Here is a 43,704-nt window from a genome sequence, read left to right as displayed (position 1 = left end):
ATCAGGATGCTTTTTTTTGTAGTCATAATATTCTATTTTAGTTATCTTCGTAAGATAATCAAAATCAACAATGGTGCTACCGAAGGTTTAGTTCAACCGTGGTTTTGCAAAATTGCGAATCTTTTGCACGCCGGACGTTTATCTTCCGCAAGAAATTTTATCTTTGATAGAAAATAATCGGTTCCGAAGTTCGCAACCTCGCCAAGCGCCGGAACGTTACCTTTCATTGCCTCACCACTTAAAAAATAAAACTGGAAAGAAAATCAATTGTACCAAAATTGACAAATTCCAGTAACATGTTTTCTGAAATACAAATTTTAAATAATTCCATATTTAAAGTTTGCGGAATAGAACTTGAAGGCCTAGAAATTGAAAAAGAAAGTCAAGAGTATTTTGCTCATAATTTTGAACTAAACAAACAAAAAGTAAAATTCAGAATGGCGAAAATCACGCCAACTAAAACGGGGCAATTTGTATCAATTTGGAAACGAAATGAAAAGGGTATAACGGAACCGTATAATGTTGACGATGAATTTGAATTTTACTTAATTGCTACGCGTCAAGCAGAAAGGTTTGGAGTTTTCATTTTCACCAAAACAGTTTTGAGCGAAAATAGAATTTTGACAAGCCAAAAAGGGAAAGGAAAACGTGGAATTAGAGTTTACCCAAATTGGAGCGTAACAGAAAATAAACAAGCACAAAAAACTCAAAATTGGCAAACAAAATATTTCGTAGAAATTGGAAACAGTAATGAAATTGACTTAAACACGCTAAAAAAGCTACTGAAAATAGAGTTAGAAAAAAACTAATTCAAAAAAACAAAGAACAGCTAACAGCTACAATTTCATTGCGTTCTCCGCAGCAAAATAATACTAGAACGATATCCGCTAGCTTGTATTTATAATCCCGTGCCCACAAGTTTTATCAAATTTATAAAATCGAGCGCACTCGTGATTTCATTTTAGCTCTGAAATTATCAAAATTGTTTGGGAAACCAGTAAATAATTTTTTTTGAATTAGAAGCAGATGAGTAAAAGTATTTTTATCTCTTTGACAAAATGCAAGTAAATCGATTTTGGCTTAAAGCGTAACTTTCGACCTACGACTTTCAACTTTCAACTTTAATTTACTACTTTCGCATTTCGATTAAAGAAAAGGATAAAATGAGCACAAAATTTACTGAATACAAAGGACTTGACTTGCCAACAGTGGCGTCAGAAGTACTTGCTTTTTGGAAGAAAGAAACTATATTCGAGAAAAGCGTAACCACTCGTGAAGGAAATCCACCATTCGTGTTTTTTGAAGGGCCGCCTTCGGCTAATGGATTACCAGGAATTCACCACGTAATGGCGCGTGCCATTAAAGATATTTTTTGCAGATATAAAACTCAAAAAGGTTTCCAAGTGAAGCGTAAAGCGGGCTGGGATACCCACGGTTTGCCTGTGGAATTAGGTACCGAAAAAGAATTGGGAATCACCAAAGAAGATATTGGAAAGACCATTTCCATCGAAGAATATAACGAAGCGTGTAAAAAAACCGTGATGCGTTATACGGATGTATGGAATGATTTGACTGAAAAAATGGGTTATTGGGTCGATATGGAAGATCCGTATGTGACCTACAAATCCAAATATATGGAAACGGTTTGGTGGATTTTGAAACAAATCTACAACAAGGATTTGATGTACAAAGGCTACACCATTCAGCCGTATTCTCCAAAAGCAGGAACAGGTTTATCTTCTCACGAAGTGAACCAGCCGGGAAGTTACCGTGATGTAACAGATACTACAGTTGTGGCACAATTTAAAGTGATTGACGCGCACAAAGAATTGTTGTTCTCTAAGTTTTACGATTACATCAGTTCTAATAATTTACTTCATTATAAGTTAGAAGCGTTGGATTTAGACGAAATCTTTATCCTAGCTTGGACAACAACGCCTTGGACATTGCCAAGTAATACGGCTTTGACTGTAGGTCCAAAAATTGAATATGCTTTAGTAAAAACATTCAATCAATATACATTTCGCCCAGCAACATTGATTTTGGCTAAGAATTTAGTTGGAAAACAATTCGGGAAAGGGTTCTTTGAAAGTAATGAGCCTGCTGATTTTGAAAATTTCAAAGAAGGCGACAAGAAAATCCCATATCAGGTTTTGGCGGAATGCAAAGGAGCTGATTTGGTTGATATTCGTTACGAACAATTAATGCCTTTGGTTCTTCCATATCAAAATGCGGAAAATGCTTTCAGAGTAATTTCAGGGGATTTTGTAACTACCGAAGACGGAACAGGAATTGTACATACATCGCCTACTTTTGGTGCTGATGATGCAAAAGTAGCGAAAGAAGCTACGCCTGAAGTTCCACCGATGTTGGTTCTTGACGAAAATGGAACTCCGGTTCCGTTAGTAGATTTACAAGGAAAATTCACTTCGCACGTTGGGGAATATGCCGGTAAATATGTAAAAAACGAATATTATAACGAAGGTGAAGCGCCAGAACGTTCTGTAGACGTTGAAATTGCCATCCGATTAAAAGAAGAAAACAGAGCATTTAAAGTAGAGAAATATGTCCACAGTTATCCACATTGCTGGAGAACAGACAAGCCTATTTTATATTATCCTTTGGATTCTTGGTTTATAAAAATTTCTGAAGTCAAAGATAGAATGTTTGACTTGAACGAAACCATCAACTGGAAGCCAAAAGCAACTGGAGAAGGACGTTTTGGAAATTGGTTGAAAAATGCCAATGACTGGAATTTATCTCGTTCAAGATTCTGGGGAATTCCATTGCCAATATGGAGAACTGAAGACAAACAAGAAGAAATATTAATTGGTTCTGTAGAAGAATTATACAACGAAATTGAAAAATCTATCGCTGCAGGTTTCCAAAAAGAAAATCCTTTTAAAGGTTTTGAAATTGGAAATATGGCAGAATCAAATTACGATTTAGTTGATTTACATAAAAATGTAGTCGATGAAATCACTTTGGTTTCTGCTTCTGGAAAAGCAATGACGCGTGAATCGGACTTGATTGATGTTTGGTTTGATTCCGGTTCTATGCCTTATGCGCAGTGGCATTATCCTTTTGAAAACAAAGATAAAATAGATCAAAACAAAGATTTCCCTGCTGACTTTATTGCAGAAGGAGTAGATCAAACTCGTGGATGGTTTTATACGTTGCACGCCATAGGAACATTAGTTTTTGATAAAGTTGCGTACAAAAATGTAGTTTCAAACGGATTGGTTTTAGACAAAAACGGGCAAAAAATGTCCAAACGTTTAGGGAATGCCGCAGATCCTTTCGAAACATTAAAAGAATACGGTCCAGATGCGACGCGTTGGTACATGATATCGAATGCGAATCCTTGGGACAACTTGAAATTTGACTTAGAAGGAATTGCTGAGGTTCGCCGTAAATTCTTTGGAACTTTATACAATACGTATTCGTTTTTTAGTTTGTATGCCAATATTGATGGTTTCAAATTTGAAGAAGCGGAGATTCCTTTAAATGAAAGACCGGAAATTGATCAATGGATCATGTCAGAACTGAACACTTTGATCAAAGAAGTGGACGGTTTCTATGCGGATTATGAACCAACGAAAGCAGCTCGTGCAATCTCTGAATTTGTACAGGAAAACTTAAGTAACTGGTACGTTCGTTTGTGCAGAAGACGCTTCTGGAAAGGGGAATATGCGCAGGACAAAATCGCTGCTTATCAAACTTTATATACCTGTTTGTTGACCATAAGTAAACTGGGTGCGCCTATCGCTCCGTTCTTTATGGACAAACTTTACAGAGATTTAACTTTAGCAACACAGTCGGAAAAATATGACAGTGTACATTTGGCGGAGTTTCCAATTTCGGTTGAAAACTATGTTAATAAAATGTTAGAGAGCAAAATGCAGAAAGCACAAACCATTTCATCATTGGTTTTATCACTCCGAAAAAAGGAAATGATAAAGGTACGCCAACCGTTGCAAAAGGTAATGATTCCGGTACTTGACGACAATCAAAGAGCTGAAATTGAAGCTGTTTCTGACCTTATAAAAGCAGAGGTAAACGTGAAAGAAATCGTACTTTTGGACGATGCTTCCGGTGTTTTGGTGAAACAAATTAAGCCTAATTTTAAGACACTCGGACCCCGTTTTGGAAAGGATATGGGATTGATTTCTAAAGAGATACAAGGATTTTCGAAAGAGCAGATTGCTCAATTAGATAAGGAAGCAAGCCTTAGTATTGTTATTGCAGGAAATAACGTAATTTTAACTTTAGAAGATGTAGAAATTACATCGCAAGATATTGAGGGTTGGTTAGTAGCGAACTCAAACGGAATAACGGTTGCGCTGGATATTACAATTTCACCAGCATTAAAACAAGAAGGAATTGCCAGAGAATTAGTAAACAGAATCCAGAATATCCGTAAAGATTCCGGATTTGAAGTTACTGATAAAATTAAAGTTCAATTGAAGAGAAATGGAATTTTAGAAGAGGCGATTCTTGAAAATGAAGCGTACATAAAATCAGAAACATTAACCAGTGATTTGGTTTTTGTAGATGAATTAGAAAACGGTACAGAAATTGAATTTGACGACATAAAAACAATGATTTTAATTTCAAAATAATACAACAATGGTAGATGAAATTGCAAGATACTCTGACGCTGATTTAGCAGAGTTCAAAGAGATAATCCTTAACAAAATTCAAAAAGCACAAGCTGATTTAGATCTGATAAAAAGTGCGTACATGAATGATTTGAATAACGGAACTGATGATACTTCGCCTACCTTTAAAGCCTTTGAAGAGGGAAGCGAAACAATGTCTAAAGAAGCGAATTCTCAACTGGCTATTCGTCAGGAAAAGTTTATTCGTGATTTAAAGAATGCACTTTTCCGTGTAGAAAATAAAACTTACGGTGTGTGTAAAGTTACAGGCAAACTAATTGGGAAAGAAAGATTAAAAATCGTTCCTCATGCAACAATGAGTATTGAGGCAAAAAATTTGCAAAGATAAACTACTTGTTGTGTAATTTTTAACGCTCCTAATGGAGCGTTTTTTTTGATTAAATTGTTATTTTTGCGCCATTAAAATTTATAAAATGTCATTACGAAAAGCGTATCTCCTTATTTTTATCTTATTGCTTGTTGATCAAGTTTCCAAAATATACATTAAAACTAATTTTATTTTAGGCGAAGAAGTTGAAGTATTCAAATGGTTCAAAATTCTTTTTATCGAAAATGAAGGAATGGCTTGGGGTACTGAAATTCCTGGTCAATACGGAAAATTATTCCTAACCCTTTTTAGATTGGTGGCTGTAGGTGGAATTGGATATTGGTTGTGGGATTCTGTGGAAAGAAAACACAGCTCTAATTATTTAATCGTAGCTATTTCATTGATTTTAGCCGGTGCTTTCGGGAACATTATTGATTCTGTTTTTTACGGTGTTATTTTTGACGACAGTCAACAACAATTAGCTACTTTATTTTCAGATCAACCTTATGGAACTTGGTTTCACGGAAAAGTAGTAGATATGTTTTACTTTCCCTTTTGGCATGGAAATCTACCGAGTTGGTTGCCTATTTGGGGTGGAAAAGAATTTACTTTTTTCAATGCAATTTTCAACATTGCTGATATGGCGATTTCTACCGGAGTTGGAATCTTGATTTTCTTTAATAAAAAAGCATTTCATCACAATTAGATTCAGCGTTTTTAGCACAAACAAAAAGACCTGTTCATGATTTGAACAGGTCTTTTTACTTAATTAGTTTTTGTTATGTCCGGGTGCGTATCGTTTCGCACTTTTTCCGCCATATATTTTTTTAGCTTGTCCTGGAGGAAGTTTTTTAGCTTTATAACTTGATCTGCTGGTTCCGGTTTGAATGCTGCAGTTTGAAAATGAAACTGCAAATAGAATGACCATAACGCTTACGGCAAATCTTGAATTTTTGAATGTTCTCATAAATTATTTGGATTGTATCTGCTACGAAAGTACGCATTCTAAATTAGAACGAATAAATCTCATTCGGAGTCACGCAATAATCCAATTGTATATCGGCTTCAAAAACATCTTCAATAATTTCTTCGGGTTCGAAGAAAGACAGTCCAATTTTAATTACATCCGGTTTGCATTCCGATAAAAATTTATCATAAAATCCTTTTCCGTAACCCACGCGATGTCCTTTTTTATCGAAAGCCAAAAGCGGAACAAAAACTACATCAATCTTGTTTGATGGAACTTCAATACCATCTACAGGTTCCGGAATGTTGTATTCATTTTTCTTGATTTTAGTGTTGTCCGTCAATAGGAAATGAGTCATGTTTCGCGTTGCAAAATCAGCTTTGGGAACAATAATTTCTTTGTCTTTTCCGGATAATAAATGAAGAATAAATTCTGTATTGACTTCCTTTTGTTCTGTTATGGGAAGGAAAATATGGAAATAGGTTTTATCCCAAAGCGGAATCGCAAGTATTTTATTGGCTACAGCCAAACTCATTTCTTCCACTTCATTTTCGGAAAACGAATTTCTTAGGGCTTTGTATTTTTGTCGTAACGCAGTTTTGTTCATTTTAAATATTTTATTCTCCTTCTTCTCCAAGAGCATTCGACAAATGATAAATGGCATCACCTTCATAGACAATTGGGGAATGATTGGCATTGATGATATAACCGTCGTTTGGCGCTTTTACTTTCCGCTCAAATTTTCCATACGGATCCGTTATGGTGGCAAGTATAGTTCCTTTTTTTACAAATTTCCCAATAGTGTCGTAATCATGTAATAATCCGGAGCATTTGGCGCGTATCCAGCCAGATTTTTCAATATAAATCGTGTTGGATTTTTGCTGTACCACTGTATGTTTTAAATCAAGCATATCAAGATGTTTAAGTAGGCGCTTTGCTCCATTTATTCCTTCCTCGGCGATATCATTATTAATATCTAATGATTTTCCGCCTTCAAAAAGCAACATTTTAACGTCCATTCTTTCGCTGGAACTCCTGAAAGATCCCATTATATTTCTGGAATATAAGGTGAAAGGTGCATTAAATACATCCGCCAGAATTTTTAAATCAGCATTATTATGTGCTATTCTGATTTGTGGCGCGTTGAAACGGCTGGCTCCACCTGCATGAAAATCGACAGCATATTCTACCAAAGGCATAATTTCGGCTAAAATATGAAACGCAAATCGGCTGGCCAAAGAACCTGTTTTACTTCCGGGAAAAACGCGATTTAAATCCCGACCGTCTGGGAATTCTCTGGATTTATTGACAAATCCGTATACGTTTATTATTGGAATACAAATTATTGTTCCTCTTTTTGGCTTGTTGATTTTTTTGTAAATGAGCTGTCGGACGATTTCTACTCCATTGATTTCGTCGCCATGAATCCCTGCCGAGAAAAGAACAACGGAACCTTCAAACTTGGAGCGTCGCACGATAATAGGAATGTTCAATTTTGTAGTGGTGTGCAGTCTAGCAATTTCGACATTGATAGTTTTGCTTTCGCCTGGATTTATGCTTTCGCCAAAAAGAACGATAGGTGTGGTATTAATTTTCATCATAGGTTCTTGAAAGCATAAAAATAAGGATAATAACGAATTAGAAACTAAAATTCCGTTAAAATTTTCCTCAGCAAGATTTCAAGAATATTGATTTGTATTTCGGGATTTTACAGATTAACTTTGTTACATGAATCCAACAGCTTTATCCCTACAAATCCAAACCTTACCTGATAATCCCGGCGTATACCAATATTACGACAAAGAAGGGAAAATTTTGTATGTGGGCAAAGCCAAAAATCTTAAAAAGCGAGTTTCTTCTTATTTCAATAAAATTCACGATACGGCCAAAACTAATGTGCTCGTAAAGAAAATTGTTATGATAAAACATATTGTGGTTCCTACCGAAACCGATGCGTTGCTATTAGAAAATAACCTTATAAAAACCTTGCAACCGCGGTACAACGTATTGTTGCGGGATGATAAAAGTTATCCGTGGTTGTGTATCAAGAAAGAACCTTTTTCGCGCATTTTTGCAACCCGCAGAATGGTCAAAGACGGGTCGGAATATTTTGGACCGTATACCAGTTTCAAAACCGTAAGTACTATTTTAGAGCTGATCAAAGAGTTGTATCCACTTCGAACTTGTAACTATGATTTGAGTAAAAGCAATATCGAAAGCGGGAAATTCAAAGTTTGTCTTGAATATCATATTGGGAATTGCATGGGTCCGTGTGAAGGTCATGAAACATTGGAAAATTACCAAAAACAAGTTGATGCGATTCGCGAAATCCTGAAGGGAAATTTCAAGGAAAGTATGAAAGATTTCAAGCGTGTTATGACCAGTTTAGCTGCTGACATGCATTTTGAAGAAGCTCAAAAAATAAAAGAAAAAATTGAAATTTTAGAGAATTACCAATCGCGTTCTACGATTGTAAATCCAAAAATCACCAATATTGATGTGTTTTCGATAGTTTCCGATGAAAGTGCTGCGTATGTGAATTTCCTGCAAATTTCTCACGGCTCGATTATTCGTTCTCATACGATGGAAATCAAAAAGAAACTCGACGAAACGGATGAAGAGTTATTAGAATTGGCGATTATTGAACTGCGAGAGCGTTTTCATTTGCTGTCTAGAGAAGTTATTGTTCCGTTTCATGTGGACTTGGGAGAGAATATAAAAATCACCGTTCCGCAACTAGGCGACAAAAAGCAAATTTTGGATTTATCAATCCGAAACGCTAAGTTTTACCGAATCGAACAACTCAAACAATTGCAAATTGTAGATCCTGATCGCCATACGAAACGAATTATGGCTCAAATGCAAAAAGATTTGCGATTGCCGGTCGAGCCAAGACACATCGAATGTTTTGACAACTCGAATATTCAAGGAACAAATCCTGTGGCAGCTTGTGTGGTTTTTAAAGATGGGAAACCCAGCAAAAAAGATTACCGCCATTTTAATATAAAAACAGTCGAAGGACCGGATGATTTTGCTTCGATGACCGAAGTGGTTTATAGAAGATACAAACGATTGCTTGATGAAAATCAACCCTTGCCGAATTTAATCATTATTGACGGTGGAAAAGGACAATTATCATCAGCCTTGAAAAGTATAGATGAACTGGGGCTTCGAGGAAAAATTGCTATAATTGGGATTGCCAAAAGACTGGAAGAGCTGTTTTATCCCGGAGATTCTATTCCGTTGTATTTGGATAAAAAATCAGAAACTCTGAAAATTATACAGCAATTGCGAAACGAAGCACACCGTTTTGGGATTACGCATCACCGGGATAAAAGGAGTAAAGCGGCATTGAATTCTTCAATAGAAAGCATTCCCGGAATTGGAGAAAAAACAATGTTGACTTTGATTCAGCACTTTAAAAGTGTTAAAAGATTGAAATTAGCGACAGAAAAAGAAATTTCGGACGTTATAGGTGTATCGAAAGCCAAAAAAATTACCGAATTTTACAAGGCAACAAACGAAAATTAATACCATCAGATTCTATTACGGAACAAATTGCTGCTTATGAAGAAAATCGCACTATTATTCATTGTTTTTATCAGTTTAACCGTGTTTTCGCAAGAGCAAAAAAGACCTAAAATAGGTTTGGTTTTAAGTGGTGGTGGTGCAAAAGGTTTTGCTCATATAGGAGTTTTGAAAGTATTAGAGGAAGCTGGCGTTAAAATTGACTACATTGGTGGAACCAGTATGGGTGCGGTTATTGGCGGTCTCTATGCTTCAGGATATAATGCAACCCAAATTGATTCGATTTTTCAGGCGACGAATTTCAATGAATTAATCAACGATTTTATTCCCAGATCATCCAAAAATTTTTACGAAAGAAGAAATGATGAGCTTTATGCGCTGGTTTTGCCGTTTAATAAAATGAAAATTGGAATTCCGGAAGCCTTGTCTAAAGGAATGTACAATTATAATTTATTGAGCAGGATTACTAGAAACGTAAGGCACATCAAAGATTTTAATAAGCTTCCCATTCCTTTTTTGTGTATTGGTACCAATATTGAAACCGGAGAAGAAGTGCTGTTGAACAAAGGGAATTTGGCGCAGGCCATGATTGCAAGCTCTGCGTTTCCCTCTTTATTTTCTCCTGTGGAAATAGACGGGAAAATTTTGGTAGATGGTGGTGTTGTGAATAATTACCCAATTGAAGAAGTACGAAAATTAGGTGCTGATATTATTATTGGTGTTGATGTGCAAAATGATTTATTGGACAGGACACAACTGAAAGATGCTACAAAAATTTTGGTTCAAATCACCAATCTTCAATCTATTGAACGAATGAAGAGGAATGTAACAAATACCGATATTTACATCAAACCGGACGTTACACAATACGGCGTAATCTCTTTTGACAAGGGAAATGAAATAATAAGAAAAGGAGAAGAAGCCACATTTGCCGTTTATGAACAATTAAAAAAAATTGTGGATGAGTCTAATCCTTATCAGAAACCAAAATTAGAATTGCGTTCAGACAGCCTGCAAATCAGAGCGATAAACAGCAATGAATTAGACAATTATACGAAAGAGTATGTCATTGGGAAATTAAGATTCAAACCAGGAACAAAAACGTGTTATGATGATTTATTAAAGGGAATTAATAATATCAATGCGACTAAAAATTTTAGTGCCATTTCCTATTCATTGGAAGCAAACAAGGAGGATGTTGATTTGAATATTAACTTGAAAGAGAATGCGACAAAAACATATTTGAAATTTGGATTGCATTATGATAATTTATTCAAAAGTGGTGTTTTAGTGAATTTGACTCGTAAAAAAACACTTTTTAAAAATGACATTGCCTCTTTGGATATTATTTTAGGCGACAATATCAGGTATAATCTTGATTATTATATTGAAAACGGATTCAATTTGAGTTTTGGTTTCAAATCGCATTACAACCAATTTAATAGAAATGTTGCCAAAGAAATAAGTAGTTCAACGGTTAATAATCCGGATATAAATTCTTTAAATGTGGACTTTACGGACATGACAAATCAGGCGTATTTTCAGTCGTTATTTGTTCAGAAATTCTTGATAGGTGGCGGTATAGAACTCAAATATTTAAAGATAAAATCAGAGACACTTGCTAATGTAGACCCAATAATTGACAACAGTAATTATTTTAGTGTTTTTGGGTACATGAAATACGATTCATTTGATAATAAATATTTTCCTAAAAAAGGATGGTATTTCACAGGTGATGTTCAATCGTACTTACTGTCTTCAAATTATACCGGTGATTTTAAACCATATTCCATTGCCAAAGGCGATTTTGGAGTAGCAGCAACTTTGTTTAAAAACGCCACTGTAAAATTTCAAACCGACGCAGGATTTTCTTTCGGTCAGCAAAGTGTCGCTTTCTTTAATTTTGTTTTAGGAGGTTATGGATTTAATCCGTTGCATAATTTCAAATATTTATATGGGTATGATTATTTAAGCGTTGCGGCAAATAGTTATATAAAATCTACGGGAACGGTAGATTATGAGTTTTTGAAGAAGAATCACGTCAATTTTTCAGCAAATTTTGCTAATATTGGAGATCGGATTTTTGAATCGGTAGATTGGATTTCCATCCCGAAATATTCTGGTTATGCCGTTGGATATGGTTTAGAAACGGTCATTGGACCCATAGAAATAAAATATTCTTGGTCTCCGGAACAGCCAAAAGGATTTACATGGTTTAGCATTGGGTTTTTGTTTTAATTATAATTTATTTCAATAATAATTCCGATATTTGTTATAATGAAAACAAAATGGCTAGGTTTATTAGAGTATCTTCAATTCCTTATCAAGAGAAATCCTGAGTAAGGACTCTTTTTTTTGATTTATCATAGCACATTATAAAGTAATCTCAACTTTAATTTGTTACACTTTTAAACAAAAAAATCATGCCTTTATACCATAAATTGGGGAGCTTTCCTCAAAAAAGACACACACAATTCGAAAAACCAAATGGTGGTTTGTATTACGAACAACTTTTTGGAACAGAAGGATTTCATGGCCATTCGTCATTGTTATATCACGTTCACAGACCAACACAAGTCAAGGAAATTCTAAAATCCTATTCGGTTGAACCAAAAATTGCCATTGGAAAAAACATCAAATCATTACTGTTAAAAGGGTTTGAGTTAAAACCAGAAGACGATTTTCTGGACAGTCGCAAAGCGATGTTGGTAAACAAAGATTGTACGATAGGATTAGCCGCGCCAAGACAATCATTGCGCAACTATTTCTACAAAAATGCCGATGCCGATGAAATGATTTTCATCCACAAAGGAAAAGGAAAATTGCGTACCATGATGGGAAATATTCCTTTTGAATATGGCGATTACTTGATTATTCCTCGCGGAATGATTTATCAAATTGACTTTGAAACTTCGGAAAACAGACTTTTCTACGTCGAATCATTTGCGCCTTTTTATACACCAAAACGCTATAAAAACGAATCAGGGCAACATTTAGAGCATTCTCCGTTTTGCGAGCGTGATTTTATTTTGCCAAACGAGTTAGAAACGCACGATGAAAAAGGCGATTTCCTAATCAAAATCAAGAAAGAAGGAATGATGCATGAAATCGTTTATGCCACGCATCCTTTTGATGTTGTGGGTTGGGACGGATATAATTTCCCTTACGGATTCAGCATTCATAATTTTGAACCTATTACGGGGCGCGTACATCAGCCGCCACCAGTTCATCAAACCTTCGAAACGGCAACTTTCGTCGTTTGTTCGTTCTGTCCGCGACTGTACGATTACCACCCAAAAGCAATTCCAGCGCCTTACAATCACAGTAATATTGATAGTGATGAGGTTTTGTATTATGTAGATGGCGATTTCATGAGCCGCAATAATATCGAGCAAGGTCACATCACATTACACCCAAAAGGCATTCCGCACGGACCCGCACCGGGAGCCATGGAACGCAGCATAGGTCATACAGAAACCCATGAATTAGCCGTAATGGTCGATACGTTTCGCCCTTTAATGGTCACCGAAGAGGCGATGGGATTAGATGATGGTCAGTACTATAAATCTTGGGTAGAGTAATAAGGAGCTATTTCCTGTCTCGTCCTAAAAGACGAGATTGAAATCTTTTTTCGGTTAAAAAACCTCAAAAAAGGATTTTCACTTTTATCAGGGCTAGGGCTTTAGAATAAACAACAACATAATTTTAAATTAATAAATCCGTGTCCATCAGTTTTATCCGCGTCATCCGCATTCCAAAACTAGAAGTACCGAATCAAAAAATAAATACCATGTCAAAAGAACTTAAATCAGTAGAATACGGATTAGAAAAAATATTCGAAGGAGCGCAAGATTTCCTTCCATTATTAGGAACCGATTATGTAGAATTCTACGTAGGAAATGCAAAACAATCCGCACATTATTATAAAACGGCTTTTGGATACCAGTCATTGGCTTATGCCGGACTAGAAACTGGAGTACGAGACAGAACGTCTTATGTGCTGAAACAAGATAAGATCCGAATCGTATTGACTACGCCATTAACACAGGATTCTCCAATACACGAACATTTGAGAAAACACGGTGACGGGGTAAAAGTAGCGGCACTTTGGGTTGAAGATGCAACCAGTGCGTACGAAGAAACTATGAAACGTGGGGCACGCTCTTTTATGGAGCCAATGGTTGAGAAAGATGAATTTGGAGAAGTGATTCGTTCTGGAATATATACCTACGGAGAAACCGTTCATATTTTTGTGGAGCGCAAAAATTATACTGGTGTTTTTCTTCCGGGTTATAAGGAATGGAAATCGGATTACAATCCGGAACCAACAGGATTAAAATACATAGACCACATGGTGGGAAATGTGGGTTGGAACGAAATGAATACTTGGGTTAAATTCTATGAAGAAGTAATGGGATTTGTGAATTTCCTTTCTTTTGATGACAAACAAATCAATACGGAATATTCGGCGCTGATGAGTAAAGTAATGTCAAACGGAAATGGAAGAATCAAATTTCCAATCAACGAACCTGCTGAAGGAAAGAAAAAATCGCAAATTGAAGAATATTTAGATTTTTATGGCGGACCTGGAATTCAGCATATCGCCATTGCAACGGATGATATTATCAAAACAGTTTCTCAACTTAAAGCTAGGGGAATTGAATTTTTATCTGCACCTCCGCATACGTATTATGAAGCTATTCCGGAGCGATTGGGCGATCACATGAAAATGATGAAAGAAGATTTAAACGAAATCGAGAAACTTGCCATTATGGTTGACGCTGATGAAGAAGGGTATTTATTGCAAATTTTTACAAAACCGGTGCAAGACAGACCAACCTTGTTTTTTGAAATTATTCAAAGAATGGGAGCTAAAGGTTTTGGTGCGGGGAACTTTAAAGCGCTATTTGAATCAATTGAGCGAGAACAGCAATTGCGAGGAACGCTATAGAAACGTCTTATTTTTACACATTGTGAAAAAATAACCGATGAACAGCATGTTTTTTTGTAAATGTTGTGTTAAACTTTATTTTTCACAAAAATAACTGAATTTGTTAGCTACCTTTGCACTCGCAAAAAGGGAAGGGGTGGTTTCCTTCCTAATTTCATATAAATTTCATAGTTTATAGTTTTTTGGTTAGTTAATAGCATAAAAACTCAGTCATTATTTGACTGAGTTTTTTTGTTTTGATATATTTGGAACAAATTTTGCTAATACAGTCAATAAATTGACAAAATAAGTAATGAAAAAACTAATCTTATTCTTTGTATTGATTATAACAGTAAGTTTTGATTCTCCTCAGGAAGATGCTTACGGTGTGGGAGAATTTTTCAAATTCAGAATCCATTACGGAATAGTGAATGCAGGTTATGCCACATTAGAAGTGAAAGACGCTACACTTAGCGGTAAAAAAACTTTTCATGTCGTTGGTAGAGGATACACCACGGGAATGTCACGTTTTTTCTTCAAAGTGGATGACTTATACGAAAGTTATATAGACAAGGAAACTAGAAATCCATATCAGTTTGTTCGAAAAATTGACGAAGGAGGATATACTAAAAATCAAGAAGGTTTTTTCAATCAGTCGGTTAATAAAGTTGTTGTAAAAGATTACAAACATAAAACCGAAAAAACACTCTACGTCCCAAAAAACACACAGGATATTCTTTCTACATTTTATTATTTAAGGAATCACCCTAATATTGATAAGTTAAAAATTGGGGAATCAGTGGCAATTGATATGTTTTTTGATGATGAAACTACTAAATTCAAGCTAAAGTTTATCGGCAGAGAAAATATAACCACTAAATTTGGCGTTGTTCCAGCAATGATTTTTAGACCTTTGGTACAATCAGGACGTGTATTTAAAGAGCAGGAGAGTCTTACCGTTTGGATTTCGGATGATAATAATAAAGTGCCACTTAGAATAAAAGCCAGTTTGGCCGTAGGATCAATAAAGGCAGATATAGAAGCATATAAAGGTTTGAAAAATCCTTTTAAAACAAAAAAATAATGAGCAATAACGAGAATTCAGAAGCTATTTTAAAAGAAATTGAGCTTAAATATGAAGCAATAAATCAAAAAACGGAGACGCAGCTAGAAGGGTTATTGTGGTCAAAACCAATCACATATTGGGATTATATTCAAACAGATGCTTTGTTGAATCTGCAAATTCAAAGAACGACACTTCCTGACGAAATGGTTTTTATCATGTATCATCAGGTTAACGAATTGATATTTAAAATGATACTTTGGGAGATGAGACAAATTTCCTATTGTGAAAACATTAATACAGTATTTTTCACGGAGCGATTAATGCGAATCAGTCGTTATTTTGATATGTTAACTACCTCTTTCAGTATAATGGGAGATGGAATGGAAGTGGATCAATACATGAAATTTAGAAATACACTGACACCTGCCAGTGGTTTTCAAAGTGCGCAATACCGCCTAATAGAATTTGCTTCTACTGACCTAATAAATCTGATTGACCACCGTTATAGAGATACAATAGACAGAAATACACCGTATGAATTTGCATTGGAACATTTATATTGGCAAGCAGCCGGAAAAGATTACCATACCGGAAAAAAGTCTTTTTTACTGGAGGAATTTGAAAAAAAATACAAGAAGGAATTCCTAGCACACATGGAGGAATACAACACCATAAATATTTGGCAAAAATTTAAGCAACTGCCGGAATTAGATCAAAAAAATCCCGAATTAGTTCAAGCGATGCGTCATTACGACCATACGGTGAATATTACTTGGGTAATGCAACATTTAAATACAGCAAAAAAATACATTGATCAAAGCGGTAAAGGAGATGGCGAAGCTACTGGTGGAAGTGACTGGAAAAAATACATGCATCCTAAATATCAAAGAAGAATTTTCTTCCCGGAATTGTGGAGTAGCCATGAATTAGAAAATTGGGGAGTAGAAATGTAAGTTGATTTAAAAAACACGGTTTGAAAAAAATATTTATAGTTATAATAGCATTATTTTCTTTAGTATCATGTAAAAAAACGGAGGAAATAGTTCCGGAAAAAGTAGTAAAGCTTGTTCCTAAAAAAAGTGAATTTGGGTTTGTTCTCGCTGATTTTAATATAGTTAATGACACTATAGAAAGAGGAGATACTTTTGGGACTTTATTAGAAGAACAAAATATAGGAGATCGCCAAGTATATGATATTATTGCAAAAGTCAGAGATTCTTTTGATGTGAGAACTATTAGAATCAACAGACCTTTTACGTTGTTGAGATCAAAAGATAAAAAACATAACTTAGAGGTTTTTATCTATCAGCCCGATAATTTAAGTTATTACGTAGTTGATTTTCGAGACACAGCTGTCACTGTTTTCAAAAAGACAAAACCCATTACAATTAAAAGACGCACTATTGGTGGCGTTTTAAAAGAATCATTATCAGAAACTTTGGGCAATGCCAAGATTGAAGGTGTTTTGGCTAGTAAAATAGCTAAAATTTACGCCTACTCCATTGACTTTATGAAACTCAAAAAAGGGGATCGTTTTGCGATAACTTTTACTGAGCGTTTTATAAATGACTCAATTTATGATGGAGTAGAAGAACTCGAAGCTTCTTTTTTTGAGTACCGAGGAAAAATTATTTACGCATTTCCTTTTGCTCAAAATCCCAATTCGGATAAAGTAGAATATTACGATGAGCAAGGAAAAACACTTAAAAATTTCTTTCTAAAGTCGCCTATAAAATTCAGCAGAATATCTTCTCGGTTTTCATCAAGTCGTTTTCATCCGGTTCAACACCGATGGAAAGCGCATAAGGGAACGGATTATGCAGCGCCACGAGGAACGCCTATTACTGTAACCGCTGGAGGTGTTGTAGAACAAAGTGGTTTTACGGCCGGAAACGGAAATTTTGTAAAAGTTAAACACAATGGAACTTATTCTACACAATACCTGCACATGTCAAAAATTTTGGTAAGACGCGGACAACGTGTCAATCAAGGGCAGGTTATTGGTTTGGTAGGAAGTACTGGTCTTGCAACAGGACCACATGTGTGTTATCGTTTTTGGAAAAACGGAAAGCAAGTGGATGCGCTGAGGCTTAAATTACCTACTGGTGAACCTATGACGGGAAATAATAAAAGCCGATTTCTGGCACAAATAACGCCATTGAAGTTTGAATTAGACAGTATTGCTAATTTGTAACCTGACTGGTCTTTTAAAGTGCAGTTATACTTAAAAACCGATGCTATTTAATGGTATTTCACAATAGCACAATTCAATGGTTTTAGGGCTAAATTGTTATATAAATCAAAACCCATTTTCCATTAAAACAAATTTGAGTATTTTTGTCCCAATTTTAACAATACTACAAATCCTTTATAATGGCTTTAAATACTATAAACCCAACAGAAACAAATGCTTGGAAGAAACTTGAATTGCATTACAACGAAATGCAAAAAGCTTCTATGCAAGAATTATTTCAATTGGATTCTTCCAGAGCGAATACATTTAACTTACAGTGGAATGATTTTTTAATAGATTATTCTAAAAACATTATCAATACGGAGACGATTCAGCTTTTGTTAGAATTGGCTGATGAAGTTGGGCTTAAAAGTTCCATTGCTGATTATTTTGAAGGTGCAATAATTAATCAAACAGAAAATAGAGCGGTACTCCATACGGCATTACGCGCCAATGTATCTGCGGTTGTTAAAGTGGAAGGAATTGATGTGATTCCTGAAATTTATGAGGTAAAAAATAAAATAAAGGCATTCACGAACGAAGTTACTTCTGGGGAACGAACAGGTTTTACAGGAAAAGCATTCACGGATGTAGTGAATATTGGTATTGGAGGTTCTGATTTAGGTCCCGCGATGGCAGTTGAGGCGTTGCAGTTCTATAAAAATCATCTTAATGTTTATTTTGTTTCTAATGTTGATGGTGATCATGTTAATGAGATTATAAAAAAGCTAAATCCCGAAACGACTCTTTTTGTAATTGTTTCCAAGACATTTACCACACAAGAAACTTTGACTAATTCTGAGACAATCAGAAAGTGGTTTTTATCAAAAGACTTTGGTACCACGCAAGAAGATGTTGCTAAACATTTTGTTGCAGTTTCGACTAATATTCAAAAAGTAACTGAGTTTGGAATTAACCCGGATAATGTTTTCCCAATGTGGGATTGGGTTGGCGGAAGATTCTCTTTGTGGAGTGCTGTTGGACTTACAATAAGTTTAGCCGTTGGATACGATAATTTTGAGGAATTACTACAAGGAGCTAGTGAAATGGACGAGCATTTCAAGACGGAAGAGTTTGATAAAAATATGCCCGTTATCTTGGCATTATTGAGCATCTGGTACAATAATTTTTTTGGTGCCGAAAGCGAAGCCTTGATTCCGTACACACAGTATTTGCAAAAATTAGCTCCTTACTTGCAACAAGGAACGATGGAAAGTAATGGAAAAAGTGTTGGACGAGATGGGAAGCCAGTAAATTATCAAACTGGAACTATTATTTGGGGAGAACCAGGAACGAATGCGCAACACGCTTTTTTCCAGTTAATTCATCAAGGAACAAAATTGATTCCTGCAGATTTTATTGGTTTCATAACTCCTTTATATGGAGACAATGATCATCATGATAAATTGATGTCTAACTTTTTTGCTCAGACAGAAGCTTTGATGCATGGAAAATCAGCAGAGCAAGTTCAAGCAGAATTTGATAAACAAGGTGTTTCAGAAGAAAAAGCTAAATTTCTTTTGCCGTTTAAAGTTTTCTCAGGGAATAAGCCAACGAATACCATTTTAATCCAAAAGTTGTCACCAAAAACTTTAGGTTCTTTGATTGCTTTGTACGAGCATAAGATTTTTGTGCAAGGTGTTATTTGGAATATTTTTAGTTTTGATCAGTGGGGAGTTGAGTTAGGAAAACAATTAGCAAACTCTATTTTAGATGAAATTAATACAAAAACGGTCAAAAATCATGACAGTTCCACAACTTTTTTATTGAATCATTTTTTGCTAAATAAGTAGTGTTAATTTTGAAACTAATTCTTAAAATTTTATAAATTTTCATAAGATTTAGATTTCACTCCTCTTTTTTAATAGTTTAAAAGTCTCAAAAGCCCTGATTTTATCTAAATCGGGGCTTTTTTATGGATAAGTGACTCTGTTATAGTAGTTTTTTAAAATTTATGTTATTTTTTTCAATGTCGATTATTGAAAATTCCATGTGAATAATTCAATAAAAAGCATTTATGGTTATTGAAAATTCCATTATTCACTTAAAATACTGTAAATATTGTTTTAAGTGAAATATCCAGCTTAAAAATAATGCCATTCTTAACGTTGTGTTAACTTATTAAAGTAAAAATGTTATATTTTTGCCAAATATTAATAAACTAAACAATATGAAAAAATTATTAAAGTTGTTTTTTGTGCTAGCGGTTTTATTCTGCGCTAACCCTAATATTTACGCACAGGGTAACACTAATTCTTCTATTAGTGGTAATGTTTACGATAAGGATTCTCAAACCTTACCGGGAGCATCAATTCTAGCGGTACATACTCCGTCTGGTACTCGTTACTCTGCATCAACTGATGGTACGGGTAATTTTAGTATTTCAAATATGAGAGTTGGTGGACCATACAAGGTTACAATAACATTTGTAGGTTTTTCAAATTTTGTAGACAATGATGTTTATCTTCAATTAGGTGAAAACAAAACTTTTAAAGTTGTTTTAGCGGAAGAATCAAATGAATTACAAGAAGTTGTAGTTAGAACTTCAAGAGATAATACATTTAATTCTCAAAGAACTGGAGCCCAAACAGTAATCAATTCAGATAAAATTAAAGCGTTGCCATCTTTGTCTAGAAATATTTCTGACTTTGCGAGGTTAACACCACAAGCTCAATTAAGAGGAGATGATGTTTTATCTATTGGTGGTCAAAATAACAGATTCAATGCAATTTATATTGACGGAGCTGTAAGTAATGACGTTTTTGGATTGGCTGCAAACGGAACAAATGGTGGTCAAACAGGAGTAAGTCCTATCTCAATTGATGCTATCGAGCAATTTCAAGTGAGCGTAGCTCCTTATGATGTTAAATTGTCTGGATTTGCAGGTGGAGCTATTAGTGCAATTACACGTTCAGGAACAAACAACTTTGAAGGTTCAGCTTATTTCTTAAACAGAGATGAATCTTTAGCTGCAAAAACACCTCCTTCATTAGCAGGAACAAACGGAAGACAAAAATTAGCGGATTTCTCAGCTCAAACATACGGAGTTCGTGCAGGTGGGGCTATAGTAAAAGATAAATTGTTTTATTTCATTAACTATGAAAAACAAGACAATGAAACTCCACAACCTTTTGATCCGTCAACTTACACAGGTTTATCAGGAAGCAGATTAGGAGAATTAAGAACTAAACTTGCTACTTACGGATATGATCCAGGATCTTTCGAAAATAATGTAAGAACTTTAGTGAGTGATAAAATCATCGGTAAATTAGACTGGAATATTAATGATAATCACAAATTGTCTTTAAAACACAGTTACGTTTCTGCTGAACAATTTTCTCCAAGCCGTTCTTCTGCGACTGCAATTAGTTTCATAAACGGGAGTCAATTATTTAATTCTAAAACGAACTCAACCTCTTTAGAGTTAAACTCAAGATTTGGAAATAAATTTTCAAATAATTTAGTTGTTGCTTACACAAGTGTTGTAGATGATAGAGATGCTGCTGGAGATCCGTTTCCAACTGTACAAATTTTTGATGGAGCTAACCAAAGTATTTTCTTTGGAGCAGAAGGATTTTCTACTGCGAACCTTTTAGACCAAAAGATTTTAACTATCACTGATAATTTTGAAATCAATGTTGGTATGAATAAAATTACTATTGGTACTCACAATGAATTCTCTCAATCTAAAAACGTTTTCTTTGGAAACAATTTTGGATCTTACAGATATGCTACTTTAGATGCATTTCTAAAAGATGAAAAACCGAACAGATACATATTGAATTACTCTTTAGTAGGAGGAAGCGGTGATGATTCTCAAGGTGCTGCTGAATTCGGTACTAAGCAATTTGGATTTTACTTACAAAATGACATGAGATTATCTGATAATTTTAAATTGTCTTATGGAGTAAGAGTTGATGTACCAGTTTGGGAAGACGGTTTAGGTAATAATGATTTCAATAACAGAACAATTCCTTTATTAGAAGCTGCTGGTAAAAATTTACAAGGAGCAAGAGTAGGAGAAAGTATTAACACTACTGCTCACTTTGCACCACGTTTAGGGTTTAATTATGATGTGAATGGTAAAAAATCTACTCAACTTAGAGGTGGTGTAGGTGTATTTACTTCAAGATTGCCATTAGTATGGCCAGGTGGAACTTACAATAATAATGGGGTTACTCAAGGTGCTATTCAAATTACTACTGCAGCTCAAATGCCAGTTTTCGACCCTAACCCAAGTGTTGATAGTCAAATTATGAATGGAACAGTTGCCTTAGGCCCATTGCCAGGTTCAGGACGTACTGGTGGAAACATTGATTTGTTTGCAAAAGACTTTAAATTGCCACAAGTTTTCAAAGCAAGTTTTGCTGTAGATCAAAAATTACCTTTAGGTTTTGTTTTGACATCTGAGATCACTTATAATGATAACATGAGTGCAGTGACTTATGAAAATTTAAACATTAGAAATTCATCAAGTAACTTGACTGGTGCTGATACAAGACCACGTTACAATGGAAATACTAGAGTTGACCAATCATATTTAGGAGTTTATTTAGGTTCTAATACAAGCGAAGGTAAAGCATATAACGTAGCATTTACTTTAGCTAAAAACTTTAGATCTGAATTTATTGATGCTAATATTTCTGGAACATATTCTTACGGTAAATCAACTGTTTTAATGGATGCAACATCTTCTCAAAACAGCTCACAATGGAACAATACAGAAACAGTTAATGGTGCAAATTATTTAGGGCTTTCAAGATCTGATTTTGATCCAGGAAGAAGAATTGTTTCTAATGGTAATGCAACATTAAAATGGAGCAAGTTTACTAAAACTAGAATCGGTTTCTTCTACGAAGGAGCACAAGGAACTCCAATCAGTTATGTTTACAATGATGGAGGCGCTTTACTACAAGATACATTCTCTAATTCTGCTTTAATATTTGTTCCTGCACAGAAATCTGATATAAAATTAGTTGCTGCAAATGGTTTAACACCAGATCAACAATGGGACGCTTTAAGTGCATTTATTGAAAGTAATGAGTATTTAAGAGATAGAAAAGGTACTTATGCAGAACGTAACGGTGACCGTTTAAAAACGAGTCATGTAGTGGATTTAAAATTTGCTCAAGAATTTACGATTAATGTGGGTAAAAAGAAACACACGATTGAGTTGACTGCTGATGTATTTAACTTCACCAATCTTTTAAATAAAAATTGGGGTAAAAGATATTTTACATCTAATGACCAAGTTCAGTTGTTAAGATTAGTAGGTAGTGTTCCTGCTAATGCTGCCCCTTCATTTAGTTATGACCCAAGAGTTGGTAACAGCATCAATCAAGTTGATGATGTAGGTTTGAACTCATCAAGATGGCAAATGCAAACGGGTGTTCGTTACACGTTCAACTAGTTTAGTTTAAAATTTTCTAACCCTCATTTCAATTTGAAATGAGGGTTTTTTTATGCCTTTTTTTCTTATATTTGTTAAAACAAAAACATTATTTATGTACGATTTCATTCAAAAATTTCATTCGGGTTGGGCTTATTTAGCACTTTTAGTATTAGTGGTTGCAGTAATTAATTCCTTTATTGGGATGTTTTCTAAAAAAGATTTCACTTCAAAAGATCGAAAAATTGCGTTGTTTGCCTTGATTGCAATTCACATTCAATTATTAGTTGGTATCATTTTATATTTTGTGTCTCCTTTAGGATTCGCTTCATTCGGACAAATGGCTGACAAAGCATTGCGATTGACATCATTAGAACATCCGTTAATCAATATCATTGCGATTGTTCTTATTACAATTGGTTGGTCAAAGCATAAAAAATTATTGATTAGTGAATCAAAATTTAAAACTTTTTCTATTTTTTACGGCCTAGGTTTAGTACTTATTTTGAGTAGAATTCCATGGAATATGTGGTTATAAAAACCGAATAAAGCTCTAGAAATAGGGCTTTTTTTATCTAGGTATGGTTTTTGTTTTAATAGATTTAATTAATAGAAAATATTTATGAAAAAATCAATTACTTTATTTTTTTTACTTGCATTTATAAGCATACTAAGTAGTCAAAGTTCAACCAGACAAAGAACGCTAGTCCAAAAAGACTCCATAAAAAAGAGTAAACTTGTATTAGAAACTCAAGATAAAAAAATTGACTCTTTAGTTAATGTATTAGGGGTTTTTAAACCTTTCAAAAAAGAGGCGCATGCATCCTATTATGCAGATAAATTTAATGGAAGAAGAACTACCAGTGGTAGAAAATTTGACAATAATAAATATACTGCAGCTCACAAAAAGCTCCCTTTTGGAACTAAAGTAAGAGTTACCAATGAGAAAAATGGCAAATGGGTTATTGTAGAAATAACGGATCGAGGCCCTTTTGTTAAATCCAGAGAAATTGATCTTTCCAAGCGGGCTTTTATGGATATTACTTCAAATAAGGGAAGTGGAGGAATGCTGGTAACCATAGAAGTAATGGACAAGTAAATCACCAATTTTTGAATGGATTTTTGCTCAAATAGGCATTGTAATATCGGATGTCCCCTGTTACTTCTTTTCCTAGCCAATCTGGTTTTTCAAAGGTGTCGTTTTCAGAATAAAGTTCAATTTCTGCAACAATTAAACCTTCATTGTCGTTGTAAAACTCATCTACTTCAAATACATGATTGCCCTTTTTTATTTCAAACCGGGTTTTATCGATAACGCCTTTTTCGCATAAAAGCAATAGTGATTTTGCTTCGGAAACAGGGATTTCCTTTTCCCATTCAAATCGAGACAAACCGCTGTCATTTGATGCTCCTTTTATCGTCAAAAATCCTTTTTCACCTTTTATACGAACCCGAACAGTGCGCTCCGGAACAGAACTTAAATACCCTTGCGCAATGTGATTTTTTGCGAAAGCTTCTTTCTTAAAGGAATCGTTTCTAACTAAAAATTTTCTTTCTATTTCAATCATTTTTTATATATAAGTGCAGGAGTTTTCTTTTTCAATTCGGATAGGAGATTTCGTTTGTTTCTTTTCAGTCCGTCGTAAGATTTTTTATGTTTTAAAAATTAAGCTTTTTGAGCTACTTTTTTAAAATAAAACATTGTTTTCAGTTTATGAATTCTGGTTTAATTTGAAATCCTATAACATTCAAAGGTATCAAAATTTTTACTTTATTAGATTTCGATTGTTGATTCTGTTTTACAACCCGTAATTTTATCAATAAGTTACAGTAGTTTGTTTTCCGATTTGTATTTTTACAAAAATTGAACTTAACTGATGAAGGCATTTTTCAAAGCAACACCAAAGCCAACCATTGCTGGACTTTTAACTGAGTTTTTTGGTGAAGCACAATCATGGCGTGAAACAAATGATACTTTAGAGCCTCTTGTTGAATTAATTCGGTTAGTGCGACCTTTAAAAATTAAAAATGTACAAAGAGTAGATTTACAAGAAATCATTACTTTTTTGAAGGAGAATTATTCGTGTCGCAAACAGCTTTCAATTTACCTCAAAGAGATTTTAAAAGATAAAAAGTTTAATAAAATTCTCTCTGATGCTGCAATTCTTCAGGATGTAGATTTTATTTTTGAGGTCAAAAAAAGAATTTTCGCTAAGTTTTTACCGTATCAGCCCCAGAAAGATACTTTAGAATATATTCTGAATCAAGTTTTTTATCTTGCGAACGACGGCATTTGGATTAACAAAATTCCATTAAGTCAGTTGGAAGAATTATATGATCTTTTGAGGTTTAAATCTATTTACAATAGTACGGAACCTAATTCTGTTTTATCTGAATTATTAACGGCCATGCATTTGATAACGCAACGAATTAGTGGTCGTGCGATGGAAACGGATGTAATCAAAATGGTACCGGAATTTGATGATCTTGAAAGTCCTTTTTCTGCTTTTGAAAAGGAATTATTCTTAATTGAAGAGCGGATTAGAAGTTCAGATAGACATTATATTTTATCGGATGATTTATCGTATGCGCAGTTGTTAGTTTTGCATAAGCAATGCGAAGGTTTTGTGGAGAAAGCATTTCATAACAGTTCAAAATATGGAATTTCACTTCGTGTAAACCAAAATTTATTGAAAATCAGGCAGCAATTAGAGCGCTTGAAATTTTTGATTTCGCTGTTAGTGATTGAGAAAGAAAAAGACAAAAAAAATAACGGAATTATATTGGCATTGCGATTAATTAAATTCAATTGTTATAAAAATAATGTTCGAAAATTTATTGGTGAAAGTACACAATTGATCTCTTACGAAATAACACAACACACAGCAAAAACAGGAGAACAATATATCACAGAAAGCCGAAAAGAATATTATAAAATGTTCAAAACAGCAATGGGTGGTGGATTCATTGTTGGGATTTTATGTGTTATAAAAGTGTTGCTCTCTAAAGCGGAGACGAGCTTTTTTGGTCATGCTTTTTTGTATAGTATGAATTATGCATTTGGTTTTATTGCCATCTATCTACTAGGTTTTACTTTGGCAACAAAACAACCGGCAATGACAGCTTCTGCATTGATTAAAGCATTAGAGGAAGGCGTTCTGAAAAAAGGGAAAGATGCTGAAAAATATAAAGCCTTTGCCATTCTTTTTGCTCGCGTATTCCGCTCACAGTTTATTGCGTTTGTTGGAAATGTGATTATGGCTTTTCCGGTTTCATTACTCGGAATCTGGTTGATTGATCATTTTTTACATTACAATATTGCTGCCACTAAATGGGAATCGTTATTGATTGATTTGAGTCCAATTCATTCTTTAGCAATTTTTCATGCGGCTATTGCAGGAGTTTTTCTGTTTTTATCCGGAATTATTTCGGGGAGCGTTGCAAATAGAGATAAACACAATCAGGTTTATTTCAGGATTACTGAACATCCTTTCCTGAAAAGAAATTTCGGAAAAACTAGAACTGTGAAACTGGCTAAATTGTATGAAAAAAGATGGGCAGGTATTATTTCAAATTTTTGGTTCGGAATATTTATGGGAAGTACAGCGTCAGTTGGGTTGTTTTTAGGATTAAATCTTGACATTCGACACATTACTTTTGGTAGTGGAAACTTAGCTCTAGCGTTATATGGAGCAAATTATGAAGTGAGTGATTCCATGTTATTCTGGGGTATTTTTGGAATTGGAATCATAGGTTTAGTGAACTTTATGGTGAGTTTTAGTCTTTCATTAGGTCTTGCGTTCCGTTCGCGGGCTATTTCGTTATTTGAGTTGCGATTTGTTACGGTTTCCATTTGGAATCATTTTAAATCGAGACCCATGAGTTTCTTTTTTCCCACAGAAAAGAAAAGTAAATCAGTTGTGGTTGAAAATTATTTACACTCGGACGAACCAAAAAGTTCTTAGTGTGTAAAACATTCCAAATAAGAACGGTTTACCAATTCGTTTAAGATGCAGGAATCAATTCCAAATAGAAAAATTATACACGTAGATATGGATGCTTTTTATGCGTCTGTAGAGCAGATGGACAATCCATTGTTGCGGGGGAAACCTATTGCGGTAGGTGGCTCGGAAAATCGTGGAGTGGTGGCAGCAGCAAGTTATGAGGCGAGGAAATTTGGTGTCCGAAGTGCTATAAGTGGAGTTATGGCCAAGAAGAATTGTCCGGAACTTATTTTCGTCAAACCACGTTTTGACCGTTACAAGGAAATTTCGAGTAAAATTCAAAAGATATTTTATGAGTATACGGATTTGGTGGAGCCTTTATCGCTTGATGAAGCTTATTTAGATGTCAGTACTAATAAAAAAGGAAATCCAAGTGCTACATTATTGGCAAAGGAAATAAGACAGCGCATTTTTGATGAAGTGGGTTTGACCGCTTCTGCGGGGATATCAGTCAATAAATTTGTGGCAAAAATTGCTAGCGATTATAACAAACCCAATGGACAAAAAACGGTAAATCCAGATGAAGTGATCTCATTTTTGGAAGAATTACCTGTTCGGAAGTTTCATGGTGTGGGAAAAGTAACCACTGAAAAAATGTACCAACTGGGTATTTTTACCGGTTTGGAATTAAAAAGTAAATCGTTGGAGTTTCTGGAGAAACATTTTGGCAAGTCAGGAGCTTTTTATTTTCATGTGGTTCGAGGCATTCATAACAGCGCAGTGAAATCAGATCGAATTACAAAATCAGTTGCTGCAGAACATACTTTTGATGTCAATCTTTCGTCTGAAATTTTCATGATAGAGAAATTGGAAATTATTGCGACTGCATTGGAGAAAAGGTTAAAAAGGTATGCTGTGGCTGGTAAAACAGTGACATTAAAAATAAAATACAGTGATTTTTCGCAGCAAACCAGGAGTAAAACGTTGCCATATTTCATTTCAGATAAGGCATTGATTTTAGAAATTGTAAAGGAATTGTTGTATCAGGAACGCATGAAAGATTCCGTCCGGTTGCTCGGAATTTCATTGAGTAATTTGAATACTGAGGAAAAAAAGTTTGTGGTAGTGCAATTAAAATTTGACTTTTAATTAATTTTTGATCGTTCAACAATGGTTAAAGTCGGAAAATTGTTATTTTATCGTTGTAAATAAAATTACTTTTGGTTTTTAAATCGATATATCATGAATAATTTTAGACAATATGAAGATGCTATTGCGATGTATCACAATGGTTTAAATGTAAAAACACCTCCAATTTTTTGTTGGGATTTTCATAATGAATTTTTGACTGCAGTAAAGAGCTTTTTTCAGGATTTAAATAAGCTAAATTCAATTGCTTCGCAAAACAAATGGATTCAGAATAATTGGGATATAAAAAATAGTCTCAAAGAGGAAGTGATAATTGTTACTGATGCTAAATTGAAGATTGTTTTTGCATCACACAATATCGTGAAAATGAATGGCTATGTAGAAGCGGAGGTTTTGGGTAAAAGTCCAAAAATGTTTCAAGGCGAGGCGACTAACCAAATTACCTCAAATGAAATTCGTAAAGCTATTGTTGATCAGCAACCTTTTGAGAAAATTGTAATGAATTACAAAAAGAATGGAGAAGTATATGCTTGTTTGATAAAAGGATTTCCTGTTTTTAATACTAAAGGTGATTTGAGTCATTATATCGCTTTTGAGAAAGCTGCCTAAAAAGAGAAAACCTTTCCAGTTCGGAAAGGTTTTTTCTTTTTTTAATGTAGTGGATTAGCTTTTACTGTTTAATTTAGAAAGCAATCTTAAAAACTCTATATACAACCAAACCAGTGTTATCATTAGTCCCATAGCACCATACCATTCCATGTATTTTGGCATTTTTTGTTCTGCTCCTTTCTCTATTCGATCAAAATCTAAAAATAGATTTAAAGAAGCAATCACAATAACAAAAATGCTGATTCCAATGCTCATCATGGAGTTTCCATAGTGCACGGGAACAAAACTCGTAAACATAGAAAAAACCCAAGAGATAAGGTAATACGTTGCAATAGCCAAAGTAGCAGCGACTACTACTGATTTGAATTGTTCGGTTACTTTAACAATTTTATATTTATACAATCCCAGACAAACCATAAAAGTAACAAATGTTGCACCTACCGCTTGAATTACGATTCCAGGATACATTGCTTCAAATATTGCTGAAATTCCACCAATAAATAATCCTTCGAATAATGCATATCCGGGAGCTAAATAAGGAGAATATTGTGGTTTGAAAGCAGCAATAAGCACTAAAACTAATCCAACCACGGCGCCGCCAATTGCAGGAACTAAAGGATTTATTCCGTTAAAAGTCAACCACCATATTACAGTTGCAGATGCGGTAAGAAGCAAAAATAAGATTAAACTTTTATTGATGGTGCCTGATAAAGTCATCTCTTGATTGTAATCAATGGCCGTAGCTTGATGCACTTGCTCATTTTTTGAAACGGCAGTGGAAAAAGTTTTGTTATTTAAAAATGGATTTTTAGAATTAAAACTCATAAAATTTATATTTTTTGTTCTACCAAATATAAATTTTATTTAATAAAAGACCGTGTAATTATTCCTAATTTTTTATGATGAATCTTAAAATGTCTTTAAAACAAAAAGTCTGTCTCATTTTTCAAACGAGACAGACTTTTAAATATTTTTCAATAGCATTTGCTATTCAATTTCAGATACTCTCAAGGTGTTAACCATTCCTTTATCTTTGATAGGCATTGCTGCTAAATTGATAAGGAAATCTCCTTTTTGTACAAAACCTTTTTGTTTTACAATTTCATTAATATCTGTTACGGTATCATCTGTACTTACATCTTTAGTGTACATGAAAGATTTTACTCCCCATAATAAATTAAGTTGGGTAAGGATTCTTTTGTTAGATGTAAAAACTAAAATGTGTGCATTTGGTCTCCAAGCTGAAATTTGGAAAGCAGTATATCCACTATTTGTCAAAGTACAAATTGCTTTCGCTTTGATGACGTTTGCCATTGTCGCAGCGTGGTGACAAATTGTTTTAGTGATAAAACGTTTTGTTTTTATTTGAGGTGTGTTTTGTGGCACTTGGATTAGCGGAGAATCTTCTACAGCTTCAATGATTTGCGTCATTTTTTGAATAACTTGTACTGGGTAATTACCGGTAGCTGTTTCTCCAGAAAGCATTACTGCATCGGCACCATCCATAACAGAGTTGGCAACATCATTTACTTCTGCACGGGTTGGCGTAAGGGAAGTAATCATTGTCTCCATCATTTGCGTAGCAACGATAACTGGAATACGAGCTGTTTTAGCTCTGCGAATTAATTCTTTTTGAACTAAAGGCACTTCATGAGCAGGAAGTTCAACTCCTAAATCTCCACGAGCAACCATTAAAGCATCACAATATGCAACAATTTTGTCGATATTTTCTAATGCTTCAGGCATTTCTATTTTGGCAATAATTGGAATTTTATATTCAGAGTGTTCTGCAATTAATTCTTGTAGATCTTGTAAGTCTCTTGGTGTTTTTACAAATGATAATGCAATCCAGTCTACATTTTGTCCAATGGCAAAAATAGCATCTGCAATATCTTTCTCAGTCATAGCCGGAAGAGATATTTTGGTATTTGGTAAATTAACTCCTTTTTTAGATTTTAATTCACCACCTTGAATTACTCTTGCTATAACTTCTGATTTTTTATCCGTCTCAACGATTTCAAAAATAAGTTTTCCATCATCAAGCAAAATTCTTTCTCCTGGATTTACATCGTTTGGAAAGTTTTGGTATTTCATGAATACTTTCTTTGCAGTTCCAAGAATATCTTCAGCAGTTGTGAAAGTAATTAAGTCCCCGTCCTGTACTACAACGCCTTCTTCCATAACTCCTACACGAAGTTTAGGACCTTGTAAATCGCCAAGGATTGCTGTAGTGTAGCCAAACTCTTCGTTTAGACCTCGGATAATGTTTATCTTTTCTTTTACATCTTCGTAATCAGCATGCGAAAAATTTACTCTGAACACATTCACACCTGCGTCAATCATATCTTTAATGATTTCTCTTGTACTACATGCAGGCCCAAGTGTGGCTACAATTTTAGTTTTTTTGTTTGTAAGCATTTGTATTAAAAAATTAAATTGTTTTTAGATTTGATTTGATTTGTATCTACTATATAAACAGTTGATATGCTGTCTATGGTATTTAATAGGAGCTGAATTTTGAATATATCCATAGCATCGTCATTGTTTTCTATTTTCAAAAAATAGTCTACTTTTTTAAACTCAGGAAGTAAAAAGACTTTTGTAGCTACTTCCATTGTTACATCTGAAAATAGATTTTGAGTATTTCCTTTTTTATATTGGACAACCTCATTTTTATTTTGAATTAAATTCCAAGTAATGGTACTTTCCATATCATTATAATAAAATCTGGAAAAATTAGTCTCTCCTTCTTTTATATTGATTTGAATTTCATTCTCACTTTTACTTAGGTTTATAGGCAGCTTTTGATTAATAAAAAATGCCAATCGATAGTCTTCTAAGGAAGTATGAATTGCAATAAGATAGTAATCTATTTCGTCAAATTCGCCAAGATCCAGTTTATGAATAGCCATTTCATGAAAAAATAAGATGTAAATATAGTATTTCTAACGAAGTATAAGCCCCTCAAAACGTGTTGTTTTTGTTAATTTATGAACGAAAACGATATAGTTTTATTAAGATTGGGATTATTTCCTATCCATTTTTTCTTGAAATGCAAAATAAGCGCGTTGGGATGCTTTTTCTTCTGCCTTCTTTTTAGAGGTTGCTCTTGCTTTTGCAATTACTTTATTATCGATGCTTAGTTTTACACCAAACAACCGTTGCCCGTCAATGGCATTGTCTTCAAAAATATCATAATGAAATATTTTTTTCTCTTTTTGACACCATTCTATAATCAGACTTTTATAGCTGATTACTTTTCCTTCTAGTCTTGCAATATCTACGTAAGGAACTATAACTCTTTTTTGAATGAATTTTTCACAATAAACATAACCTCGGTCTAGGTAAATTGCTCCGACTAATGATTCAAAAATATTACCATGAATGTTTTCTCCAAAATGCTGAAGTGGCACTTTGCTTTCTATATATTGTACTAAGTTTAGGTCTTTACCTAATTCGTTCAAGTGCTCTCTGCTCACAATTTTAGAGCGCATTTTAGTCAAATAACCTTCATCTCCTGCAGGTGCTTTGTTGAATAAATGAGCAGCAATAACAGAACTTAACATAGCGTCACCCAAAAATTCTAAACGTTCGTAATTGATGGGATTCCCTAAAATATCGAGGCGATTTGAGGAGCGATGGGTGAATGCTTTTTTATAAAAATCAAGATTTACGGGAGCAAATCCTAAGATTTTCTGAATAGAATCAAAAAAAATCCCGTCTTCTGTAGAACGGGATTTTGAAAATATTTTTCTGATTATACGCATATATAATTAGATTTCTAATTTTTTAACCAATACACAAGCATTGTGACCTCCAAAACCAAAAGTATTACTCATAACAACATTCATATCTCTTTTCTGAGCTTTATTAAATGTAAAGTTTAGTTTAGAATCTATGTTTTCATCATCCGTAAAATGATTAATTGTAGGAGGTACTATTCCATGTTTCAAGGAAAGAATCGAAGAAATTGTTTCAACTGCTCCTGCTGCTCCAAGTAAATGGCCCGTCATGGATTTAGTTGAATTTAAGTTCATCGTGTAGGCATGTTCACCAAAAACATGTAAAATTGCCTTAGATTCTGCCATATCACCAAGTGGTGTTGAAGTTCCGTGCATATTTACACCATCAACGTCGGTTGCTTGCAAGCCAGCATCTCTTAAACAGTTCAACATTACGTTTTTAGCGCCTAATCCTTCAGGATGCGGTGCAGTAATGTGATATGCATCAGCTGACATTCCGCCGCCACCTACTTCACAATAAATTTTTGCTCCACGGGCTACAGCGTGTTCATATTCTTCAAGTACTAGTGCTCCGGCTCCTTCACCTAAGATAAAACCATCACGGTCTTTATCCATTGGTCTTGAAGCGGTTTTAGGGTCATCATTTCTGGTAGATAAAGCATGCATAGCATTAAATCCTCCCATTCCTGCTATAGTTACTGCTGCTTCAGATCCTCCAGTTACCATGGCATCTGCATGACCTAATCGGATGTAGTTGAAAGCATCAATAATAGCATTTGTGGAAGAAGCACAAGCTGAAACAGTGGTAAAGTTCGGACCTCTGAATCCGTATTTTATAGAAATATGGCCACCGGCAATATCCGAAATCATTTTTGGTATAAAGAAAGGATTGAATTTTGGTGTACCATCGCCGGCTGCAAAGTTCAACATTTCAATTTGAAACGTTTCTAATCCGCCAATTCCTGAACCCCAAATAACACCAACTCTGTCTTTGTCTAATTTTTCGAAATTAAAACCAGCATCAAGTACTGCTTCATCAGATGAAACCATTGCATATTGTGCATAACGGTCCATTTTTCGAGCTTCTTTTCTGTCTAAAAAATCTTCAGCATTAAAATTTTTCAATTCGCAGGCAAATTGGGTCTTAAATTTTGAAGCGTCAAAATAGGTTATTGGAGCGGCACCGCTAACCCCGTTAATAAGTCCGTTCCAATATTCTTCAATGTTATTTCCAATAGGTGTAAGAGCGCCTAAACCTGTTACAACAACTCGTCTTAATACCATAAATTCTTTATTTTTGTTATCTTTAAACAAATAAAACCCATGCTTTCTTTACTGTATTACTATTACAAAAGAGCCATGGGTATTACAATAAATATATTTTTGATTGAAATTCAATCTCGAATTTAATTTTAAAAAAAAAATAATAACACCCGTTTACAAAAATGCAAACGGGTGTGTACTTTATTATTTTTTAGCTTCCTCGATGTAAGAGATTGCTTGACCTACAGTAGCGATGTTTTCTGCTTGATCGTCTGGAATTTGGATATCAAATTCTTTTTCGAATTCCATAATAAGCTCAACAGTGTCTAATGAGTCAGCTCCTAAATCATTAGTGAAGCTTGCTTCTGTTACAACTTCGTTTTCGTCAACGCCTAATTTGTCTACGATAATCGCTTTTACTCTTGATGCAATGTCTGACATAATCTTTAATTTTAGAATTTAATTTGTTGGCAAAAATAAAAAACTTTATTTTAAAACAACTATTTAGTTAATAAATGTGACATCTAATTTATGAAATTTATTTTAACAAACCCGAGACAATGTTATTTATTTTCATTTTTTATGCCTTTTTTTGTGCAATTAAAACATGCTACGTTATGAAAAAAATTGTGCTTTTTGCTTCTGGATCGGGTACTAATGCTGAGAATATCATAAAGTATTTTGTACAATCTAAACTGGGAACCGTAGCAGCGGTGTTCACAAACAACCCAAATGCCAAAGTAATTGAAAGAGCAAAAAAGTATGGGGTTCCAACACAAATTTTCTCAAAAGAACAGCTTTTTGAAAGTGAATTATTACAAAAAATAAACGTAATTCAACCTGATTTGATTGTTTTAGCTGGTTTTTTGTTGAAATTTCCAGAAAATATCATTGCAGCCTATCCGGATAAGATCATAAATATTCATCCTGCATTGTTGCCAAAGTATGGCGGAAAAGGAATGTATGGCATGCACATTCACAATGCAATTGTTGCCAATAATGAAAAGGAAACGGGAATTACCATTCATTTTGTAAATGAAAATTATGATGAAGGAAATATTATTTTTCAACAAAATGTTGTTTTAGCGGGTGATGAAACACCGGAAGAAGTAGCTGCAAAAATACATGAATTAGAACAAAAATATTTCCCAACAGTAATAGAGGGAATCCTAAATCAAAAATCCTAATTCATAAATGGAACACGACGTACATATATATACTGATGGTGCTGCCAAAGGGAATCCTGGAAATGGCGGTTACGGAGTAGTCATGGAATGGGTGGGAAAACCGTATAAGAAAGAATTTTATGAAGGTTTTCGTCGTACGACCAATAATAGAATGGAATTATTAGCTGTTATTGTTGGTCTTGAAAAGTTAAAAAATCCGAACACTAGGGTTTTAGTTGTTTCTGATTCTAAATATGTAGTTGATTCGGTGGTTAAAAAATGGGTTTTAGGTTGGGAAAAAAAAGGATTTGTTGATAGGAAAAATTCCGATTTGTGGAAGCGTTTTTTAATAGTCTACAGAAAACACAAAGTAGATTTCAAATGGATCAAAGGGCATAACAATCATGTTCAAAACGAAAGGTGCGATGAATTGGCCGTTATGGCTTCGATGCAAAAACAACTTTCTGTAGATGCTTTCTATGAAAAAGAAGAGGCAAAACTGTTGTGATTATTTAAAAGATTCTTCTCTTTTTCTAATGTAATCAATTCCTAGATAACAATCAGAACTTAAATCATACCCATTTTTGAATAAAATGTATGCTATGGTTGAGTATTCTCCTTCTTTTATAATTTCGCGTTTGAGAGCTATTCTTTTTGAAGCTGTTTCTTTTGAATATTTTGTTAAAAACCCCTTAATACCTAAGCGGTTGAAATCTTTTTCAATATTTGGGTTAACTTTAAAACTTTCTAAATAAGTTTTTTTATTATGTACTTTATTGTCCAAAACATAATCTTGATTTAAAACAGCATTTAGAAATTTTGCAAAAGAATCAAATTCTAAAAAGTAATGGTTTTTATATATAAATAACAATTCACTAACGCTACTTAAAAGTATTTCTTTATCACTAGCCTTAACGTATAAGTCAATTTGGTATGAAATGGGCGGAGGTACTTTGATTATAGTGTCGTTAACCTCGCTAGATTCGCTAAAATTTCTAATAATTTCTTTAGAAAAATTTGGCTCCTTACTTTCGCATGAGATTAGCAAAAAAATTAAAACTAAGAAACTTGATTTTATTTTCATTATTTTAAATTATTGTTAAACAAATTTAGTTAAAAAACGACAAGCAAATTTAAGCCAATTTATCAAAATGAAAATTTTAAGTAATACATTTAGAAACCTTTTATAAATAGAAATTAAGCTAATATTTTAAGTAAACTTTGAGATTTAAAACCATTGCAACTTTACAACTTATAAACTATCTTTGCGCCTTAATTCGAAACGTATATAATGAATAAATTATTGATTGTTGGAACAGTAGCTTTCGACGCAATTGAAACTCCATTTGGAAAAACGGACAAAATTTTAGGTGGTGCAGCAACTTATATCGGTCTATCCGCTTCTTTTTTTAATGTACAATCTGCTATAGTTTCTGTAGTTGGTGATGATTTTCCACAAGAATATTTAGATTTATTGACCGCAAGAAACATAGATATTTCTGGTCTTGAAGTTGTAAATGGTGGGAAAACTTTCTTTTGGAGTGGTCGTTATCACAATGACTTGAATTCTAGAGATACGCTGGATACTCAATTAAACGTTTTGGCTGATTTTCAACCAAAAGTTCCTCAAGACTATAAAAATGCCGAAATAGTAATGTTAGGAAACTTACATCCATTGGTACAAAGCAGTGTTTTGGACCAAATGGAGACTCAGCCTAAATTAACAGTATTAGATACTATGAATTTTTGGATGGATTGTGCGTTGCCGGAATTGATGGATGTAATAAAACGTGTAGATGTAATAACCATCAATGATGAGGAAGCAAGACAACTTTCTGGAGAATATTCTTTAGTGAAAGCGGCTGCAAAAATCCAAGCGATGGGACCTAAATATGTTGTAATTAAAAAAGGGGAACACGGAGCACTTATTTTTCATAATAAAGAAGTTTTCTTTGCACCGGCATTACCACTTGAAGAAGTTTTTGATCCAACTGGAGCAGGAGATACTTTTGCCGGAGGATTTGCAGGATATTTAACACAGAGCGAAAATATTTCATTCGAAAATATGAAAAATGCAATTATTCAGGGATCGAATTTGGCTTCCTTTTGTGTGGAGAAATTTGGAACCGAAAGAATGCTCGATTTAGATAAAACAGAAGTAGTGTCCAGATTGCAACAATTCAAATCACTGACACAATTTGACATAGAATTATAATATATTGAAACCTCGGAAACGGGGTTTTTTTTGTCACCAAAAATTAGCAGGGAATTACATCTGATTTATCATTTTTTAATCAGTTCAATTTATTTTTTAGAATAACACAACAACACAAACAACTTTACAATGAGCGATGCTTTAAAACACGAGTGTGGTATAGCCTTAATTAGATTACTTAAACCGCTTGAATTTTACAAAGAGAAATACGGAACAGCTTTTTACGGAATCCAAAAAATGTATCTTTTGATGGAAAAACAACACAATCGCGGTCAAGATGGTGCTGGTTTTGCAAGTATTAAATTAGACGTGGAACCGGGAGAACGCTACATTAGTCGTGTTCGTTCCAATCACGCGCAACCAATTCAGGATGTTTTTGCTCAGATAAACGACAGAATAAATGAGGAAATGGCCGCTCATCCCGAATACGCAGATGATGTGGCGTTACAAAAACATAAAATTCCTTATTTAGGTGAATTGTTTTTGGGACACGTTCGTTACGGAACTTTTGGGAAAAACAGCATCGAAAGTGTTCATCCTTTTTTACGTCAGAATAACTGGATGCACAGAAACTTGATTTTGGCTGGAAATTTCAACATGACGAATGTTAAAGAGCTTTTTCAAAGTTTAGTGGAACTAGGTCAGCATCCAAAAGAAATGGCGGATACGGTTACGGTAATGGAAAAAATAGGTCACTTTTTGGATGATGAAGTAACTGATTTGTACCAAGAATGTAAAAATAATGGATTGACAAAAAGAGAAGCTTCGCCGGTAATTGCAGAGAAACTTGATGTTGCCAAGATTTTGGCCCGAGCTTCTAAAAATTTAGATGGCGGTTACGCAATGGCAGGACTTTTAGGTCATGGTGATTCATTTGTTTTTAGAGATCCGGCAGGAATTCGTCCCGCTTATTTTTATCAAGATGATGAAATAGTGGTAGTAGCCTCAGAAAGACCTGTAATCCAAACGGTTTTCAATGTCCCTTTCGAAAAAGTTCAGGAAATTGAACCAGGAAACGCATTAATTATCAAGAAAAACGGAACGGTTTCTATGCAGGAAATTCTTGCGCCAACGGTTAAAAAAGCCTGTTCTTTTGAGCGAATTTATTTCTCCAGAGGAAGTGATGCCGAAATATATCAAGAAAGAAAAACACTGGGAAGACTTATTCTTCCGGCGGTTTTGAAATCAATTGATCAAGATACAGACAATACGGTTTTCTCTTATATTCCAAATACGGCTGAAACTTCTTTCTACGGATTGGTTGAAGCGGCACAAGATTTCTTGAATCAAAGAAAGAATAATTATATTCTGCAAAACAGAAATACATTAACGAAGGAATCACTGCAAGAATTATTAGCAGTAAAAATTCGTACGGAAAAAGTAGCCATCAAAGATGCGAAACTAAGAACCTTTATTACAGAGGATAGTAGTCGTGACGATTTAGTAGCTCACGTTTATGATGTAACCTATGGCGTTATAAAACCAACGGATAATTTAGTTATTATTGATGATAGTATTGTTCGAGGAACTACCTTGAAAATGAGTATTATCAAAATGATGGATCGTTTGAATCCAAAGCGAATTGTTGTCGTTTCATCGGCACCACAAATACGCTATCCGGATTGTTACGGAATTGATATGGCAAAACTGGAAGGTTTAGTGGCTTTCAAAGCAGCTTTAGAATTGCTAAAAGAAAGAAACTTGTATCATATTGTTGATGAAGTTTACGCGAAATGCAAAGCGCAGGAAAATTTCAAGGATAGTGAGGTTGTAAATTATGTGACAGCGATATATGCACCTTTTGAAGCGCAAGAGGTTTCGGATAAAATTGCCGAAATGTTGAGTTCACCAGAAATCAAAGCCGAAGTGAAAATTATTTTCCAAACTGTAGAAGATTTACACATTGCTTGTCCTAAGAATTTAGGAGATTGGTATTTTACCGGAGACTATCCTACGCCAGGAGGAAACCGAGTAGTAAACCGAGCATTCATGAACTTTTATGAAGGAAAAGACGCCAGAGCCTATTAATATTTGGCCTGATGGGGTTTTAATCGGTTTTCTAAGTTGTTCATCTAATTTATTTGGCAGCAACGAACAAGTACTATAATTTTGACTCACCATAACATTAGTAGGTTAAGTTTATGGTAGATTTGGGGCAAAAAGGGTGGAAGCAATTCCACCTTTTTTATTGGAATAAAGTCTGATAAAAGAGAATAGAAGAAAGAGAATAGAAAATAGAAAAGACGAATAAGCCAAGAGTTTATTCGTCTTTTTTGATGTGAAATATGAGCAAACTATAAGGCATAAAAAAATAGACAAATTAACTTTTAAGTCACTTTGTCTATTCTCTATATTCTTTATTCTAGGTTTTTCGAAAAAAAAACTATTTCTCTAAAGCAAATCTTCTAGCCACTTCCGTCCAGTTAATTACATTGAAAAAAGCTTCGATATAATCTGGTCTTCTGTTTTGATAATGCAAATAGTAAGCATGTTCCCAAACATCCATCGCTAAAATTGGAGTTCCGCCACAACCTACACCTGGCATCAATGGATTGTCTTGATTTGGAGTGCCGCAAACTTCTAATTTTCCACCTTTATGAACACAAAGCCAAGCCCATCCAGAACCAAATTGTGTTGCTCCAGCTTTGCTGAAACTTGCTTTAAATTCTTCAAAAGTTCCAAAAGAAGCTTCAATCGCTGCCAATAAATCTCCAGTTGGAAGTCCGCCACCGTCTGGTGTCATAACCGTCCAAAACAAATTATGATTATAAAAACCACCACCATTGTTACGAACTGGCATGTTTTTCATATCAAGATTAATCAAAATATTTTCGATGGTCTTACCTTCCATATCCGTACCTGCAATTGCAGCATTCACGTTGGTAATGTAAGCGTTGTGATGTTTCGTGTGATGAATTTCCATCGTGCGCGCATCAATATAAGGTTCTAATGCGTCGTACGCATAAGGTAATTGTGGTAATTCAAAAGCCATAATATGATTGTTTAATGATTTATAAATATTTATTCAAATTTAAACATTAAACTTTGGAAACGGAAATTCTATTTCGTTATAATTTCATTAAATTAATTGATAGTGTGCTCTTTGGAGTTGTAACAGACTTGTTTTCAGGAGCTATTTCCTGCTTTTCGCTACAATCTTTCCAGTTCTGAACTTGTTTCAGAATCCTGAAACAAGTTCAGGACTAGAAAGGATTTCCACTGCAATCAGGGCTAAAAAACGACAGTGCTTTAAATTGCCATTATGTTTTACATATCCATTTTAGAATATAAATTACCAAATTATGATTGCGCCATTGCCATACAAACAATGCTGATTTTTGCGCCAGGAATTTTCAGTAATGCTCTGGAACAAGCTTCCAGTGTTGATCCTGTTGTTATGACGTCATCTATTAAAAGGAAATGTTTATTGTGGTCTTTTTCAGTAAAGGAAACATCAAAAGTGCTTTCGATTCCTTCTGTTCTGCCTAATAAATTTTTCTTGGATTGTGTTTTCGAGTACACATTTCGAACCAAAATAGAATCATTATAATCGATATTTAAACTCGAAGAAAGTGCTTTTCCAAAAGCAGTAACTTGATTGTATCCTCTTTCTTTTAGTTTTCTTCGGTGCAATGGAACCGGAATAATTTCATCAACAGATTGTAATAAATCGATCGTTTTTAAATCTTCAGCGTACCATTCGCCAAGAATTGCCCCTATTTCTTCATGCCCTTTGTATTTTAAATTATGAATGAGCTCCTGTGCAATTCCCTTTTTATGAAAATAAAATAAGGCCGAAGTATGCATTACAGGAATTCGTCCATAAAACTTTTTGAAAGCATCATTTTCTGGATTCAAATGATGATTCGTCAGCGGAATATCGTGTCTGCAAACCGTACAAATTACATTTTCATTGGACAATAAAAAAGAGCTGCAACCGGAACAGACTTTTGGAAAAAAGAGATTAATAATGCTTTCAAACATGTAATCAGGGATTTATTTATAAAAATAGACAAATCAATGCTTCAATCTTTAACAATTTTCTTTTTTTTAAGTTCACTTTTTATATTTTTGCATCATTATGGCAAAACAAGAAGATTTATTTAAGAATGTAGTTTCGCATGCAAAAGAATACGGATTTATTTTTCCGTCAAGCGAAATATACGATGGTTTAAGTGCAGTCTATGATTATGCACAAAACGGAGTAGAATTAAAAAAGAACATACGCGAATATTGGTGGAAAGCGATGGTTCAAATGAACGATAATATTGTAGGTCTTGACGCGGCAATATTGATGCATCCAACTACTTGGAAAGCATCGGGTCACGTTGACGCTTTTAACGATCCATTAGTTGACAACAAAGATTCGAAAAGAAGATATAGAGCCGATGTTTTGATTGAAGATTATGCTGAAAAACTAAATCAAAAAGCAATCAAAGAAATCGAAAAAGCCAGAGCTCGTTTTGGAGATGCTTTCAACGAACAGGAGTTTGTAACAACAAATGCCCGTGTGATGGAGTACAAAGCCAAAGAAAGAGAAATTCTGGAAAGAATGGCTCGCTCTCTTGGTAACGAAGATTTGGAAGATGTAAAAGCATTAATCGAAGAATTAGAAATTGCTTGTCCGGAATCAGGTTCAAGAAACTGGACCGAAGTGCGTCAATTCAACTTGATGTTCGGAACAAAACTTGGTGCCTCAGCTGATTCAGCAATGGATTTATATTTGCGTCCGGAAACAGCTCAGGGTATTTTTGTCAACTTCCTGAATGTTCAAAAATCAGGACGAATGAAAGTTCCTTTTGGAATTGCACAAACCGGAAAAGCATTTAGAAATGAAATCGTTGCAAGACAGTTCATTTTCCGTATGCGTGAGTTTGAACAAATGGAAATGCAGTTTTTTGTACGTCCAGGCGAAGAAATGAAGCATTATGAATTCTGGAAAGAAGCTCGTTTGAAATGGCATTTATCACTTGGTTTAGGAAGAGAAAATTATCGTTTCCACGATCACGAAAAATTAGCGCATTATGCCAATGCTGCTGCTGATATTGAATTTAATTTTCCTTTTGGATTCAAAGAATTAGAAGGGATTCACTCTCGTACGGATTTTGACTTGAAAGCGCACGAACAATTCTCCGGTAGAAAATTACAGTATTTTGATGCGGAACTGAACCAGAATTATGTTCCTTATGTTGTGGAAACTTCTGTAGGTTTGGATAGAATGTTCTTGGCAGTTTTTGCAACTTCATTAAAAGAAGAAACGTTAGAAGATGGTTCTACAAGAACAGTGTTGAAATTACCTTCGGTTTTGGCTCCGACAAAAGCAGCCATCTTACCATTAGTGAAAAAAGACGGATTACCAGAAATCGCACATAAAATTATTGATGATTTGCGTTGGGATTTCAATGTTTCGTATGATGAAAAAGATGCGGTAGGAAGACGTTATAGAAGACAAGATGCATTAGGAACTCCGTTTTGTATAACTGTTGATCATCAAACAATAGAAGATCAAACGGTAACAATTCGTCATAGAGATACCATGAAACAAGATCGTGTGGCTATTTCAGACTTGAAATCCATTATCGAAAATGAAGTTTCAATGAAAAACTGGTTGATGAAAATGTAATCACAGATTCATTTATATTAAAAAGGCTTCTCGATTGAGAAGCCTTTCTTATTTTAGTTAAATCGGTAACCAAAGGTTATGCCGCCTCGGCCTACGATTTCGTAATCCGTATCTGTACTATTAAAAAGATTACGTCCCACACCACCATTTATTTCAAAGATAAATCCTTTTTTGGTAATCCATTTGGCACCGAGCCCAAAACCTAAAGCAAAATCAGTGCGATTAGTTGTTCTTGATTCGTTTCCAATGGTGTTGTATTTGTAGCTTTCGTAGTTGTTAAGCATACCAAAACCTTCCGCAAAAAAACCTGCTGCAGGCTTTTTACCAAAATAATAGCGATAGTAAGGAGTAAACATTAGTTTTGTATCAATGTCGTCATCTATTGGTAATAACAAAGAAGCACCAAAGGCGGATTCTTCATTAAGAATTCTTTCATAGCTTACCTCTAAAGCTCCTGCCACTAAAAATAAGGCATTTATTTTCATTTCATTTTTTGGATAATCAGTTTGTTTGTCATCTTGGCTGTAACCAACTGCAAAAAGGGATAGGCATAATAACACGAATAATTTTTTCATAGGTTGTTTTTTCGGATAAAAGTAAGATAAATTTGTAAAAAAAGTGTTTTTCGTATACTTTTTTGATTGTTAATTCGGACAATGTTATAAACAATCGATATGTTAAATTTTTACGTCCTCAATAAAATGGGTAAAAGATTTTCTATTGGAATTTTTTTTGGATAATAACGTGATGTTTTCAGGCATGATTTACTAGACAGTTATAATTTTTAACTGGTTTTAAAATAAAAAATAATGCTCTTTATCGGATATATTTGCACTTCATCTTAACATGTCAACATTTGTTAAAAACATATTAACAAGAGATAGGTAAAA

Annotated in this window: 37 protein-coding genes; 23 read left to right on the top strand and 14 right to left on the bottom strand. The window is 34.3% G+C overall.

Translation table 11 applies throughout. The features are described 5' to 3' along the window. Positions 1-296: 296 nt before the first annotated feature. From DR980_RS05350 to DR980_RS05335, 4 genes are all read left to right on the top strand, one after another. Complete coding sequence (locus DR980_RS05350) at positions 297-809, top strand: MepB family protein (RefSeq protein WP_113634209.1); 513 nt, start codon at positions 297-299, stop codon at positions 807-809. Positions 810-1,163: 354 nt separating this feature from the next. Then, complete coding sequence (gene ileS / locus DR980_RS05345) at positions 1,164-4,622, top strand: isoleucine--tRNA ligase (protein WP_113634208.1); 3,459 nt, start codon at positions 1,164-1,166, stop codon at positions 4,620-4,622. Between the two features lie 7 nt (positions 4,623-4,629). After that, positions 4,630-5,010, top strand: a complete 381-nt coding sequence (locus tag DR980_RS05340; RefSeq protein ID WP_113634207.1) for a TraR/DksA family transcriptional regulator — start codon at positions 4,630-4,632, stop codon at positions 5,008-5,010. Between the two features lie 85 nt (positions 5,011-5,095). Continuing rightward, complete coding sequence (locus DR980_RS05335; RefSeq protein WP_113634206.1) at positions 5,096-5,695, top strand: lipoprotein signal peptidase; 600 nt, start codon at positions 5,096-5,098, stop codon at positions 5,693-5,695. Between the two features lie 63 nt (positions 5,696-5,758). Here the strand turns inward: DR980_RS05335 and DR980_RS05330 are convergent, their stop codons facing one another. The 3 genes from DR980_RS05330 to DR980_RS05320 are packed head-to-tail and all read right to left on the bottom strand — an operon-like array spanning position 5,759 to position 7,554. Further along, positions 5,759-5,956, bottom strand: coding sequence for a hypothetical protein (locus DR980_RS05330; RefSeq protein ID WP_091166339.1), 198 nt, complete (start codon positions 5,954-5,956; stop codon positions 5,759-5,761). Positions 5,957-5,999: 43 nt separating this feature from the next. Next, positions 6,000-6,563 carry a 5-formyltetrahydrofolate cyclo-ligase gene (locus DR980_RS05325; RefSeq protein ID WP_113634205.1) on the bottom strand — a complete coding sequence of 188 codons (564 nt, stop codon included), beginning with the start codon at positions 6,561-6,563 and terminating at the stop codon, positions 6,000-6,002. A gap of 10 nt (positions 6,564-6,573) precedes the next feature. After that, a complete protein-coding gene (locus DR980_RS05320) occupies positions 6,574-7,554 on the bottom strand; it encodes a succinylglutamate desuccinylase/aspartoacylase family protein (protein ID WP_113634204.1) in 981 nt (326 codons plus the stop codon). Between the two features lie 130 nt (positions 7,555-7,684). Here DR980_RS05320 and uvrC point away from each other — a divergent pair, with 130 nt between their 5' ends. The 11 genes from uvrC (at position 7,685) to DR980_RS05265 (ending at position 24,201) form a co-directional block, all read left to right on the top strand. Further along, on the top strand, positions 7,685-9,487 hold the full coding sequence (gene uvrC, locus DR980_RS05315; RefSeq protein ID WP_113634203.1) for an excinuclease ABC subunit UvrC: 1,803 nt from the start codon (positions 7,685-7,687) through the stop codon (positions 9,485-9,487). Positions 9,488-9,523: 36 nt separating this feature from the next. Continuing rightward, the gene (locus DR980_RS05310; protein WP_113634202.1) at positions 9,524-11,722 is read left to right on the top strand and encodes a patatin-like phospholipase family protein; all 2,199 of its coding nucleotides are present in this window, start codon (positions 9,524-9,526) and stop codon (positions 11,720-11,722) included. A gap of 185 nt (positions 11,723-11,907) precedes the next feature. Beyond that, positions 11,908-13,065 (top strand): homogentisate 1,2-dioxygenase, encoded by a 1,158-nt coding sequence (locus tag DR980_RS05305; RefSeq protein WP_113634201.1) that lies wholly within the window; start codon positions 11,908-11,910, stop codon positions 13,063-13,065. A gap of 209 nt (positions 13,066-13,274) precedes the next feature. Continuing rightward, positions 13,275-14,435 carry a 4-hydroxyphenylpyruvate dioxygenase gene (gene hppD / locus DR980_RS05300; RefSeq protein WP_113634232.1) on the top strand — a complete coding sequence of 387 codons (1,161 nt, stop codon included), beginning with the start codon at positions 13,275-13,277 and terminating at the stop codon, positions 14,433-14,435. Positions 14,436-14,727: 292 nt separating this feature from the next. After that, entirely contained in the window at positions 14,728-15,498 is a 771-nt protein-coding gene (locus DR980_RS05295; RefSeq protein ID WP_113634200.1) for a DUF3108 domain-containing protein, read from the top strand. Next, positions 15,498-16,433 carry a tryptophan 2,3-dioxygenase family protein gene (locus tag DR980_RS05290; protein ID WP_113634199.1) on the top strand — a complete coding sequence of 312 codons (936 nt, stop codon included), beginning with the start codon at positions 15,498-15,500 and terminating at the stop codon, positions 16,431-16,433. The genes DR980_RS05295 and DR980_RS05290 overlap by 1 nt, the downstream gene beginning before the upstream one ends. A gap of 20 nt (positions 16,434-16,453) precedes the next feature. Then, positions 16,454-17,674: a M23 family metallopeptidase gene (locus tag DR980_RS05285; RefSeq protein ID WP_113634198.1), complete on the top strand. Its 1,221-nt coding sequence runs from the start codon at positions 16,454-16,456 to the stop codon at positions 17,672-17,674. A gap of 179 nt (positions 17,675-17,853) precedes the next feature. Beyond that, positions 17,854-19,506, top strand: coding sequence for a glucose-6-phosphate isomerase (pgi, locus tag DR980_RS05280; RefSeq protein WP_113634197.1), 1,653 nt, complete (start codon positions 17,854-17,856; stop codon positions 19,504-19,506). Positions 19,507-19,883: 377 nt separating this feature from the next. Next, positions 19,884-23,123 carry a TonB-dependent receptor gene (locus DR980_RS05275; RefSeq protein WP_113634196.1) on the top strand — a complete coding sequence of 1,080 codons (3,240 nt, stop codon included), beginning with the start codon at positions 19,884-19,886 and terminating at the stop codon, positions 23,121-23,123. 94 nt (positions 23,124-23,217) lie between these two features. Beyond that, a complete protein-coding gene (locus tag DR980_RS05270; RefSeq protein WP_113634231.1) occupies positions 23,218-23,640 on the top strand; it encodes a hypothetical protein in 423 nt (140 codons plus the stop codon). A gap of 84 nt (positions 23,641-23,724) precedes the next feature. Further along, the gene (locus DR980_RS05265) at positions 23,725-24,201 is read left to right on the top strand and encodes a septal ring lytic transglycosylase RlpA family protein (RefSeq protein ID WP_113634195.1); all 477 of its coding nucleotides are present in this window, start codon (positions 23,725-23,727) and stop codon (positions 24,199-24,201) included. A gap of 1 nt (position 24,202) precedes the next feature. Here the strand turns inward: DR980_RS05265 and DR980_RS05260 are convergent, their stop codons facing one another. Next, entirely contained in the window at positions 24,203-24,670 is a 468-nt protein-coding gene (locus DR980_RS05260; protein WP_113634194.1) for a CYTH domain-containing protein, read from the bottom strand. 309 nt (positions 24,671-24,979) lie between these two features. On the opposite strand from DR980_RS05260, the gene DR980_RS05255 reads away from it, so the two are divergent. From DR980_RS05255 to DR980_RS05245, 3 genes are all read left to right on the top strand, one after another. After that, positions 24,980-27,067, top strand: coding sequence for a recombinase (locus DR980_RS05255; protein WP_113634193.1), 2,088 nt, complete (start codon positions 24,980-24,982; stop codon positions 27,065-27,067). Positions 27,068-27,112: 45 nt separating this feature from the next. Then, positions 27,113-28,195 carry a DNA polymerase IV gene (dinB, locus tag DR980_RS05250; protein WP_113634192.1) on the top strand — a complete coding sequence of 361 codons (1,083 nt, stop codon included), beginning with the start codon at positions 27,113-27,115 and terminating at the stop codon, positions 28,193-28,195. Positions 28,196-28,288: 93 nt separating this feature from the next. Beyond that, positions 28,289-28,804 carry a PAS domain-containing protein gene (locus DR980_RS05245; protein WP_113634191.1) on the top strand — a complete coding sequence of 172 codons (516 nt, stop codon included), beginning with the start codon at positions 28,289-28,291 and terminating at the stop codon, positions 28,802-28,804. Positions 28,805-28,858: 54 nt separating this feature from the next. On the opposite strand, the gene DR980_RS05240 is transcribed toward DR980_RS05245, so the two are convergent. From DR980_RS05240 to DR980_RS05215, 6 genes are all read right to left on the bottom strand, one after another. Continuing rightward, positions 28,859-29,629, bottom strand: a complete 771-nt coding sequence (locus tag DR980_RS05240) for a Bax inhibitor-1/YccA family protein (protein ID WP_113634190.1) — start codon at positions 29,627-29,629, stop codon at positions 28,859-28,861. A 162-nt stretch (positions 29,630-29,791) separates the two neighbouring features. Beyond that, positions 29,792-31,222, bottom strand: a complete 1,431-nt coding sequence (gene pyk / locus DR980_RS05235; protein ID WP_113634189.1) for a pyruvate kinase — start codon at positions 31,220-31,222, stop codon at positions 29,792-29,794. Between the two features lie 5 nt (positions 31,223-31,227). Beyond that, on the bottom strand, positions 31,228-31,716 hold the full coding sequence (locus tag DR980_RS05230; RefSeq protein WP_113634188.1) for an IPExxxVDY family protein: 489 nt from the start codon (positions 31,714-31,716) through the stop codon (positions 31,228-31,230). 114 nt (positions 31,717-31,830) lie between these two features. Next, positions 31,831-32,571 (bottom strand): ribonuclease III family protein, encoded by a 741-nt coding sequence (locus DR980_RS05225; protein WP_113634187.1) that lies wholly within the window; start codon positions 32,569-32,571, stop codon positions 31,831-31,833. A gap of 6 nt (positions 32,572-32,577) precedes the next feature. Beyond that, positions 32,578-33,831, bottom strand: a complete 1,254-nt coding sequence (fabF, locus tag DR980_RS05220; RefSeq protein ID WP_113634230.1) for a beta-ketoacyl-ACP synthase II — start codon at positions 33,829-33,831, stop codon at positions 32,578-32,580. A gap of 183 nt (positions 33,832-34,014) precedes the next feature. Continuing rightward, positions 34,015-34,251, bottom strand: a complete 237-nt coding sequence (locus tag DR980_RS05215; protein WP_007137004.1) for an acyl carrier protein — start codon at positions 34,249-34,251, stop codon at positions 34,015-34,017. A 176-nt stretch (positions 34,252-34,427) separates the two neighbouring features. On the opposite strand from DR980_RS05215, the gene purN reads away from it, so the two are divergent. Together purN and rnhA are read left to right on the top strand one after the other, a co-directional pair. Beyond that, positions 34,428-34,997 (top strand): phosphoribosylglycinamide formyltransferase, encoded by a 570-nt coding sequence (purN, locus tag DR980_RS05210; RefSeq protein ID WP_113634186.1) that lies wholly within the window; start codon positions 34,428-34,430, stop codon positions 34,995-34,997. 7 nt (positions 34,998-35,004) lie between these two features. Then, positions 35,005-35,484 carry a ribonuclease HI gene (gene rnhA / locus DR980_RS05205; protein ID WP_113634185.1) on the top strand — a complete coding sequence of 160 codons (480 nt, stop codon included), beginning with the start codon at positions 35,005-35,007 and terminating at the stop codon, positions 35,482-35,484. Here rnhA and DR980_RS05200 read toward each other — a convergent pair whose 3' ends face one another. Then, complete coding sequence (locus DR980_RS05200) at positions 35,485-36,060, bottom strand: hypothetical protein (RefSeq protein ID WP_113634184.1); 576 nt, start codon at positions 36,058-36,060, stop codon at positions 35,485-35,487. 207 nt (positions 36,061-36,267) lie between these two features. Here DR980_RS05200 and DR980_RS05195 point away from each other — a divergent pair, with 207 nt between their 5' ends. Next, positions 36,268-37,191 (top strand): PfkB family carbohydrate kinase, encoded by a 924-nt coding sequence (locus tag DR980_RS05195; protein WP_113634183.1) that lies wholly within the window; start codon positions 36,268-36,270, stop codon positions 37,189-37,191. 129 nt (positions 37,192-37,320) lie between these two features. Further along, positions 37,321-39,219, top strand: coding sequence for an amidophosphoribosyltransferase (locus DR980_RS05190; protein WP_113634182.1), 1,899 nt, complete (start codon positions 37,321-37,323; stop codon positions 39,217-39,219). 355 nt (positions 39,220-39,574) lie between these two features. Here DR980_RS05190 and DR980_RS05185 read toward each other — a convergent pair whose 3' ends face one another. Continuing rightward, on the bottom strand, positions 39,575-40,183 hold the full coding sequence (locus DR980_RS05185; protein WP_113634181.1) for a superoxide dismutase: 609 nt from the start codon (positions 40,181-40,183) through the stop codon (positions 39,575-39,577). Between the two features lie 308 nt (positions 40,184-40,491). Beyond that, a complete protein-coding gene (locus tag DR980_RS05180) occupies positions 40,492-41,175 on the bottom strand; it encodes a ComF family protein (RefSeq protein ID WP_113634180.1) in 684 nt (227 codons plus the stop codon). A gap of 97 nt (positions 41,176-41,272) precedes the next feature. On the opposite strand from DR980_RS05180, the gene DR980_RS05175 reads away from it, so the two are divergent. Next, positions 41,273-42,814: a glycine--tRNA ligase gene (locus DR980_RS05175; protein WP_113634179.1), complete on the top strand. Its 1,542-nt coding sequence runs from the start codon at positions 41,273-41,275 to the stop codon at positions 42,812-42,814. A gap of 53 nt (positions 42,815-42,867) precedes the next feature. On the opposite strand, the gene DR980_RS05170 is transcribed toward DR980_RS05175, so the two are convergent. Next, positions 42,868-43,389, bottom strand: a complete 522-nt coding sequence (locus DR980_RS05170) for a DUF3575 domain-containing protein (RefSeq protein ID WP_113634178.1) — start codon at positions 43,387-43,389, stop codon at positions 42,868-42,870. Positions 43,390-43,704 lie beyond the last annotated feature (315 nt).

The sequence above is a fragment of the Flavobacterium psychrolimnae genome (assembly GCF_003312425.1).
In the GTDB taxonomy this organism is placed as follows: Bacteria; Bacteroidota; Bacteroidia; order Flavobacteriales; family Flavobacteriaceae; genus Flavobacterium; species Flavobacterium psychrolimnae.
This window is presented reverse-complemented; position numbering and strand designations above follow the sequence as displayed.

Coding starts and splice junctions, on each gene's coding strand:
- DR980_RS05350 (WP_113634209.1), top strand. CDS start 297: ATGTTTTCTGAAATACAAATTTTAAATAATTCCATATTTAAAGTTTGC.
- ileS (WP_113634208.1), top strand. CDS start 1,164: ATGAGCACAAAATTTACTGAATACAAAGGACTTGACTTGCCAACAGTG.
- DR980_RS05340 (WP_113634207.1), top strand. CDS start 4,630: ATGGTAGATGAAATTGCAAGATACTCTGACGCTGATTTAGCAGAGTTC.
- DR980_RS05335 (WP_113634206.1), top strand. CDS start 5,096: ATGTCATTACGAAAAGCGTATCTCCTTATTTTTATCTTATTGCTTGTT.
- DR980_RS05330 (WP_091166339.1), bottom strand. CDS start 5,956: ATGAGAACATTCAAAAATTCAAGATTTGCCGTAAGCGTTATGGTCATT.
- DR980_RS05325 (WP_113634205.1), bottom strand. CDS start 6,563: ATGAACAAAACTGCGTTACGACAAAAATACAAAGCCCTAAGAAATTCG.
- DR980_RS05320 (WP_113634204.1), bottom strand. CDS start 7,554: ATGAAAATTAATACCACACCTATCGTTCTTTTTGGCGAAAGCATAAAT.
- uvrC (WP_113634203.1), top strand. CDS start 7,685: ATGAATCCAACAGCTTTATCCCTACAAATCCAAACCTTACCTGATAAT.
- DR980_RS05310 (WP_113634202.1), top strand. CDS start 9,524: ATGAAGAAAATCGCACTATTATTCATTGTTTTTATCAGTTTAACCGTG.
- DR980_RS05305 (WP_113634201.1), top strand. CDS start 11,908: ATGCCTTTATACCATAAATTGGGGAGCTTTCCTCAAAAAAGACACACA.
- hppD (WP_113634232.1), top strand. CDS start 13,275: ATGTCAAAAGAACTTAAATCAGTAGAATACGGATTAGAAAAAATATTC.
- DR980_RS05295 (WP_113634200.1), top strand. CDS start 14,728: ATGAAAAAACTAATCTTATTCTTTGTATTGATTATAACAGTAAGTTTT.
- DR980_RS05290 (WP_113634199.1), top strand. CDS start 15,498: ATGAGCAATAACGAGAATTCAGAAGCTATTTTAAAAGAAATTGAGCTT.
- pgi (WP_113634197.1), top strand. CDS start 17,854: ATGGCTTTAAATACTATAAACCCAACAGAAACAAATGCTTGGAAGAAA.
- DR980_RS05275 (WP_113634196.1), top strand. CDS start 19,884: ATGAAAAAATTATTAAAGTTGTTTTTTGTGCTAGCGGTTTTATTCTGC.
- DR980_RS05270 (WP_113634231.1), top strand. CDS start 23,218: ATGTACGATTTCATTCAAAAATTTCATTCGGGTTGGGCTTATTTAGCA.
- DR980_RS05265 (WP_113634195.1), top strand. CDS start 23,725: ATGAAAAAATCAATTACTTTATTTTTTTTACTTGCATTTATAAGCATA.
- DR980_RS05260 (WP_113634194.1), bottom strand. CDS start 24,670: ATGATTGAAATAGAAAGAAAATTTTTAGTTAGAAACGATTCCTTTAAG.
- DR980_RS05255 (WP_113634193.1), top strand. CDS start 24,980: ATGAAGGCATTTTTCAAAGCAACACCAAAGCCAACCATTGCTGGACTT.
- dinB (WP_113634192.1), top strand. CDS start 27,113: ATGCAGGAATCAATTCCAAATAGAAAAATTATACACGTAGATATGGAT.
- DR980_RS05245 (WP_113634191.1), top strand. CDS start 28,289: ATGAATAATTTTAGACAATATGAAGATGCTATTGCGATGTATCACAAT.
- DR980_RS05240 (WP_113634190.1), bottom strand. CDS start 29,629: ATGAGTTTTAATTCTAAAAATCCATTTTTAAATAACAAAACTTTTTCC.
- pyk (WP_113634189.1), bottom strand. CDS start 31,222: ATGCTTACAAACAAAAAAACTAAAATTGTAGCCACACTTGGGCCTGCA.
- DR980_RS05230 (WP_113634188.1), bottom strand. CDS start 31,716: ATGGCTATTCATAAACTGGATCTTGGCGAATTTGACGAAATAGATTAC.
- DR980_RS05225 (WP_113634187.1), bottom strand. CDS start 32,571: ATGCGTATAATCAGAAAAATATTTTCAAAATCCCGTTCTACAGAAGAC.
- fabF (WP_113634230.1), bottom strand. CDS start 33,831: ATGGTATTAAGACGAGTTGTTGTAACAGGTTTAGGCGCTCTTACACCT.
- DR980_RS05215 (WP_007137004.1), bottom strand. CDS start 34,251: ATGTCAGACATTGCATCAAGAGTAAAAGCGATTATCGTAGACAAATTA.
- purN (WP_113634186.1), top strand. CDS start 34,428: ATGAAAAAAATTGTGCTTTTTGCTTCTGGATCGGGTACTAATGCTGAG.
- rnhA (WP_113634185.1), top strand. CDS start 35,005: ATGGAACACGACGTACATATATATACTGATGGTGCTGCCAAAGGGAAT.
- DR980_RS05200 (WP_113634184.1), bottom strand. CDS start 36,060: ATGAAAATAAAATCAAGTTTCTTAGTTTTAATTTTTTTGCTAATCTCA.
- DR980_RS05195 (WP_113634183.1), top strand. CDS start 36,268: ATGAATAAATTATTGATTGTTGGAACAGTAGCTTTCGACGCAATTGAA.
- DR980_RS05190 (WP_113634182.1), top strand. CDS start 37,321: ATGAGCGATGCTTTAAAACACGAGTGTGGTATAGCCTTAATTAGATTA.
- DR980_RS05185 (WP_113634181.1), bottom strand. CDS start 40,183: ATGGCTTTTGAATTACCACAATTACCTTATGCGTACGACGCATTAGAA.
- DR980_RS05180 (WP_113634180.1), bottom strand. CDS start 41,175: ATGTTTGAAAGCATTATTAATCTCTTTTTTCCAAAAGTCTGTTCCGGT.
- DR980_RS05175 (WP_113634179.1), top strand. CDS start 41,273: ATGGCAAAACAAGAAGATTTATTTAAGAATGTAGTTTCGCATGCAAAA.
- DR980_RS05170 (WP_113634178.1), bottom strand. CDS start 43,389: ATGAAAAAATTATTCGTGTTATTATGCCTATCCCTTTTTGCAGTTGGT.